46 protein-coding genes, 6 tRNA genes, 3 rRNA genes and 3 pseudogenes (1 of these 58 only partly in view) are annotated in these 57671 nt (G+C 47.0%); 40 read left to right on the top strand and 18 right to left on the bottom strand.

Annotated elements, in window-relative coordinates; translation table 11 throughout:
- Positions 1-767: 767 nt before the first annotated feature.
- Both AC3CIC_RS12780 and AC3CIC_RS12775 read right to left on the bottom strand, forming a co-directional pair.
- A complete protein-coding gene (locus AC3CIC_RS12780; RefSeq protein ID WP_394213159.1) occupies positions 768-1076 on the bottom strand; it encodes a DUF3301 domain-containing protein in 309 nt (102 codons plus the stop codon).
- Positions 1073-2116 carry a DUF3549 family protein gene (locus AC3CIC_RS12775; RefSeq protein WP_488514794.1) on the bottom strand — a complete coding sequence of 348 codons (1044 nt, stop codon included), beginning with the start codon at positions 2114-2116 and terminating at the stop codon, positions 1073-1075. The genes AC3CIC_RS12780 and AC3CIC_RS12775 overlap by 4 nt, the downstream gene beginning before the upstream one ends.
- A 176-nt stretch (positions 2117-2292) precedes the next feature.
- Between AC3CIC_RS12775 and AC3CIC_RS12770 the strand changes: the two genes are divergently transcribed.
- Both AC3CIC_RS12770 and truC read left to right on the top strand, forming a co-directional pair.
- Positions 2293-2619, top strand: a complete 327-nt coding sequence (locus tag AC3CIC_RS12770; RefSeq protein ID WP_026023997.1) for a YqcC family protein — start codon at positions 2293-2295, stop codon at positions 2617-2619.
- 6 nt (positions 2620-2625) lie between these two features.
- Positions 2626-3357 (top strand): tRNA pseudouridine(65) synthase TruC, encoded by a 732-nt coding sequence (gene truC / locus AC3CIC_RS12765; protein WP_488514793.1) that lies wholly within the window; start codon positions 2626-2628, stop codon positions 3355-3357.
- Positions 3358-3444: 87 nt separating this feature from the next.
- On the opposite strand, the gene AC3CIC_RS12760 is transcribed toward truC, so the two are convergent.
- From AC3CIC_RS12760 to map, 3 genes are all read right to left on the bottom strand, one after another.
- Positions 3445-3822 carry a DUF3461 family protein gene (locus AC3CIC_RS12760; RefSeq protein WP_016958012.1) on the bottom strand — a complete coding sequence of 126 codons (378 nt, stop codon included), beginning with the start codon at positions 3820-3822 and terminating at the stop codon, positions 3445-3447.
- 167 nt (positions 3823-3989) lie between these two features.
- Positions 3990-6611, bottom strand: a complete 2622-nt coding sequence (glnD, locus tag AC3CIC_RS12755; RefSeq protein ID WP_488514792.1) for a bifunctional uridylyltransferase/uridylyl-removing protein GlnD — start codon at positions 6609-6611, stop codon at positions 3990-3992.
- Between the two features lie 60 nt (positions 6612-6671).
- Entirely contained in the window at positions 6672-7469 is a 798-nt protein-coding gene (gene map, locus AC3CIC_RS12750; RefSeq protein ID WP_016958014.1) for a type I methionyl aminopeptidase, read from the bottom strand.
- Between the two features lie 319 nt (positions 7470-7788).
- Here map and rpsB point away from each other — a divergent pair, with 319 nt between their 5' ends.
- The 21 genes and pseudogenes from rpsB (at position 7789) to AC3CIC_RS12645 (ending at position 30326) form a co-directional block, all read left to right on the top strand.
- The gene (gene rpsB / locus AC3CIC_RS12745) at positions 7789-8517 is read left to right on the top strand and encodes a 30S ribosomal protein S2 (RefSeq protein WP_016958016.1); all 729 of its coding nucleotides are present in this window, start codon (positions 7789-7791) and stop codon (positions 8515-8517) included.
- Between the two features lie 130 nt (positions 8518-8647).
- Positions 8648-9493 (top strand): translation elongation factor Ts, encoded by an 846-nt coding sequence (gene tsf, locus AC3CIC_RS12740; RefSeq protein ID WP_016958017.1) that lies wholly within the window; start codon positions 8648-8650, stop codon positions 9491-9493.
- Between the two features lie 86 nt (positions 9494-9579).
- Positions 9580-10308 (top strand): UMP kinase, encoded by a 729-nt coding sequence (gene pyrH, locus AC3CIC_RS12735; RefSeq protein WP_016958018.1) that lies wholly within the window; start codon positions 9580-9582, stop codon positions 10306-10308.
- Positions 10309-10364: 56 nt separating this feature from the next.
- Positions 10365-10922, top strand: coding sequence for a ribosome recycling factor (gene frr / locus AC3CIC_RS12730; RefSeq protein ID WP_016958019.1), 558 nt, complete (start codon positions 10365-10367; stop codon positions 10920-10922).
- Positions 10923-10997: 75 nt separating this feature from the next.
- On the top strand, positions 10998-11768 hold the full coding sequence (gene uppS / locus AC3CIC_RS12725) for an undecaprenyl pyrophosphate synthase (RefSeq protein WP_016958020.1): 771 nt from the start codon (positions 10998-11000) through the stop codon (positions 11766-11768).
- 10 nt (positions 11769-11778) lie between these two features.
- On the top strand, positions 11779-12627 hold the full coding sequence (locus AC3CIC_RS12720; protein ID WP_488514791.1) for a phosphatidate cytidylyltransferase: 849 nt from the start codon (positions 11779-11781) through the stop codon (positions 12625-12627).
- 66 nt (positions 12628-12693) lie between these two features.
- Positions 12694-13890, top strand: coding sequence for a 1-deoxy-D-xylulose-5-phosphate reductoisomerase (gene ispC / locus AC3CIC_RS12715; protein ID WP_488514790.1), 1197 nt, complete (start codon positions 12694-12696; stop codon positions 13888-13890).
- Entirely contained in the window at positions 13887-15242 is a 1356-nt protein-coding gene (gene rseP / locus AC3CIC_RS12710; protein ID WP_394213147.1) for a sigma E protease regulator RseP, read from the top strand. The genes ispC and rseP overlap by 4 nt, the downstream gene beginning before the upstream one ends.
- A 35-nt stretch (positions 15243-15277) precedes the next feature.
- Positions 15278-17677 carry an outer membrane protein assembly factor BamA gene (bamA, locus tag AC3CIC_RS12705; protein ID WP_016958024.1) on the top strand — a complete coding sequence of 800 codons (2400 nt, stop codon included), beginning with the start codon at positions 15278-15280 and terminating at the stop codon, positions 17675-17677.
- Between the two features lie 22 nt (positions 17678-17699).
- Entirely contained in the window at positions 17700-18209 is a 510-nt protein-coding gene (locus AC3CIC_RS12700) for an OmpH/Skp family outer membrane protein (RefSeq protein ID WP_016958025.1), read from the top strand.
- Between the two features lie 12 nt (positions 18210-18221).
- Positions 18222-19247 (top strand): UDP-3-O-(3-hydroxymyristoyl)glucosamine N-acyltransferase, encoded by a 1026-nt coding sequence (gene lpxD / locus AC3CIC_RS12695; RefSeq protein ID WP_488514789.1) that lies wholly within the window; start codon positions 18222-18224, stop codon positions 19245-19247.
- A 133-nt stretch (positions 19248-19380) separates the two neighbouring features.
- Entirely contained in the window at positions 19381-19833 is a 453-nt protein-coding gene (gene fabZ, locus AC3CIC_RS12690) for a 3-hydroxyacyl-ACP dehydratase FabZ (protein ID WP_488514788.1), read from the top strand.
- Between the two features lie 2 nt (positions 19834-19835).
- Positions 19836-20623 (top strand): annotated as a pseudogene (gene lpxA, locus AC3CIC_RS12685) (acyl-ACP--UDP-N-acetylglucosamine O-acyltransferase).
- Entirely contained in the window at positions 20623-21771 is a 1149-nt protein-coding gene (gene lpxB / locus AC3CIC_RS12680; RefSeq protein ID WP_488514787.1) for a lipid-A-disaccharide synthase, read from the top strand. The pseudogene lpxA and the gene lpxB overlap by 1 nt, the downstream one beginning before the upstream one ends.
- 3 nt (positions 21772-21774) lie before the next feature.
- Positions 21775-22377, top strand: coding sequence for a ribonuclease HII (gene rnhB, locus AC3CIC_RS12675; protein ID WP_488514786.1), 603 nt, complete (start codon positions 21775-21777; stop codon positions 22375-22377).
- A gap of 68 nt (positions 22378-22445) precedes the next feature.
- Positions 22446-25925, top strand: a complete 3480-nt coding sequence (gene dnaE, locus AC3CIC_RS12670; protein WP_488514785.1) for a DNA polymerase III subunit alpha — start codon at positions 22446-22448, stop codon at positions 25923-25925.
- A 60-nt stretch (positions 25926-25985) separates the two neighbouring features.
- Entirely contained in the window at positions 25986-26948 is a 963-nt protein-coding gene (gene accA / locus AC3CIC_RS12665) for an acetyl-CoA carboxylase carboxyl transferase subunit alpha (RefSeq protein ID WP_488514784.1), read from the top strand.
- Positions 26949-27059: 111 nt separating this feature from the next.
- Positions 27060-27604: pseudogene (gene tilS, locus AC3CIC_RS12660) on the top strand (tRNA lysidine(34) synthetase TilS); the annotation flags it as partial.
- 189 nt (positions 27605-27793) lie between these two features.
- Positions 27794-28387, top strand: a complete 594-nt coding sequence (tilS, locus tag AC3CIC_RS12655; protein WP_488515912.1) for a tRNA lysidine(34) synthetase TilS — start codon at positions 27794-27796, stop codon at positions 28385-28387.
- Between the two features lie 56 nt (positions 28388-28443).
- On the top strand, positions 28444-28755 hold the full coding sequence (locus AC3CIC_RS12650; protein ID WP_016958034.1) for a c-type cytochrome: 312 nt from the start codon (positions 28444-28446) through the stop codon (positions 28753-28755).
- Between the two features lie 221 nt (positions 28756-28976).
- On the top strand, positions 28977-30326 hold the full coding sequence (locus tag AC3CIC_RS12645) for a sodium-dependent transporter (RefSeq protein WP_488514783.1): 1350 nt from the start codon (positions 28977-28979) through the stop codon (positions 30324-30326).
- Positions 30327-30397: 71 nt separating this feature from the next.
- Here the strand turns inward: AC3CIC_RS12645 and AC3CIC_RS12640 are convergent, their stop codons facing one another.
- The 4 genes from AC3CIC_RS12640 to AC3CIC_RS12625 all read right to left on the bottom strand — a co-directional run bounded on the left by AC3CIC_RS12640 (position 30398) and on the right by AC3CIC_RS12625 (position 32997).
- Positions 30398-30586, bottom strand: a complete 189-nt coding sequence (locus tag AC3CIC_RS12640; protein ID WP_017006034.1) for a DUF4250 domain-containing protein — start codon at positions 30584-30586, stop codon at positions 30398-30400.
- Complete coding sequence (locus AC3CIC_RS12635; protein WP_016958037.1) at positions 30586-30792, bottom strand: YaeP family protein; 207 nt, start codon at positions 30790-30792, stop codon at positions 30586-30588. The genes AC3CIC_RS12640 and AC3CIC_RS12635 overlap by 1 nt, the downstream gene beginning before the upstream one ends.
- 86 nt (positions 30793-30878) lie before the next feature.
- Positions 30879-31736, bottom strand: coding sequence for a GGDEF domain-containing protein (locus AC3CIC_RS12630; RefSeq protein WP_017004459.1), 858 nt, complete (start codon positions 31734-31736; stop codon positions 30879-30881).
- A gap of 109 nt (positions 31737-31845) precedes the next feature.
- Positions 31846-32997 carry a patatin-like phospholipase family protein gene (locus tag AC3CIC_RS12625; RefSeq protein ID WP_017004458.1) on the bottom strand — a complete coding sequence of 384 codons (1152 nt, stop codon included), beginning with the start codon at positions 32995-32997 and terminating at the stop codon, positions 31846-31848.
- Positions 32998-33219: 222 nt separating this feature from the next.
- On the opposite strand from AC3CIC_RS12625, the gene AC3CIC_RS12620 reads away from it, so the two are divergent.
- Entirely contained in the window at positions 33220-34152 is a 933-nt protein-coding gene (locus AC3CIC_RS12620; protein ID WP_488514782.1) for a GGDEF domain-containing response regulator, read from the top strand.
- Between the two features lie 93 nt (positions 34153-34245).
- On the opposite strand, the gene AC3CIC_RS12615 is transcribed toward AC3CIC_RS12620, so the two are convergent.
- A complete protein-coding gene (locus tag AC3CIC_RS12615) occupies positions 34246-35961 on the bottom strand; it encodes a proline--tRNA ligase (protein ID WP_488514781.1) in 1716 nt (571 codons plus the stop codon).
- 66 nt (positions 35962-36027) lie between these two features.
- Positions 36028-36732: a tRNA (N6-threonylcarbamoyladenosine(37)-N6)-methyltransferase TrmO gene (gene tsaA / locus AC3CIC_RS12610; RefSeq protein ID WP_488514780.1), complete on the bottom strand. Its 705-nt coding sequence runs from the start codon at positions 36730-36732 to the stop codon at positions 36028-36030.
- A gap of 124 nt (positions 36733-36856) precedes the next feature.
- On the opposite strand from tsaA, the gene gmhB reads away from it, so the two are divergent.
- The 10 genes from gmhB (at position 36857) to AC3CIC_RS12560 (ending at position 43909) form a co-directional block, all read left to right on the top strand.
- The gene (gmhB, locus tag AC3CIC_RS12605; protein ID WP_488514779.1) at positions 36857-37411 is read left to right on the top strand and encodes a D-glycero-beta-D-manno-heptose 1,7-bisphosphate 7-phosphatase; all 555 of its coding nucleotides are present in this window, start codon (positions 36857-36859) and stop codon (positions 37409-37411) included.
- Positions 37412-37902: 491 nt separating this feature from the next.
- A 16S ribosomal RNA gene (locus tag AC3CIC_RS12600) occupies positions 37903-39447 on the top strand.
- 111 nt (positions 39448-39558) lie between these two features.
- Positions 39559-39634 (top strand) — tRNA-Glu (locus AC3CIC_RS12595).
- Between the two features lies 1 nt (position 39635).
- Positions 39636-39711 (top strand) — tRNA-Lys (locus AC3CIC_RS12590).
- Positions 39712-39741: 30 nt separating this feature from the next.
- Positions 39742-39817, top strand: a tRNA-Val gene (locus tag AC3CIC_RS12585).
- Between the two features lie 103 nt (positions 39818-39920).
- Positions 39921-39996: transfer RNA gene (locus AC3CIC_RS12580), tRNA-Ala, on the top strand.
- 358 nt (positions 39997-40354) lie between these two features.
- Positions 40355-43248 (top strand): 23S ribosomal RNA (locus AC3CIC_RS12575).
- Between the two features lie 250 nt (positions 43249-43498).
- A 5S ribosomal RNA gene (gene rrf, locus AC3CIC_RS12570) occupies positions 43499-43614 on the top strand.
- The 16S, 23S and 5S rRNA genes sit together here with 6 tRNA genes alongside, the layout of an rRNA operon.
- Before the next feature lie 105 nt (positions 43615-43719).
- Positions 43720-43796 (top strand) — tRNA-Asp (locus AC3CIC_RS12565).
- 36 nt (positions 43797-43832) lie between these two features.
- Positions 43833-43909 (top strand) — tRNA-Trp (locus tag AC3CIC_RS12560).
- A gap of 290 nt (positions 43910-44199) precedes the next feature.
- On the opposite strand, the gene AC3CIC_RS12555 is transcribed toward AC3CIC_RS12560, so the two are convergent.
- The gene (locus AC3CIC_RS12555; protein ID WP_488514778.1) at positions 44200-44616 is read right to left on the bottom strand and encodes a universal stress protein; all 417 of its coding nucleotides are present in this window, start codon (positions 44614-44616) and stop codon (positions 44200-44202) included.
- 3 nt (positions 44617-44619) lie between these two features.
- Complete coding sequence (locus tag AC3CIC_RS12550) at positions 44620-45147, bottom strand: HPP family protein (RefSeq protein WP_017004454.1); 528 nt, start codon at positions 45145-45147, stop codon at positions 44620-44622.
- Between the two features lie 195 nt (positions 45148-45342).
- Here AC3CIC_RS12550 and AC3CIC_RS12545 point away from each other — a divergent pair, with 195 nt between their 5' ends.
- Positions 45343-46182: an endonuclease/exonuclease/phosphatase family protein gene (locus AC3CIC_RS12545; RefSeq protein WP_488514777.1), complete on the top strand. Its 840-nt coding sequence runs from the start codon at positions 45343-45345 to the stop codon at positions 46180-46182.
- A 34-nt stretch (positions 46183-46216) separates the two neighbouring features.
- Here AC3CIC_RS12545 and focA read toward each other — a convergent pair whose 3' ends face one another.
- The gene (gene focA / locus AC3CIC_RS12540) at positions 46217-47686 is read right to left on the bottom strand and encodes a formate transporter FocA (RefSeq protein WP_488514776.1); all 1470 of its coding nucleotides are present in this window, start codon (positions 47684-47686) and stop codon (positions 46217-46219) included.
- Between the two features lie 202 nt (positions 47687-47888).
- Between focA and AC3CIC_RS12535 the strand changes: the two genes are divergently transcribed.
- A complete protein-coding gene (locus AC3CIC_RS12535) occupies positions 47889-48794 on the top strand; it encodes a LysR substrate-binding domain-containing protein (RefSeq protein ID WP_488514775.1) in 906 nt (301 codons plus the stop codon).
- 58 nt (positions 48795-48852) lie between these two features.
- Here the strand turns inward: AC3CIC_RS12535 and AC3CIC_RS12530 are convergent, their stop codons facing one another.
- The gene (locus AC3CIC_RS12530; protein ID WP_488514774.1) at positions 48853-50415 is read right to left on the bottom strand and encodes a lytic transglycosylase; all 1563 of its coding nucleotides are present in this window, start codon (positions 50413-50415) and stop codon (positions 48853-48855) included.
- A gap of 72 nt (positions 50416-50487) precedes the next feature.
- Entirely contained in the window at positions 50488-51246 is a 759-nt protein-coding gene (gloB, locus tag AC3CIC_RS12525) for a hydroxyacylglutathione hydrolase (RefSeq protein WP_488514773.1), read from the bottom strand.
- Between the two features lie 31 nt (positions 51247-51277).
- On the opposite strand from gloB, the gene AC3CIC_RS12520 reads away from it, so the two are divergent.
- Positions 51278-52006: a methyltransferase domain-containing protein gene (locus AC3CIC_RS12520; protein WP_026023991.1), complete on the top strand. Its 729-nt coding sequence runs from the start codon at positions 51278-51280 to the stop codon at positions 52004-52006.
- 4 nt (positions 52007-52010) lie between these two features.
- Here the strand turns inward: AC3CIC_RS12520 and rnhA are convergent.
- A pseudogene (rnhA, locus tag AC3CIC_RS12515) lies at positions 52011-52477 on the bottom strand (ribonuclease HI).
- 51 nt (positions 52478-52528) lie between these two features.
- On the opposite strand from rnhA, the gene dnaQ reads away from it, so the two are divergent.
- Complete coding sequence (gene dnaQ, locus AC3CIC_RS12510) at positions 52529-53257, top strand: DNA polymerase III subunit epsilon (protein ID WP_016960042.1); 729 nt, start codon at positions 52529-52531, stop codon at positions 53255-53257.
- 11 nt (positions 53258-53268) lie between these two features.
- The gene (locus AC3CIC_RS12505) at positions 53269-54552 is read left to right on the top strand and encodes a TIGR03503 family protein (RefSeq protein ID WP_016960043.1); all 1284 of its coding nucleotides are present in this window, start codon (positions 53269-53271) and stop codon (positions 54550-54552) included.
- Positions 54553-54680: 128 nt separating this feature from the next.
- Here the strand turns inward: AC3CIC_RS12505 and fadE are convergent, their stop codons facing one another.
- On the bottom strand, positions 54681-57131 hold the full coding sequence (fadE, locus tag AC3CIC_RS12500; protein WP_016960044.1) for an acyl-CoA dehydrogenase FadE: 2451 nt from the start codon (positions 57129-57131) through the stop codon (positions 54681-54683).
- 287 nt (positions 57132-57418) lie between these two features.
- Here fadE and lpcA point away from each other — a divergent pair, with 287 nt between their 5' ends.
- Positions 57419-57671: the 5' end (the start) of a D-sedoheptulose 7-phosphate isomerase gene (lpcA, locus tag AC3CIC_RS12495; protein WP_488514772.1), read on the top strand. 326 nt of this gene lie beyond the right edge of the window; only the first 253 of its 579 coding nucleotides appear in the window; the start codon lies at positions 57419-57421; the stop codon falls past the right edge of the window.

Genomic DNA, 57671 nt, shown 5'->3' with positions numbered 1-57671 from the left:
GCTCTACTACACCTGAAAACTCAGCATGTTGATCCTGTGGAGAACGCTCACAACCTTGTGAGATATCTCTTACAAATGCGTGGGATTCTACTGTTTTTAGTGTTGATATAGGAAGTGAGTGAAATTTAAATGTGTTAAAAAACATGAATTTAACCGTTTTACCGTTTTGCCTGTTGTAAAGTGTGAGTTCAATCACCTTGGGGTTGGTTGTTTTGAAATGAAGTTCGCGTAATCTTTGCGGTGTCGGAAGGATGCTGACATACGGAACAGGAACTAACACCACGGACTTGGTAAGCTCGGGATGAGCAGGTAGCGCAAGGATTGTGTTGCTAGCAAGGAATGCGGCATTAGGGATGCGGATGGAACCGTAGCAGTAGATAGGATATTTACTGGTCAGGAAGACACTTAGGACAACCCAGGATGGGGGCTTAAGGAATCACTTCAGGATGAAGTTAAGGACACCCTCAGGATGAGGACGAGAATCGAGACAGGATGACTCGACGGGTCAAGGTAAGACCGAAGGACACCTCCAGGACGGAGAGATAAGGACTGAGCTGAAGGATTCGGCCACTGATCATGGAATGATGCAGGGAGCACATTCGTAGCAGGATAGCTGCAAGTAAGACCTCAGGGCACGACGAAAGTCGTGCCCGTTCTTGTTTTAGAAGAGTAAAAAGTAAAGCAGTTGCGATATATGAGAAGGAAAAAGCGAGAGCTTGATTTTTCACGTGTAGTGGCAAAGCTCTCTCGAAATTCAAACTATCAATTTACTCTTCAACCATTGGATAGGCAGGCATGTACACTTCCTGCAAGCGCATTCCTCGCATTACTGCATAGCCTTGATAGCAATCCAATCCATTAACCGAAAATTCGAAATAGTATCGAGTTTGTACATTTAGTGGGCCTTTAGGCCAGCCGAACGTATGGTTGCCGCGCGCGATGGACAGCAGTTGCACGTTAATTTGCTGGCATCGACGTTGGATATATTGCTTTGCTAGTTCGCTTTGACGGCGTTGCTGCCAGAAGAGACTAGCAACAACCGCGATAAGGATGATCCAAAATAAATCTGCAATCATGATGATGCCTTGACGTGTTCTTGCAAGTGTTGAACCGCATTCATTAGCTCAGTTGACGCACTGCCGTGCAATAAAGCCAGTACTTGAGGACGAAGTGATGGGATCATGACGAGATCAGCAACCATTTGTTGGAAAAAAGCCTGATCGCTTTGTTCTGCTACGGCAATAAGGAAGGTGTCTAACAAAGTATCGTTGGCCAGAGACTGCCAGCATCGCCCAGCAATAGCGATTAACATCTCGCGGTGTCGCAGTGCGGGGATGGCAAGCATGCGCTCAATGACCGATTGACATTTTTCTGGAGAGGCCCCCGCTAACGCTCGAACATGCGCCGCAAGCAGAAACAGATCGACGTTGCCAGCAGCCAAAATCGTATCCATGCATTCTTCAATCCTTTCAGCCAATGCGTCAGGAATATCACAATGTTCTAAACAGCCAAGCAGGGCGTATTTAGGTGTGTCTGGCATATTGCTCATGGCTTTGCGAATGCGCGTCGCGTTGTTATGGCGTTCCATTCTCACGCTAAGATCAGCAAGCCCTTGCAAGCCAACGCCTTGCCATTTATCCCATCCTAACTCGCCTGACATATAGTGCTGGGCATGATCATAATATTGGCTAGCAGGCTGTTGTAACTTGTCGGTTAAGAAAGCATGGAACATCGCTTTCTTGTCATCTTGTGGCTTGAACGTGTAGGGATTGGCCGCCAGTTTTTCTTGCTCTTCTTCTGTCAGCGTTTTATCGAAACTCGCGCCCATTGCTTGCGCAACATACTGGATAAAATTGCCCAGTGCGGCTTGTTGCAGGAGTCCTCGTTCATCTAGTGGCATTTTCAAAAACCAAATCCAAGGTGTTTGATTGGGTTGCCAGAATGCGATACCCATGTGCGCATGCTGCTGAGCAGGAAACGGGTACGCAACGCGATTTTCTTCAATGGCAGTGAAGTCTTTGTTACTGATTTCAGTAACGCGTCGGCTAAGGTCAAAAGCCAAAAATTCACAGTTTGCCTGACTGAAAATGGCGTTGAGAGAAAGCGTATTTTCCATGATAACTTCTAAATAACCTGGCCGTCGTTGGCGGAGAGCGAAAGGCGTTCATTATCCATCCCTGCCTGAATGTTGGTGGGAATGGTTATCGGCCTTTTCACTGCATGTGATGAATGATGATATGCTTGCGCGATATTGAAATTTCAACCCATGTTGCCAAAGAAGAGGGCAATTTTATGAGTAAACACCAAGACGTTGAGGTGCTACTCGCACAGTTGCAGCGAGAACTTGAGCGCAATGGCCACTGGCAAGTTGCTTCTCCCTCTGTCGAAGCGTTGGCGAGCACTGAGCCGTTTGCGATTGATACCCTGACATGTACCGAGTGGTTACAATGGATTTTCATTCCTAAAATGCAGTTTTTTATTGAGCATATGCATCCACTTCCCGTTTCGTTTTCTATCTCTCCTTATGTAGAAGAGGCACTTCAAGGTGCGCAAGGTCACGAGGAAATTACGCGCGTGTCCATCGATATTGATGCCCTTTTTTCTCTTTCTTCGCAGTGATCATTTATGCAAATTGAACTTGAAATTATCTACCGTGATGAATGGCTGATTGCCGTGAATAAACCTTCAGGGATGCTTGTGCATCGCTCTTGGTTGGACAAAGGCGAAACCCGGTTTGTGATGCAAACCCTTCGCGATCAAATTGGGCAACATGTTTATCCACTCCATCGATTAGATCGACCGACATCGGGGGTGCTTTTGTTTGCTTTGTCTTCTGAGATGGCGTCGCAAATGATGCCAAAATTTGCCGGTCGTGATATTCACAAAACGTACCATGCGATTGTGCGTGGTTGGATACAAGAAGGGGCAACTCTGGATTATCCACTCAAAGAAGAGTTGGATAAAATCGCCGATAAAAAAGCAACAAAAGAACCAGAAGCGAAAGAAGCGATTACTGAATATCAGCCCATTGCACACGCGGAGTTACTGATTGCGATGGGACGTTACCAAAGTTGTCGCTATACCTTGGTGGAAATGAAGCCACATACAGGACGCAAACATCAACTTCGTCGTCATATGCATCACTTGAGCCACCATATCGTTGGTGACGTGAATCATGGTGATGGCAGGCACAACAGATTGTTCCGTGACGAATTTGAGTGCCATCAACTCCTGCTTCATGCATCACGCACGCAGTTTGAACATCCAGTGACGGGTGACGACGTTGTCATTGAAGCGTCGATCGATCCGGTTTGGCGCAGAGTGCTAGAAGGTTTGGGGTTAGGCAATAGACTTTAAAAAGAAACTAACGCATGGTTGTTAAACCTAAAAAAACCGCCTGAAATGGCGGTTTTTTCTAGGTACCTTGCGCGAAACTCGAAACGTCTACAGCTTCTCTAGATCTGATTCGATCTCTGCGATCTTGCTTGCAACGACTTTCTCTAAGTGGCGAAGGTCTCGCAGGATTTTCTTCTTCACATCTTGTTCGCCTTGTTCTTTTCTGACGATTTTATCTAGCTCATCAACCACCAGAGATAAGCTGCGGTTGATCTCGGTGACTTCACGGAAGCGACCGCTGCCGCTGTCTACGACCACATTCTTACGCTGGCGTGGGTATTTAAATTTGACGCTTTTGGCAAAAAGTTCGCCTTTCGTTTTATGAAAGTAGATCTTCAGTGTGTCTGAGTTCGCCTCCTGACGGAGGGTATAGCGCTCGATGTTTTCTGGATGTTCGATACCGATATTCTTTAGATTCTGATACATAACTGCCTCTTTACGTACACACTGAACATGAATTTTTTCGCTCGATTCATACCACTTTAGCAGCAGCGTTTAGGTACACCCAATAGCAGGAATGATCAATGTCTGAGACTTGTGGTCGAGATCGCCTAAAATGCTGAATATGAGAATAAATCCAGTTTCATGTGCGCTTAACTCACATCACTCAGCGCATCAAATAAGGCTTCTCTTAATGCCTGCTGTGTTTCTTCGGTCAATGCTTGTCTTTCACCATCAGTGACGATGAAGAAATCCTCTGCACGTTCGCCAATCGTAGTGATTTTGGCCGCTTGCAATGACACCTTTTGGCGAGCAAATACCGCACCGACACGAGCGAGTAATCCAGGCATATCTAAAGCAACCAATTCAAGTAAGGTGCGTCTACCTGTGCGAGTCGGCAAGAAGGTCACTTGGGTTTTTACATTGAATGCCATCAGTTTGCGCGGTGCGCGACGCACCGGAATAGTAATCGCACCGTCTTGCATTAATGCAAGCGTGACGCCTTCGCGAATTTTTTCGTGACGATCTGCAGAGATCGCGTCGTTGTTAGCGTCGAGCACCATAAAAGTATCGAGCGCGAAGCCATCTTTACTGGTCATGATTTGTGCGTCATGGACACTAAGGTTTTTCTTATCTAGCGATGCCACTACTCGTGCAAAAAGGCTGGGTCTATCTTCGCTATACACAAAAATCTCGGTGCCGCCGCGGGTGGCGTTTTTGCTTACCAGTACCAATGGTTCATTGCTATGGTGATGCAAAATATGTTCACTGTGCCAAGCGATTTGCTTGTGAGTATGGCGTAGAAAATAATCGGCTTTGAAACGCTGCCACAACAGCTCAATCTCTCGTGGCGTGTGACCGTGTTTACGTAGCAGTGCAGACGCGAGATGTTGATTGTGACGGATGCGTTCACGCACATCTGGCGGGTTTTCTAATCCGCGGCGCAGCGCTTTTTGCGTTGAATAGTAAAGTTCGGCCAGCAGGGTACGCTTCCAACTATTCCAAAGCTCTGGATTGGTGGCGTTAATGTCCGCCACGGTAAGGCAGATTAGGTAATCGAGTCGCTCTTCATCCCGTACTTTTTGCGCAAATTCTGTGATGACTTCTGGGTCATAGATATCACGGCGTTGAGCCGTCACTGACATGAGAAGGTGATTCCCCACTAACCAGCTCACTAAATTGGCTTCTGGGCGTGAAAAACCGTGTTCAATACAGAAGCCATACGCTTCTTCTGCACCTATAACAGAATGGTCGCCGCCGCGGCCTTTGCCTATGTCATGAAAAATGGCGGCAAGTAACAAAAGCTCCGGTTTTGCCAAGCGAGTATATACATCACAACAAATAGGGTGCTTGTCGCGGTTCTCGTCTTGGCTGTATCCGTTGATGTGCTTTAACAAGCGAACCGTGTGCTCGTCCACGGTATAGGCGTGGAACAGGTCGAATTGCATCTGACCGACAATTTGACTCCATTGCGGTAGGTAAGCAGACAACACCCCATGTTTATGCATGAGTGGGAAAGCTTTGTGCAGGGCATTGGTATGACGGGTCAGCTCAATAAATTTTTCTTTGGCTTCTGGGATGTCACACAAAAAGCGATTGAGACGACGACGTGCGGTACGAAGTTGGCGAAGCGTCGGTGCGGAAATCGACTCGATGGATTTGTCATTAGCAATGTGCAGGAACATATCCATGATGCTCTCTGGTCGAGCTTGAAACAGGGCGGGTTTCCGCGCTTCAATTTGGCGGCCTCGGCGCTGAAAGTCATCACTTAATATTTCTATTTTTTTGCTGTTAGGTTCGTCTTCTATCGCTATTTCGAATAAGCGGATTAGCATTTTATTGAGTTCAGACACTCTTCCCAGCGTGCGGTAGAAGTCCTTCATCATGAGTTCAATACCTCGGTTGCCGTCACCTTGATAACCCAGTGTTTCGGCCACTGAGGGTTGGTGAGAAAACGTGAGGCGGTTATCGTAACGTCGTAGCTCAAGGTGAAGGGCAAAGCGAATGCGCCAGAGCATGGTTTGACACTCGTCAAGCTCACGAAATTCAGCATCAGTCAGAAAGCCATATTTGCTCATTTCACGTAGACTGGTGGCGCCGAAATGACGGCGAGCAATCCAACTTAGTGTGTGGATGTCACGAAGCCCACCCGGACTGGATTTGATATCAGGTTCGAGGTTATAAGCCGTATCATGATAACGAGCATGACGCTGTTTTTGCTCCATCACTTTCGCATTGAAGAATTTCGCACTTGGCCAAAAGTGTTCGGAATGGATCTGGGTTTTCAGTTCGTGATAAATACGTTCGCTGCCACAAAGTAGACGCGCTTCTTGAAGGTTGGTGGCAACCGTCAGATCATCCAAACCGACGTCGATACATTCTTTGAGTGTTCGCACGGCATGGCCGACTTCGAGCTTGAGATCCCAAAGCAAGGTGATAAATTCGCTGATGCGACCTTGATAATCTTTATCAAGCCCCCCTTCACTTAAGACCAACAAATCAATGTCCGATAGGGGGTGAAGCTCTCGGCGCCCATACCCGCCAACGGCGATAAGGGAAAGGTTTGGATGATGGTCAAAGTTGTAGTGTTGCCAAAGGCGTGACAGCAAGGCGTCAAAATAATCCGAGCGCTGATAAACCAAATCGTTCACCGACCCGCGATTCAAAAACGTGTTTTTTTGGTCTTCACCGAAAAGCACCAATTGGTTTTTAAGTTCAGCGAGGTTGAGTTGCTCCGCTGTCAGGTCTGATGGTTCGCACAACACGTCGTTCATTATCTTCCTTGAATCTTGCCAAAATAAAAAAGTCGGCGCTTAGGCCGACATTTTTGAAGCTTATGCGTTATTCAAAATGCGTGGCAGTTTTTCGTCACTGCGCAGAGTGAGAATTTCACATCCGGTATCCGTGACCAAAATGGTGTGTTCCCATTGTGCCGATTTTTTCTTATCGGCGGTATAGACAGTCCAGCCATCATTATCGTCCAATTCAGTGTTGAATTTTCCGGCGTTAATCATTGGCTCGATAGTGAAGCACATCCCAGCCTTAATCACTGTGCGATCGCTGTTCTTGTAGTGAACGACCTGCGGCTCTTCGTGAAATTCGGCGCCAATACCATGGCCACAGTAATCTTTAACGATAGAGTAACGCTTAGGACGGTTTTTGATGAATTTCTGAATTTCAGTGCCAAGGTCACCAATTCGTGCGCCCGGCTTAACTTTCTTCAGCGCTTGGTAGAGGCTTTCTTGAGCAACGTGACAAAGAGCTTTGTCTTCAGCGGTGACGTCACCGACCAAAAACATCTTTGATGTGTCGCCATGATAACCATCTTTGATAACCGTGATATCAATGTTGATGATGTCGCCATCTTTCAACACATCTGATGGTGTCGGGATACCATGACATACCACATGGTTTATGGACGTACATATTGATTTAGGAAAGCCGTGATAGTTGAGCGGCGCTGGGATCGCGTTTTGCGTTTCCGTGATGTATTTGTGGCAAATGTCGTCCAACTCTTCAGTGGTAACGCCTGCTTTCACATGCGGTTCGATCATCTCTAGCACGTCAGCAGCAAGGCGGCCGGCCTCACGCATTTTTTCGATTTCTTCAGCTGATTTTATAGTGACGCTCATTGCTTTCTCTCAGTTAGCTCCCTTCGATAAAACAAAGGAGGAATGGAATGCTATCGCTACATATTATCAATCGCATCGCCTTGTGGAAACCTTACTCGTTAGACGAGATGTTTTTTTATACTGGATTTGAGGGGCGTTTTTATGGTATAAAGCGCGCCGAAATGCGCCATCTTGGTTAATCTGAATTTCAGGTTCTATGTTGGTGGTTTCAACAATACAATTAACTTAACTCACACACATATCGACACATGCGCCGGGGTGCCCTTTGCGGGTCGGCTGTATGGGATATGTGGAGGCCTAACCCCGAGAGGATTTTTAAATGGCTACTGTTTCAATGCGCGACATGCTTAAAGCTGGTGTTCACTTTGGTCACCAAACCCGTTACTGGAACCCTAAGATGAAGCCTTTCATCTTTGGTGCACGTAACAAGGTTCATATCATTAACCTAGAAAAAACTGTACCAATGTTCAACAAAGTACTTGGCGAACTGACTAAAGTTGGTGAGCGTAAAGGTAAAGTACTTTTCGTTGGTACTAAGCGTGCCGCTAGCGAATCTGTTAAAACAGCAGCAGAAAGCTGTGACCAGTACTTCGTGAACAACCGCTGGTTAGGCGGTATGTTGACTAACTGGAAAACTGTTCGTCTGTCAATCAAGCGCCTTAAAGAGCTAGAAGTTCAAGCAACTGACGGTACTTTTGAGAAGCTGACTAAGAAAGAAGCCCTGATGCGTACCCGCGAAATGGAGAAACTTGAAAAATCTCTGGGTGGTATCAAAAACATGGGTGGTCTTCCAGACGCACTGTTCGTTATCGATGCTGATCACGAGCACATTGCTATTAAAGAAGCAAACAACCTGGGTATCCCAGTGTACGCGGTAGTTGATACCAACTCTGACCCGGATGGCGTTGATTTGGTTATCCCAGGTAACGACGATGCAATCCGTGCAGTTCAACTGTACCTGAACGCTGCAGCTCAGTCTTACTCTGAAGGCCGTAGCCAGGACATCGTAGCTCAAGCTGAAGACGAGCTAGTTGAAGTCGCTGAGTAATACAATTGCTCCTTGTGAGCGTTCTTAGCCATCAGGCTGTCATGAACGGCACTGTAAGCTAAGTAGGTTAGCAGGGGCCAATATATGGCCCCTGATTTTTACCCAAAAGTTTCGAATCGAGGATTGAACAATGGCAACTGTTACCGCTGCCCTGGTTAAAGAACTGCGTGAGCGTACTGCCGCAGGTATGATGGAATGTAAGAAGGCGCTTGTTGAAAGCAACGGCGACATCGAACTAGCAATCGAAAACATGCGCAAAAGTGGCGCTGCGAAAGCTGCTAAGAAAGCAGGTAACATCGCAGCCGAAGGCACTATCATCATCAAAGATGCTGACGGTGTTGCAGCTCTTGTTGAAGTTAACTGCCAAACTGACTTCGTTGCTAAAGACAGCAGCTTCACTGCATTTGCAAACGAAGTTGCAGACGCGGCTCTAGCTTCTAAAGCGACTGTAGAAGAACTGCAAGCGCAATTTGAAGATGCACGTATCGCTCTAGTAACTAAGATCGGTGAAAACATCTCTATCCGTCGTGTTAACTACGTAGAAGGCGTATCAATCGCTTCTTACCGTCACGGCGAGCGTATTGGTGTTGTTGTTGCTGGTGAAGGCGACGCAGAAGTTCTTAAGCACGTTGCTATGCACGTTGCTGCTTCTAAACCAGAATACGTTAACCCATCTGACGTACCCGCTGACGTAGTAGCGAAAGAACAACAAATCCAAGTTGAAATCGCGATGAATGAAGGCAAGCCTCAAGAAATCGCTGAGAAAATGGTTGTTGGCCGCATGAAGAAATTCACCGGTGAAGTTTCTCTAACGGGTCAACCATTCATCATGGAACCTAAGAAATCTGTTGGCGAATTCTTGAAAGAGAAAGGCGCATCAGTTTCTAACTTCGTTCGCCTAGAAGTAGGTGAAGGTATCGAGAAAGCTCCAGAAATGAGCTTCGCAGATGAAGTAGCTGCAGTTCAAAAAGGTTAATCCTTTTTCAGAACCCAAAAGACCGCAGAATCCTGCGGTCTTTTTACAATCCCATCCGTAGACGCAAGTGCCTAAAGGTAGTGATAATGACTACAAACCCAAAACCAGCTTATCAACGAATTTTGCTTAAATTGAGCGGCGAAGCGCTGCAAGGAAAGGAAGGGTTCGGTATCGATCCCGCTGTGCTTGACCGTATGGCTCAAGAAATCAAAGAACTGGTTGAACTAGGTGTCCAAGTTGGCTTGGTTATCGGCGGTGGCAATCTATTCCGTGGAGCAGGTCTTGCCGAAGCAGGTATGAACCGGGTTGTGGGTGACCACATGGGTATGCTGGCCACTGTGATGAACGGTCTGGCGATGCGTGATGCGTTACACCGTGCCTATGTGAATGCAAGAGTAATGTCAGCAATCCCTCTGCAGGGTGTGTGTGACAGCTACAACTGGGCTGAAGCTATTAGCCAGCTTCGCAATGGTCGTGTGGTAATTTTCTCTGCAGGTACCGGTAATCCATTCTTCACTACTGACTCAGCGGCGTGTTTGCGCGGTATTGAAATCGAGTCAGACATCGTGATCAAAGCCACCAAGGTTGATGGTGTATTTACCGATGATCCAGCGAAAAACCCAGATGCGGAGCTTTACAGCCACCTCACTTACCAAGACGTGCTAGAAAAAGAATTGAAAGTGATGGACTTAGCTGCCTTCACTTTGGCACGTGATCACAAGATGCCGATGCGTGTATTTAACATGAATAAGCCAGGTGCTTTGCGCCGAGTTGTGATGGGTGAGCAAGAAGGCACACTAATTAATAACGGTTAATCAAAATTAGTGGCATAATCCGCTAATTAGAAAAAAGAATCTTCAAGGATAATCTCGTGATCAATGAAATTAACGCAGATGCAAAAGAACGCATGCAAAAAAGCGTTGAAGCGCTGAAGAGTACTCTGTCTAAAATCCGTACTGGTCGTGCGCATCCTGCACTACTTGATGGTCTGTCAGTTGACTATTACGGCGCATCAACTCCGTTGAAGCAATTGGCTTCTATTGTTGCTGAAGATGCACGTACATTGGCGATTACTGTTTTTGATAGATCAGTAATTCAAGCTGTTGAAAAAGCAATCATGACATCTAGCCTGGGTTTAAACCCAATGTCAGCTGGTGCGGTTATCCGCGTTCCATTGCCTCCGTTGACAGAAGAGCGTCGTCGTGATCTGGTTAAGATCGTTCGCGCTGAAGCTGAACAAGGCCGTGTGGCTGTACGTAATATTCGTCGTGACGCCAACAGTGACCTTAAAGGCCTGTTGAAAGACAAAGACATCTCAGAAGATGACGAGCGTCGCGGTCAAGACGATATTCAGAAGCTGACAGATGCTGCTGTTAAAGATATTGACGTGATTCTTGAAGCGAAAGAAAAAGAGTTGATGGAAGTCTAATTCCGGCTACACTCTGATTCCATTGCCAAAGCGCTGTGCTAGCAGTACAGCGCTTTTTAATTGCGAAGGATAATGATGAGCTCCCAATCTTCCTATCTAGAGATAGATCCTAGTCTGCTTCCAAAACATATTGCCGTCATTATGGACGGGAATGGCCGTTGGGCAAAAGCACGAGGCAAAGCCCGAATGTTTGGGCACAAAGCCGGTGTTGATGCTGTTCGAAAGACGGTTTCTACTGCCAATCGCCTCGGCATTCAAGTGTTAACCCTGTTTGCATTCAGCAGTGAAAACTGGCGACGTCCAGAAGAAGAAGTCAGCCTACTGATGGAGCTATTTGTCACGGTTCTGGGACGTGAAGTGAAACGCCTTCATAAAAATGGCGTAAGGCTCAAGGTAATCGGCGATACATCGCGATTCAGCAAGTCATTGCAGGATAAGATTGCTGCAGCTGAAGCGCTGACGGAAAGCAATTCAGGGCTAACATTGAACATTGCTGCCAATTACGGCGGGCAATGGGATATTTTTCAATCGGTACAAAAGCTGGCTGGTCAGGTTGAGCGAGGAGAAATTCTAGCCGATCAACTGACAGAAGCTGACATCCAAGCACATTTGACAACATCGAGCTTGCCAGATGTGGACTTGATGATTCGAACCAGTGGAGAATGTCGCATCAGTAATTTTATGTTGTGGCAGGCAGCTTATGCAGAGCTGTATTTTACTGAACAATTTTGGCCCGACTTCGATGAGACCAGTCTTACTGAAGCCATTGCTTGGTTTATCAACCGCGAGCGCCGTTTTGGCTGCACCGGTGAGCAAGTTAAGGCCATGTTACAAGTAGAAAAATAGAGGGTTTCGTTTGCTGAAACAACGTGTCTTAACGGCTTCTGTGTTAGCGCCATTAGTTATCGCAGGTATCTTTTTTTTGCCGTTTCAACTTTTCATTATTGCCGTGGCCAGCGTTACCCTGCTTGGTCACTGGGAATGGACTAAATTTGTCGCATCGTCTTCTCGTGTAGGAGCGTTTGCTTTACCTGCTATTGTCCTTCTTGGTTCTGCGTTCTTGTTGCCAGTGACAGGAAACGGGTTGGATATATCTTCGTTTAATGGTGGCGCTATTGCGTTAGTGGGTGCACTTTGGTGGCTTCTCGCAACGGGCATGGTATTGAAATATCCCAAAGGAGCGAGTTGGTGGGCTAACAATGCTGCACTGCAACAAGGCTTTGGCGTATTAACCTTGCTACCATTTTTATGGAGCGTACTGTTGCTGCGAGCATACCACTATGAGCTTGAGCCTTATCTTGGTGCCAAACTGGTATTAATCGTGTGTTTGCTCGTGTGGTCTGCAGATACGGGGGCTTACTTTGCAGGAAAGCGCTTCGGTAAGCGCAAGATGGCACCGTCTGTGAGTCCTAACAAAACGATTGAAGGTCTCATTGGTGGTTTGATTGCTTCTGTTGCTGTCACTATTGGTGCAGCGCAATATTTTTCAATTCCGTTCTCTTCACTTCCCATGCTTGGCATCGTTGCGCTGGTGACTTCGTTTGCCTCCGTACTTGGCGATTTAGCTGAAAGCATGTTCAAGCGTGTTGCTGGCGTGAAAGACAGCGGGAGTATTCTTCCTGGTCATGGTGGGATACTCGATAGAATTGACAGTCTGACAGCCGCATTTCCAGTTTTCACTGTATTGTATTTCTGGTTGGCTTAAAGGAATCACCGGCCTTGCGCCGGTGATTCGCATTCTGGCTGGGCGAAACAATGATTAGAGTTTTCTATGCATAATTTAACGATTCTTGGTGCAACGGGTTCTATCGGAACCAGCACGTTAGCTGTAGTTGAAAAGAATCCTTCGGCATATTCAGTATTTGCGCTCGCTGCAAACGCGAATGTCAACGAAATGATTGTGCTGTGTCTTAAGTGGAAACCGACGTTTGCCGCTATGGCAGATGAAGTTGCGGCCAAATCATTACGTTTGGCGCTAAAAAATCAAGGCTGCAAAACGGAAGTATTAAGTGGCATTGATGGCTTGTGCGCGATAGCTTCACATGACGATGTTGATACCGTCATGGCGGCTGTTGTTGGTGCAGCGGGTCTAATACCAACGATGGCAGCCGTAAAAGCTGGAAAACGTATATTACTCGCAAACAAAGAAGCGTTGGTGATGTCAGGGCAGTTTTTTATTGACGCTGTTCATCAATATGGTGCTCAGTTGCTGCCTGTTGATAGTGAACACAATGCCATTTTTCAATGCTTGCCTACCTCAATTCAAGCTAATCCAGGGATCTGCGATCTTGCCTCTGAAGGTGTAAGTAAAATTTTGCTTACAGGCTCTGGCGGCCCTTTTCGCTATACCAATATCAATGCATTACGCGATGTAACACCTGCTCAGGCTATTGCACATCCTAATTGGTCGATGGGGCCAAAAATTTCTGTTGATTCTGCCACTATGATGAACAAGGGATTGGAATACATCGAGGCACGTTGGTTATTCAATGCCAAGCGTGATCAACTCGATGTGATTATTCATCCTCAGTCAGTGATCCATTCTATGGTTCAATACCGTGATGGTTCAGTCATGGCACAGATGGGACTCCCTGATATGTGTACGCCGATTGCCTATGCTATGGCGTATCCTGGACGAATTGATGCTGGTGTGAAGCCTCTCGATTTTAGCGAGATTGGTGAGTTTACCTTTTTAAAACCAGATCTTGACCGCTATCCGTGTCTGAAGCTCGCGATTGATGCTTGCTACGTTGGGCAGGCTGCAACGACAACGCTTAACGCTGCGAATGAAGTGGCTGTGGACGCATTCCTCAATGGTCGCGTAGGTTTTATGCAGATTGCTGAAATCAACGATGCTGTGTTACAACGGGCTGAGCTTCAGGAACCATCAAACATGGAAAGTCTACTCGACATAGATACTAAGGCGCGTTTAATGGCACAAGATTGTATTACGAGGTCGGGACGATGAGCGGCATCCTCTGGAATTTATTCTTCTTTATTATTGCTCTTGGCATTCTGGTTGCCGTGCATGAGTATGGCCATTTCTGGGTAGCGAGACGATGTGGCGTTAAAGTTGAGCGTTTCTCAATTGGCTTTGGTAAAGCACTTTGGCAGCGTGTTGGCAAAGATGGTACTGAATACACCATCGCCATGATCCCGTTAGGTGGCTATGTCAAAATGCTGGATGAGCGCGTTGACGACGTGCCTGCCGATCAAAAAGAAATGGCATTTAACAACCGTCCTCTTTGGCAGCGTAGCGCCATCGTGGCTGCGGGGCCTGCGGCTAATTTTCTGTTTGCTATCGTCGCATATTGGTTAGTGATGATCATAGGCATACCGGCAGTTAAGCCAGTAATTGGTGAGGTAGCTCCCCAATCTATTGCTGCACAAGCCGGAATCGAAAGCGGCATGGAACTTACTGCGGTATCTGGTATCAAAACGCCAGATTGGGAGTCGGTTAACTTGCAACTTATCTCGCACATTGGCGATGACGAGATGACGATGTCAGTGCTGCCAAGTGAAAGCGCTGGTTACACTGTCGATAAATCATTGGATTTGTCTTCTTGGTCCTTTGACCCTGAATCCGAATCGGCGCTTCGCACCTTGGGCGTTACCCCGTTTACGCCCGACATCACCAATGTGATCGCACAAGTGGTGGAAGGTAGCGCAGCGGAGCGTGTGGGTTTACGTGAAGGTGACAAATTACTCACGGTCGACGGTCAACCTATTGAGAGCTGGGATGTTGTGGTGAGTGTGATTCGTGCCCACCCAGAGATGTCGCTGCCAATGACTGTTCTGCGAGATGGACGTGAGTTAGAATTAGCGCTGACGCCAGATGCTCGAGAGCACGGTGACACACGCGTAGGTTATGCTGGCTTTGCCCCACAAGTAGGTGAATGGCCAGAGACTTACCGGTTTACGTTGCAGTATGGTCCATTGGATGCCATTCCAGCTGCCATAGATAAAACATGGCAAGTTGTGGTACTGACTGCACAAATGATTAAAAAGTTGTTCACGGGCGATGTGGCTGTGAAAAACTTGAGTGGGCCTATCTCAATTGCAAAAGGTGCAGGGATGACCGCAGACTTCGGTCTGGTATACTTTCTCGGTTTTCTCGCGCTGATTAGCGTGAATTTAGGCATTATTAACCTGTTACCGTTACCGGTTCTTGACGGCGGGCACCTGTTGTTTTTTGGCATAGAAGCCGTAACACGCCGCCCTGTTTCTGAACGTGTACAGGATATGGGATATCGGGTTGGTTCAGCCATTATCGTGGTACTGATGGGCGTGGCATTATTTAACGATTTTGCCCGTCTATAAAAATCAGCGTATAGCAAGGAACACTCAGAGCAGCAATGGCGATGAAAAAACTTTTACTGGCCTCTCTTCTATTTTCTAGTTCCGTTACGGCCGATGAGTTCGTAGTGGAAGACATTCGATTTGAGGGGCTTCAACGAGTCAGTCTCGGTGCGGCTTTGCTCGCGATGCCGGTGCGAGTTGGCGATAATATTGATGAAGGCGAAGTATCAGGGATTATCAAATCCCTATTCTCGTCTGGGAACTTTGAGAACGTACGCGTATTTCGTGACGGTGATGACCTGTTGGTTAAGGTCATTGAGCGCCCCACGGTCGCGAGCATTTCGTTCTCGGGTAATAAAGCCATCGAGGAAGAGCAGCTTTCAGAGAATCTTTCTGCATCGGGTTTGCGTGTCGGTGAAGCGCTAGATCGCACCACCTTGTCAAATATCGAAAAAGGCCTCGAAGATTTCTACTACAGCGTGGGTAAATATAACGCGCTAGTCAAAACGGTTATCACTCCGCTGCCGCGTAATCGTGCTGATGTGAAATTCGTGTTTACCGAAGGGGTTTCGGCCACCATCCAGCAAATTAACTTCATCGGCAACGACGTGTTCGGTGATGAAGAACTTAAAAATAATTTTAAGTTACGAGCGGACGTTCCTTGGTGGAATTTCCTTGCCAATGAACAATACCAAAAGCAAGCGCTCGCAGGGGACTTGGAAAGTCTGCGTTCGTTCTATCTTAACCGTGGTTACCTAAAGTTCCGTGTCGAATCGACCAACGTTTCTATCTCCCCAGATAAGAAAGGCGTCTACATCACCTTGAACATTGATGAGGGTGAACCGTATATCGTGTCCGGCGTGAATGTGCGTGGTGGTAAAGACAGCGCTTCATTTGAATCGCTTGTCCCTTTCAAGGATGGTGAAGTCTACAGCGGTGAGAAAGTCACTCGCCTGGAAGACGAGATAAAGCGCAAGCTTGGAGAGCAAGGTTATGCCTACCCGCAGGTGGCGACGATTCCAGAATTTAATGATGATGAAAACAGCGTCGCATTAAATGTTAACGTTGAACCGGGTAAACGTGTCTATGTCCGTAATATCAAGTTTTCGGGCAACCAAATTACGCGTGACGAAGTATTACGTCGTGAAATGCGTCAAATGGAAGGCTCTTGGTTAAACGCCAAATCGGTTGAAACCAGTAAAGAGCGACTCAATAGACTGGGTTTTTTCGAAACTGTTGATGTGCGTACAACGCGAGTGCCAGGTACTGATGATCAGGTCGATGTAGAGTATTTCGTTAAAGAAACCAACTCAGGCAGCGTTAACTTTGGTATTGGTTACGGCACGGAATCAGGTATTAGCTTCCAGGCTGGTCTGCAACAAGACAACTTTGCAGGTACGGGTAATCGCTTTGGTATTAATGCCATGGTGAATGATTATCAGAAAAACCTGACGTTGGATTATCGCGACCCATATTGGACGCTTGATGGTATCAGTCTTGGCGGAAAGATATTCTTTAACGAGTTTGAAGCGTCTGATGCAAACATCGTGGATTATACCGATAAAAGCTATGGCACCAGTCTCACCTGGGGTTTCCCTTTTAATGAGCTGAATTATTTCGACTTCTCTCTTGGCTATACACATCGTCAGATTGAAAACTTGGGTGGTTATTACCAAATCCAGAAGTTCCTCGATTCGATGGAAGACAATGTGACCGATAACGGTGGATTGGAAGTCGATGACTTTGATTGGTCGGTAAGCTGGAGTCGCAATAACCTTAACCGAGGCTTCTTCCCAACGGCTGGTAATTATCAACGTGCATCGTTTCGCATGACAGTACCGGGCTCTGACACCCAGTACTTCAAAACGCAATACGATGTGAGGCAATATATTCCGCTTACTGAATCCCATAGCTTTACGTTGCTTATGCGTGGTCGACTCGGTTACGGCAATGGTTACGGTAAGAACGATGAAAATGATTACTTACTGCCGTTTTATGAAAACTTCTATGCGGGTGGTTACTCGACACTACGTGGATTCCGCTCTAACACGGCTGGCCCGAAAGCTGTATACGATCAAGGTGCAGGGAATAACCCAGCTCTTGTAGGCAGCAACGATTCTGTGGGTGGTAATGCCATTGCGTTGGCGAGTATGGAGTTGATCGTACCTACACCGTTTGTGTCCCCAGAAGTGCGAAACTCGATTCGCACCAGCGTTTTTGTTGATGCCGCATCGGTATGGGATACCGAGTACGATCTCGATAACGCGAGAGTGATCAGCGGACAAGAATACATTTACGACTATAGCGATCCGGGCAACTATCGTGCGTCTTACGGTGCGGCACTCCAATGGCGATCACCAATGGGACCATTAGTGTTCTCGTTGTCAAAACCCATTAAGAGTTATGAAGGTGATGACGAGGAGTTCTTCACCTTTACGATTGGCCAAACGTTCTGATTTTCAAGACTAGGAGAAAAGTTTGAAACCTATTATCAAAGCGGCAGGCCTGAGCCTTGCCATCTTCAGTGCTTCTATGTTTGCTACAGCGGCAGAGGCTGCGCAAAAAATTGGTTACGTAGCGACGGGTCCAGTGCTTGCTCAAATGGCCAAACAAAGCAATGTGAGCGAAAAGCTGCGTAAAGAATTTAAAGACCGCATTGCTACCGTTGAGCGTTTGGAAGACCAACTGAAAAAAGGCATTGAAAAACTGAAGCGTAATGGCGAGCTAATGAGTGATAGCGAGCGAACTAAGCTTCAGCGTCAACTGCAATCTCTGGATTCTGACTATAAACTTAAGGTCAGCAATCTGAAAGAAGACGAGCGCAAACGCAGCTCAGAAGAACAACGTAAACTGGTAGAAAAACTGCAAAAGACCATCACGAGTCTTGCGAAAAAAGAGGGCTATGACATGGTGCTAGATCGCCAGGCAGTTCTTTATGCAAGCCCGAAAGATGACTTGTCAGAGAAAGTACTGAAAGCAGTCAAATAAGTAAGGTAGAAAATGGCTTCTATTACGCTCGCTGAATTAGCGGAAAAACTGGGTGCAGAACTTCATGGTGACGGCGATGTCATCATTCGTTCAATTTCGGGAATGGATAAAGCGAGTGAAGGACAAATCACGTTTTTATCTAGCAGTAAGTACCGTAAGCACCTCGCACAGTGTCAAGCAAGTGCAGTGATGGTCAAGGAAGCCGACCTCGCTTATTGCAATGGCAATGTGCTGGTAATTAAAGACCCGTATTTGGGCTACGCGCTGACAGCACAATTGCTCGATAGCACCCCTCGCTGTGCGACGGATATCGCGCCGAGTGCCTACGTTTCGCCCACGGCAACGTTGGGCGAGGGCGTGTCAATTGGTCACAACGCTGTGATTGAAGACGGTGTTGAGCTGGGTGATCATGTTCAGATCGGTGCAGGCTGTTTTGTGGGTAAGAACACTAAACTGGGTGCGAATACTCGCCTTTGGGCAAATGTCAGCGTTTATCACAATGTTCAGCTAGGTGAATCGTGTTTGGTACAGTCAAGCACTGTGATTGGCTCTGACGGCTTTGGTTATGCCAATGACAACGGACAATGGGTGAAAATCCCACAAGTTGGACGTGTTGTCATTGGTGATCGTGTCGAAATTGGTGCATGTACTACTATTGACCGTGGTGCACTGGATGACACCGTGATCGCTGATGGTGTGATTATCGACAATCTTTGCCAGATCGCGCATAATGTCGAGATCGGTGAAAATACCGCCATTGCAGGTGCAACCGTTATTGCGGGGAGCACTCGAATTGGCAAGCACTGCATTATTGGCGGTGCCTGCGTAATAAATGGTCACATTGAAATTACAGATGGCGTCACGATCACTGGTATGGGGATGGTGATGAGACCTATCACTGAACCTGGTATGTATTCTTCGGGTATTCCACTTCAAGCTAACCGCGATTGGCGTAAAACAACTGCGCGCGTTATGAAGATCGAAGACTTGCATAAACGACTAAAAGCCGTTGAAAAACAATTAGAAGATAGCAAGTAAACGCTGTCTTAGATGGCCTACTCTGGTGGCTTGCTGCACATTGAGAAAATGCTCAATTTCGCCGTAGTCTGCAGTGTAGGCCATTTTCCGTTCTCAACGACAAATAATAAGCTTTTCATACGGGAATATTACTTTGATTCGCGAAAACAACGTGCTGACGATTAACGAAATTAGAGAACTGCTGCCGCATCGTTACCCATTTCTTCTTATTGATCGCGTTATTGATTTTGAGGAAGGTAAATACCTTCATGCTATCAAGAATGTATCGGTTAACGAACCTCAATTCACGGGGCATTTCCCTCAACTTCCTATTTTCCCAGGTGTATTGATCCTCGAGGTCATGGCGCAAGCTACGGGTTTGTTGGCGTTCAAAACATTCGGAAATCCAAAGGAAAATGAGCTTTACTACTTTGCTAGCATTGATAATGCCAAGTTCCGTGCACCAGTGACGCCTGGCGATCAAATGGTATTGGAAGTTGAGTTCATTAAAGAGCGTCGTGGCATTGCTGCCTTCACTGGCGTTGCAAAAGTAGATGGTAAGGTTGTCTGCTCTGCAGACCTGAAGTGTGCCAGAAGAGAGTTTTAACAGTGATCCATGAATCTGCACAAATTCATCCAACCGCAGTGGTTGAAGAAGGGGTAACCCTAGGCGCTAATGTTAAAATTGGTGCGTTTTGCTTCATCGGTACTGGCGTGGAAATCGGTGAAGGCACCGAAGTAAAAACTCATGTAGTTATCAAAGGTCCGACAAAAATTGGCCAAGATAATAAAATCTTCCAATTCGCCTCTATCGGTGAAGAGTGTCAAGATCTTAAATACGCAGGTGAGCCGACCACATTGGAAATTGGCGATCGCAACACGATTCGTGAAAGCGTGACCATGCACCGAGGTACCGTTCAAGATGGCGGTCACACCCAAGTGGGTAGCGATAACTTATTCATGATTAACGCACACGTTGCTCACGATTGCGTGATTGGCGATCGCTGTATCTTTGCTAACAATGCAACCTTAGCGGTCACGTTACTGTGGGTGATTTTGCTATTGTTGGCGGTATGACTGCCATTCATCAGTTTTGCACAATTGGCAGCCACAGTATGCTTGGTGGTGGTTCTATTGTTGTCAAAGACGTCCCTCCTTACGTTATGGCGCAAGGTAACCACTGTGCACCATTTGGTATTAACGTTGAAGGCCTCAAACGTCGTGGCTTTGACAAGAACGCAATAAAAGCGATTCGTGCGGTATACAAAGAAGTTTACCGATCTGGCAAAACGCTGGAAGAAGCGAAAAAGCAAATAGCGGAAATGGCGAAAGACGAAGAAGCACTTCAACTGTTTGTTGAATTCTTTGATAACTCGAGCCGAGGTATCATTCGCTAATGGTTGTTGCAACAAAGCCGTTACGAATTGGAATTGTCGCCGGGGAAATCTCCGGCGATATTTTAGGTGCTGGCTTTATCAAAGCGGTTAAAGCGCAATATCCAGATGCAGAGTTTGTCGGTATCGGTGGGCCTCGGATGAAGGCTTTAGGATGCGAGACATTGTTTGATATGGAAGAGCTGGCGGTAATGGGCATTGTGGAAGTGCTGGGTCGTTTGCCTCGTCTATTGAAAATCAAGCATGCGTTAGTCGACTTCTTCGTTGCGGATCCGCCCGACGTGTTTGTCGGCATTGACGCACCAGACTTCAACCTTCGCCTCGAAAAATCGCTCAAAGATACTGGTATTAAAACCGTCCATTATGTCAGTCCCAGTGTTTGGGCTTGGCGTCAAAAACGTATTTTCAAAATTGCGGCAGCCACTGATTTGGTGTTGGCGCTTCTGCCGTTCGAAAAAGCGTTTTACGATAAATTTGATGTGCCGTGTGATTTCGTTGGTCATACCATGGCGGACGACATTCCCTTAGTTAGTGATAAAGCGGCTGCTAGAGCCTTGCTCGGCCTCGATAATGACAAAACGTATTTGGGCGTTTTGCCTGGAAGTCGTGGTGGTGAAATGAAAATGCTTGCCCCGACGTTTATCAAAACCTGTCAGTTGCTTAAAGCGAAATATCCCCATTTGGGATTTGCCGTTGCACTGGTAAATGAAACCCGTCGCGCACAGTTTGAACAGGCATGGAAAGAAACCGCGCCTGACCTGGATTTTACTCTGGTCGATGATACTGCTCGTCACGTCATAGCAGCATCAGATGTGGTACTTCTGGCTTCCGGTACGGTCGCACTTGAATGCATGTTGGTTAAGCGGCCCATGGTCGTCGGGTACAAAGTGAATGCCATCACCGCATGGATCGCAAGACGCTTAGTAAAAACCGAATTTGTCTCTTTGCCGAATATTCTCGCGGGACGAGAGTTGGTGCCTGAAAGGTTGTTGGAAGATTGTACGCCTGAGGCATTGGCAACAGAGGTCTCTCGTTACCTTGATAACGATAATGATGCGCTGATGGCTGAGTTCACACGTTTACATGAAGTTATTCGTTGCGATGCAGACAAAGCTTCAGCTCGTGCCGTACTTAATCTGATAGGGCGTTAATCCATGGATTTCGAACCTTTTGTTTATCCTGAAGCCAAACTCATTGCTGGTGTTGATGAAGTGGGCCGAGGGCCGTTAGTCGGTGCGGTTGTGACTGCGGCTGTTATTCTGGATCCTAACAACCCCATTGAAGGGCTGACGGACTCCAAAAAGCTAACCGAGAAGAAGCGCGAAGCGCTGTTTGAGATCATCAAAGAAAAAGCGTTAGCGTGGTCTTTGGGGCGAGCCGAGGCAGATGAAATTGACGACATCAACATTCTCGCTGCTACCATGTTAGCGATGGAGCGTGCAGTAGCGGGTCTGTCGGTTCAGCCAGACTTTGTATTGATCGATGGTAATCGCGTGCCTGCTGGATTACCTATGCCAGGTCAAGCCGTCGTCAAAGGGGATTTGCGAGTGGCTGAAATCAGCGCTGCATCGATTCTTGCAAAAGTCATGCGTGACCGTGAAATGGAAGTGCTGGATGCTCAATATCCGCAATACGGTTTCGCCAAGCACAAAGGTTATCCAACCAAGGCACATTTTGAAGCACTTGATGCGCATGGTGCCATCGCAGAGCACCGTAAGAGCTTTAAACCTGTCAAGAAAGCGTTAGGCATTGCATAATACGTAGAGGGGAGTGTCGCTCCCCTCTACTATCCTATCTAACCATCAATCAGTAACGTACGAGTACTATGTCAGACCCACGTTTTATCCACCTTCGTGTTCACAGTGACTATTCCATGGTTGACGGCCTTGGCAAAGTGCCGCCTTTGGTAAAAAAAGTTGGCGAACTTGGCATGCCCGCGATGGCATTGACTGACTTTACGAACCTATGTGGTCTGGTGAAGTTCTACAACACAGCGCAAAGCAATGGTGTTAAGCCTATTATTGGCGCTGATTTCAAAGTCCAATCTGATGCATTTGGTGATGATCTTTGTCAATTAACGGTGCTTGCAGCAGATAACATTGGCTATAAAAACCTGACCTTACTGATATCAAAAGCCTATCTGCGCGGTCATGTTCAGCATCAGCCAGTCATAGATCTTGAATGGCTGTTGGAGTTAAAAGAAGGGCTGATCTTGTTGTCCGGCGGACGGCGAGGTGATCTGGGTAAAGCATTGCTAAAAGGCAATATGGCGCTAGCTAAACAGTGTGCAGCGTTTTACCAGACTCACTTTCCAGATGCGTATTACATCGAACTTACCCGAACAGGCCGCCCTGACGAAGAAGCTTACCTGCATTTTGCTTTGGATCTGGCCTCTGAACTCGACCTGCCTGTGGTTGCTACCAACGAAGTCTGCTTCCTTTCGGCTGATCTGTTTGATGCTCATGAGGTTCGCGTTGCGATCCATGATGGCTTTACGCTCGAAGATCCACGTCGCCCAAAAAACTACAGTCCACAGCAATACCTTCGCACTGAAGACGAAATGTGTGAGTTATTCCACGATATTCCAGAAGCACTCGCCAATACCGTCGAAATCGCCAAACGCTGCAATGTGACTGTGCGTTTGAATGAATACTTCCTGCCAAACTTCCCTACCGAAGGCTTGGAGATAGGGGAGTTTCTGGTGAAAAAATCGCAAGAAGGCCTTGAAGAGCGTCTTGAACTTTTGTTCCCTGACCCGCAAGAACGAGCGAACCTCCGTCCTGAATATGACGAGCGGTTAGATATCGAGCTGCAGGTAATCAACCAAATGGGGTTTCCAGGCTACTTCCTTATTGTGATGGAATTCATCCAGTGGTCGAAAGACAATGATATTCCGGTAGGACCTGGGCGAGGGTCGGGTGCAGGTTCACTGGTGGCGTATGCACTAAAAATCACTGATCTCGATCCACTGGAATTTGATTTGCTGTTCGAGCGTTTCCTTAACCCTGAACGAGTATCCATGCCCGATTTCGATATCGACTTTTGCATGGACAAACGAGACAAGGTGATTGACCACGTAGCGGAAATCTATGGTCGAGATGCCGTATCACAGATCATTACTTTCGGTACCATGGCAGCAAAAGCGGTTATCCGTGATGTGGGGCGAGTACTTGGTCATCCTTACGGTTTCGTTGATCGTATTTCAAAAATGGTGCCACCGGATCCAGGTATGACGCTGGCGAAGGCGTTTGATGTCGAGCCCCAACTGGGCGATCTTTATGAAGCTGATGAAGAAGTTCGTGAGCTGATTGATACGTGTCGAATCCTTGAAGGTAGTATCCGAAATGCAGGTAAGCACGCTGGTGGTGTTGTTATATCACCCACCACGATTACCGATTTTGCGCCGCTATACTGTGATAGTGAAGGTCACTTTCCCGTTACCCAGTTTGATAAAAATGATGTAGAAACCGCTGGCTTAGTCAAATTTGACTTCTTGGGTTTACGTACACTGACCATCATCGATTGGGCGCTTAAAATGGTCAACCCTCGCCTTCAAGCCGAAGGTGAAGAGCCAATACGCATTGAAGCGATCCCAATGGATGACATGGCGTCATTCCGACTTTTACAAAACTCTGAAACCACCGCGGTATTCCAGTTGGAATCTCGCGGCATGAAAGATCTCATTAAACGTCTTCAACCAGATTGCTTTGAAGATATGATCGCACTGGTGGCACTTTTCCGTCCGGGACCATTGCAATCAGGCATGGTAGATAACTTTATCGATCGAAAGCGCGGTCGAGAAGTCGTGTCATATCCAGATGAAAAGTGGCAACACGATTCGCTAAAGGAAATTCTTGAGCCAACCTACGGCATTATTTTGTACCAAGAGCAGGTCATGCAAATCGCTCAGGTGCTTTCTGGCTATACCCTTGGCGGGGCGGACATGCTTCGTCGTGCCATGGGTAAGAAAAAGCCAGAAGAAATGGCCAAGCAGCGGGCAACGTTTGAAGACGGAGCGATAAAGAACGGCGTCGACGGCGAGTTGGCGATGAAGATCTTCGACTTGGTCGAAAAGTTCGCAGGTTACGGCTTTAACAAATCGCACTCAGCGGCATATGCACTTGTTTCATACCAGACACTCTGGCTCAAAACTCACTATCCTGCGGAGTTCATGGCTGCGGTAATGACTGCGGATATGGATAACACCGACAAGATTGTCGGCTTGGTGGAAGAATGTCGCCGCATGAAGTTGACCATGCTGCCACCAGATGTGAATGCTGGATTGTATCGCTTCAATGTAAACGATAAAGGTGAAATTGTTTACGGCATTGGCGCGATTAAAGGTGCAGGTGAAGCGCCTATTGAAAACATCATTGAAGCGCGTGAAAAAGGCGGCTACTTCCGTGACTTATTCGATTTCTGTGCGCGTATAGATACCAAAAAAGTAAACAAACGCGTGATAGAGAAATTGATTCAATCGGGTGCAATGGACCGATTAGGTCCGCATCGCGCAGCGATGATGGCATCACTGAATGACGCGATTAAGTCAGCAAGCCAGCATCACCAGGCAGAATCGTTTGGTCAGGCTGATATGTTTGGTGTGTTGACAGATGAACCCGAGGAAGTCGAACACAAGTATGCGAACGTACCACACTGGCCAGAAAAAGTATGGCTTGAAGGTGAGCGTGAAACGCTAGGGTTGTATTTAACGGGTCACCCAATCAACAGCTATGTGAAAGAGCTAAAACACTATATTACTTGGCGTTTGGAAGATGCTCATGCAACAAAGCGTGATGTTGTTTCTACCGTTGCTGGATTAGTGATAGCCGCCCGAGTGATGACCACAAAGCGTGGATCGCGCATCGGGATCCTAACTTTGGATGATAGGTCGGGACGCATGGAAGTGATGCTGTTCTCAGATGTATTAGAAAAGTACTTAGATTTCATTGAAAAAGACCGAATTTTGGTCATATCCGGACAGGTCAGCTTTGATGACTTCAACGGTGGCCTTAAAATGTCGGCACGAGAAGTGCTTGATCTCTCTCAAGCGCGCGAAAAGTACCTGCGCAGTCTTGCTATCTCTGTGACTGACAGGCAAATTGATAACAAATTTTTTGAACGATTTAGCGAAATCCTAGAACCTTATCGCGCTGGCACCGTGCCTGTGAACCTTTATTATCAGCGTGACGATGCACGTGCGAAGTTAGTCTTAGGTACAGAATGGCGGATTACGCCTGATGACAAGTTGATCGATGATTTAAAAACGCTGCTCGGCGATAAACAGGTCGAGCTGGAATTTGACTGATACGTTTGTCCTGTCGTGTACGACGGGGCAACTTAATTACCTGAACAGGATTCTTTCTCTATGAGTCTTAATTTCCTTGAATTTGAACAGCCAATTGCTGAATTGGAAGCAAAAATTGAAGCCCTGCGTGTAGTGTCCAAACGCGGTGACGATCCTGAGGCTGTCAATCTTGATAAAGAAATCGAGCAATTGGAGACAAAAAGCGCTGAATTGACGAAAAAAATCTTCAGTGACTTAGGTGCTTGGCAAGTCGCGCAATTGGCGCGTCATCCACGTCGTCCATACACCTTGGATTACGCCGATCTGATCTTCACCGAGTTTGAAGAATTGGCGGGCGATCGTGCTTATGCCGATGATAAAGCCATTGTTGGTGGCATGGCGCGTATTGATGGTCGTCCAGTGATGATTATTGGTCACCAAAAAGGCCGTGAAACACGTGAGAAAGTCATCCGTAATTTTGGCATGCCAAAGCCTGAAGGCTACCGCAAGGCTTTACGTTTGATGAAGATGGCTGAGCGTTTCAACATGCCAATCATTACCTTTATTGATACCGCAGGTGCATACCCTGGTGTTGGCGCTGAAGAGCGAGGCCAGTCAGAAGCCATTGCCCGCAACCTGAAAGAAATGTCAGGCCTTAGTGTGCCAGTTATCTGTAATGTGGTAGGTGAAGGCGGCTCTGGTGGTGCATTGGCTATCGGCGTGGGCGATTTCGTCAACATGCTGCAATACTCAACCTATTCGGTTATTTCCCCAGAAGGTTGTGCATCGATCTTATGGCGCGATTCAAACAAAGCACCACAAGCAGCAGAAGCGATGGGTATGACAGCACCGCGTCTGAAAGAGCTTGGCTTGATTGATAACATCATTGAAGAGCCAATGGGCGGTGCGCATCGAAATTCAGCGTTTACCGCTGACAACATCAAAGCACTTTTGGTCAGGCAATTAGAAGAGCTTGAACAACTAGACACGGATGCCTTGCGTGAGCGACGTTACCAGCGCTTACTAAGCTACGGTTACTGCTGATTGGCAATCGCGAAAGCGAGCGAAAATACGAGAATATCAAAAAAGGGCCTAATGGCCCTTTTTTTCATTCGGATGCTATTATGACGACAATTCAATGTCTTTGAGGCACTTATGCTGTTCTCCCAGTTTGAAAATGTCCTAGATGCTTATGCACTCACGCCTCGCCAAATCGTATTGGCATTCAGTGGTGGGGTAGATTCGCGTGTCATGCTGGACCTACTCTCTACCTACCGTGATATTCATCCTCAACATCGTTACCTTGTGATTCACGTGCACCACGGACTCAGTGAAAATGCCGATGCTTGGCTGGCACAATGCGAAGGTTGGTCTGTTGAGGTCGGTTTAGATTTCAAGGGCTTGCATGTTGATTTCGATAAGCGTGGTGAAAGCCTAGAAAAAGCAGCCCGAGAGGCTCGATATTCGGCCATTGCATCAGTTGTCGAACCCGAAGCCTTGGTGTTGACAGGGCAGCATGCAGACGATCAAGCTGAAACGTTTTTATTGGCATTGAAACGTGGCAGTGACCCGCAGGGCTGGCAGCGATGCCAGAGATTCGGCCGCTCGGTCATGCCCATTTGTTACGACCACTATTGACCGTAATGCGTCAAGATATCGAAAAGTACGCAAATAAACAGGGATTAGCGTGGATTGAGGATGAAAGTAATCTGGATTGCCGTTTTGATCGTAATTTTATCAGACAAGCATGGCTTCCTCAGGCGAGAGAAAGGTGGCCAGGGTTTGTTCGTGCGATCAACCGAACTTCCAAATTGTGCGCAGCGCAAGAAGCATTGTTGGATGAGTTGTTAGCTGAACATGATGTGCGTATTCAGCAACCAGATGGCGGGATGTCACTGGCATTGTTAAGCGCTTACTCTTCTCGAATGCAATCGTCGCTGTTGAGGAGATGGCTGAAACAGACGGCAGGTCTCAACTTGTCCCAAGTTCAACTCAGCGAAGTGTTCAATTCCGTTATCAATGCAGGTGAGGATGCAAATCCTTTAGTGCAGCTCGGTAATTGGCAGGTAAGGCGTTTTCAGCAAAGTTTATATTGTGTGATAAACGCTGAAGATGTTTCTGCTTGGCAGCACACGTTAGCACTAAATTGTGCTGCAGCTTTGCCTGACAGTATCGGTGAATTGTCATTGATTGAGCGTGAAGATTTAAATGGCTTAATGCTTCGACTGCCCAGTGAGAGTGAAGCTGTTACGGTCAGTTTTAATCCGGAAGGCTTATTTGCTCATCCATTGGGAAGGCAAGGTAAGCGAAAGCTTAAAAAGCTTTTTCAGGAATATGGTGTGCCCACTTGGCAGCGTAGAAGAACCCCGTTGATATTTTACGGTGAGCAGCTTGCTGCTGTTGCTGATTTGTTTGTCTGTGAAGGGTTCGATGGACAGGAATGTGAGCTTGTCTGGCACAAACACCATCCATACAGTGCGTGAATGGATTCCACGTGCAAGAATTTATGCAAACTGGAAAACAATAAAGCGAGGAAGCGATGAAAAAACTACTACCTTTAGGTCTGGTTACTTTAATGCTAGCGACACCATCATTTGCAGCAGGTGATGCAGCAGCGGGCAAAGCGAAGGCTGCAGTGTGTGCTGCGTGTCATGGTGCAAATGGTATTGCTATGATTCCAGGCTACCCGAATCTAGCTGGTCAGAATGCGCAGTATATTGTCTCAGCCTTGAAAGCTTATAAGAGTGGCGAGCGTAAAGGCGGGCAATCTATGGTGATGGCACCACAGGCCACAATGCTGAGTGACGCGGACATGGAAAACCTTGCAGCGTATTTCTCACAGATGAAATAGGCACACCGGATCCTTATGAAAAGCCACAGCGTTATGTTGTGGCTTTTTTATTTGTCGATATCAGAGCATCTTGCACGTTGGTGATGCTCTGGTATCGAGCTTTCTCGCAATTTTTTGTGTGGTCAGTGCGTTTTTTGTTCGATCGAATTTGCTGCTATTGCTATAAAAACTAGAATTTACTATTGTACTAGCTCACTGATACATTGTGCGAGGTTAAAGCAATGGCTGCAGGACGTGAGCATTTCAGCTCAAGAATAGGTTTTGTGCTCGCCGCAGCAGGTGCTGCTGTCGGGTTAGGTAACATTTGGGGCTTTCCTACTCAAGCAGCAAGTAATGGCGGTGGAGCGTTCTTGCTGGTTTATCTTTTTATGATCCTTGTTGTGGCATACCCAATGTTGGTTGTTGAAATGGCAATTGGACGCCATGGTCAAGCAAACCCCATTGACAGCATGCGTAAGCTAGGCCGTTCGCCGCTTTCCAAAACACTCGGTGGCAGTGTTGGCTTGATTGGCCTGATGGTTCCATGTCTCGTGCTTGCATTTTATAGCATTGTTGGAGGGTGGTTAGTGTCGTTCATGCTGGCTGCAGGCGCAGATATCGTCGGTATGCATGAGGCTTCTCTCTGGCTAAAAGGTTTTTCTGTTGAACGAAACTTGTTTGGCGCGGCAATTTTTTATCTCCTCACCATTTTAATTGTTCAAGCAGGCGTGAAAGAGGGCATAGAGAAGTGGTCCACTCGGTTGATGCCTGCGTTGTTTGTCTTGTTTGGCATATTGTTTGTTTATGTCATGACATTGCCGGGAGCAACTCAAGGTCTTGCGCACTATCTGATCCCTGATTTCTCCAAGGTGATGGATCGTGATTTGATACTTGCAGCCATGGGACAAGGTTTCTTCTCACTGACGATTGGCGGTTGCTCAATGCTGATTTATGGCTCTTATTTGAGCCGTAAAGAAAACCTCCCCAAAATGGCACTTAATGTCACGCTAGTGGATACCGCTGTTGCTGTTATTGCTGGCTTAGTTATTCTTCCTGCTATGTTTGCGGCAATGCAGCAAGGCGTCGAAATATATGATGCGAAGGGCGAATTGCTGAATTCATCCACATTAGTGTTTGATGTATTGCCTATGTTGTTTGAAGGGTTAGGTGCAGGAGGCGCGTTCATCGCATTGATATTTTTTGTGTTGATGACAATAGCAGCGCTCACATCATCGATCTCTATGTTGGAATGCCCTGTATCTCTAATGAATGAACGCTTGGGAACGAAGCGTTCAGTGGCGAGTTGGTTCCTTGGGGGATTGATTGCGCTGTTTAGTGTGGTGATTGTGTTTAACTTCGGCAGCATGTTCGGTTTGGTTGCAAACATTGCCACTCAATATTTTCAGCCTTTTGCCGCGTTACTGTTTTGCCTTTACGGTGGCTGGGTTTGGAAGCGTAGTGAAAAACTTCAAGAATTACGTCAAGGTTATGACAACATTGAAGATGGGATTTTTTGGAAAATCTGGCCAACCTATGTGAAATTTGTCTGCCCCGCGCTGGTGATAGCGGTGATTTGGATGTCTTTTGCGTAATTATTAAAAAGATCGAAAACGGAAGCCTAGGCTTCCGTTTTTTTATTGGCTTGTTAATCGTTTAGCGTAAATTAACGAAACTGATTTTGCTCAGGAATGTATTCAAAACCGGCACCGGCGAGTTTTGTTTGCAATGCAACAGTATCGATATCAAAGTACTTTGCCAATTCACTTAGTGATGGAAATTCATCGCGTAGTTTCATATTCACAATGCTCATGAGCATTACTGTGTCCATGGTTTCAAATCCTGTCAGATCCACTACGCATCCTTATGGTCACTGATCAGAAGATTTGCAGCGGCGAATGCGGCTTGCTCGCGAGCTTCTTCTGGAACCGATTCGTCAGATGCGATTGCATTTAATGTTTTCACGGCACAAGCGATAGCGTTAGGAATATAACCTTGATCACCACTACCAATTTCCGCGTAACGTTGGCGGATTAAATCACAACAATCGTAGACTTTCATTGCTACTCCTTGGAAAGACTTTGAGTGAAATATACCGTAAAAGGAAGCTAGGATGGAGTCTTAATCATTGAGGGGGCGAAATGATGTTATCGGCGGCGACTTGCTTTATTGCGGTACATACTGCGGTCAGCTCGTTCAAACATAGAGGTGACGTTATCGCCTTGACGATACGCTGAGCAGCCCACAGAGCTGGAGATAGAATGCGCGGTGAGAAGAGTGTCATGGGAAAGTAGCGTTTTAAGGCGGTCGTTAACCAGTTGTGCCGACTCGCGAGTTGCGGGTGTTAGCAAAACTGCAAACTCATCTCCACCTAAGCGATAGCATCGATCAGAGGCTCGTATGGCTTCTTTCAATAACAGTGAAAATCGGCGTAATACTTTGTCACCATCAAGGTGCCCATAGGTGTCATTAACTTGCTTAAAGTTATCCATATCGAAAATCATCAAGATCAAACCGTGATTTTTTCTTTCCGTCAGTGCGACAGATTGGCGGAGATCTTGCTCAAAGCTGGTTCGATTGTTTAGGCCAGTGAGACTATCCAGCATCGCGAGATTTCGAACGCGACTATATTCGATTGCATTGCTAAGAGGGCCAGCGAGAAGACGATGATAGGTATGAATCAAACTAATTTCATCGTTGTCTAGTTGATAAGGTGTACTGTATTGAAGCATTCCCAACGGCGATTGAGCAAATTTGATAGAAAAAGTTTGTCGAAAATCAGAAGAGCCGCCACGTCGAACAATATGAGAGATGTCATCGTGTTCCCATATTAAACGATTGATGTCGATTTGCTTTTCCAGTTCCCTGGTAAACACTTCAAACAATTTATCGATTTCAAGCCGACCCTGAAGCTTCTGCAGCACCATTAGACGCTGATCCGCACCAAGAGGTACTCGGCGAGACTGTATTGCTGCTTTTTTGAGTTGTTCCAGTTGCGTACTCATCGAAACTGCCTCAGAAACCAATAACCATGACCGTTCATGCTTTAATCAATAGAAGCAAAAAGCGTTCCAGGTTATTGGTGCGCAACTGCTCGTCCGTTATTTTATCTGGCTATTCACTTGATAGAAAGCTCACTAAATCGGATCGACGATTTTGAGCATCTTGGTAGCCCATGTCAATTAAGTGGTTGATATATTTCGGTTCAAATAACAGATAACTAGTAATTGCTGCATCTTCAGAAGGACTTATGCCCAAAATTCTCATTAGGCTGCGTACTGCTAGAGGCATATGACAATAGTACCGTTCAACTAATGGTTCAAAGGGTGATGAGGGGGAGAGGTGAAGGGCATCAACTTGCCGTAGTGCCAAATTATCGGCTTTACTTTTATCCACGGCCAAGGCGAGGTTGTTCATACGATCCAGGTGCTCAAGGTCTGCCGAAAGGGTGTCGGCGAATATTGCATCCATCAGATGCCCGCCGAGCATAGCCAAACCGGGAGCAGGAGCAATACTGCTGTGAGTGGTGGGTGCTTGAGGGGCAAGATCAATAATAAGCACCTTCTCAGCGCCCATTTTAAGCGCGGGACGGAGCGGAGCAATTTGGTGAACGGAACCGTCGCCATAAAAACTGTGACCAATCTTGGATGCGGGAAAAACGATCGGAATCGCGGATGATGCCAGAAGATGCTCGGTATTGATTTGACTTTTTATTCCGATAGCACGAGATCGACGCCAAACCGGTATGTCAGCGTGTCCTTGGTAAAACGTGACGGATTTACTGGTGTGGTAGTTTGATGCGGTGACTGCTAATCCGTGGAGGTTTCCCGCCAGTATCTGGTGTTCTATCTTGCTAAAATTAATGACATTATTAAGCAGGTTACGTAATGGGCGATTATCAAGTAAGCCAAATGGCGGCGCATCATGATAACGTGCTTGCGTGCGGGCAAAAGCCTGTCGACCTAAGTGAAGTAGCATGCCTTGGAAAGAGCTTTGAAATACGTGCTTTGTGTGAAGATTTGACCAAAGCCATGACAGTTTTTTGACGCCGAGTCGAAAACATGACGTATGACAAGCAAGAGAGGTTGCATTGAGCGCCCCAGCTGACGTTCCACAGTATATGGTGAAAGGACTGGCGTGAACGCGCGGGTACCATTCTGAAATTGCTTTCATCACACCCACCTGATAAGCCGCGCGAGCCCCACCTCCGCTCAATAAGAGCGCGATTTTTTTCTGCGGTGCTTTTGAATCAGTCTTTGATGCCATTGTGTTAACACTCTACTTGGACTGTCGTATGGGTCAATTTTCAGTATGACTTAGAAAAGTTGTATTTGAGCCATACTCGATTTTACCTACGCCTATTCAACTAACTTTTTGAATTGATTGTGATCAAGCGCCAAAAGAGACGGCATGGCGTATCAATGCCATCGAAGAAAGAGAACAGTAAATGGTATATTTCTGTTCACTTTTTATTTCTTTGGCGAATTCATGACTCCTCCTTTAACAGCATTAATTGCTGATGATGACAAAGCAACGGCCAAGTTGGTTGAAATGCTGCTGATAAAATGGGGAATCAAAACGGTGGTTGCCTACGACGGTTTGGAAGCGTTGGAGGTGATGATGCAAGCAGATCCGCCTTCACTACTTCTTCTTGATTGGGAGATGCCCAGTTACAGTGGCATTGAGCTTTGCGAGAAAATTCGTCAAATTGATACGGCTAACCCTCCTTATATTATTCTTTGTACGGCTCGAGATAGTGCAGAGCACATTGTGCAAGGTTTGAACAAAGGGGCCAATGATTACATTTCTAAACCCTTCAATACCCAAGTGCTGAAAGCCCGAGTAGAAGTCGGTAAGCGTACACTTGAGCTTCAATCGCGTTTAGTCGATGCCATGACTAGGCTCGATCATCTCGCGAGTTTTGATGAGTTGACGGGGCTCCTTAATCGACGCGTTCTGTTTGAGCGGATACGTGAAGATTTTTCACGAGCTCATCGCGCTAAAGAAAATCTCTGTTTTGCGGTGTGTGATATTGATTGGTTTAAACGTATTAATGACAAATATGGTCACCCAGCGGGAGATGCGATCTTGCGTCAACTCGGCGACTTGCTGACTCAGGAACTACGTCCTTATGATCGGCTTGGGCGAATAGGAGGAGAAGAGTTTCTTCTTTTGTTCTCGGTGAAAGATGATTGTAATGCGGTGAAAGTGCTTGAGCGAATTAGGTCTGCCATTGAGCACCATGACTTTGTTTATGAAGAGAAGCTGATTGCAGTGACCATGAGTTTTGGCGCTACATTCATAGAAGCGGGTGCAGAAGTGGCAAGGGTTGAAGCCTATTTCAAGAGAGCAGATGAAGCATTGTATCGTTCGAAAGAAACAGGCAGAAACCACGTGACATTCTCAGAAAACATCGTTTAAAAAAGTGACTTAAACAAAGCTCAAATAAGGATTTAAGATCCTTGTTAAAAAAAACGCCTCCCATAAGGAGGCGCTCTTCGATACGGGGAGAACTTAAGCCAGTTTCGCTTTGATGTACTCAACCATATTTTCAATTTCGACAGGCATTTTTTCGCCATCACGACGGTGTTTGTATTCAAACACACCGTTTTCCATGCTGCGTTCGCCGATAATAATGGTGTGAGGCATGCCCATCAATTCCATATCAGAAAACATCACGCCTGGGCGTTCTTTGCGATCGTCGAACAATACTTCAATACCGGCAGCCGTTAGGTCAGCATATAATTTCTCTGCCGCTTCTTTAACCCGCTCAGATTTGTGCATATTCATTGGAACGATAGCAACGGTAAATGGCGCAATTGCGTCTGGCCAGATGATGCCATTGTCATCGTGGTTTTGCTCGACGGCTGCCGCAACAACACGAGATACACCGATGCCGTAGCAACCCATCTCAAGAATCACATTCTTGCCATCAGTGCCCAATACGCCGCAGTTCATTTTCTCAGAGTAGTTGGTGCCTAATTGGAAAATATGACCGACTTCAATGCCGCGTTTCAGCAAAATGGTACCTTGGCCACAAGGACTTGGGTCGCCTTCAACGACATTGCGAATATCAGCCACTTCACCAAGTTCTACATCACGACCCCAGTTAATGCCGAAGTAGTGTTTATCATCGATGTTTGCACCTGCGCCAAAATCACTCATCGCTGCCACGCTGCGGTCAACAATGAATGGAACAGTCAGGTTCACTGGACCTAGCGAGCCAGGGCCGGCATTGACGACAGCACGAATTTCTTCTTCAGTGGCAAATTCAAGCGGGGCTGCAATTTGAGCCAATTTTTCGGCTTTGAGTTCGTTCAGTTCATGATCACCACGAACGAGCAAGGCTACGATATCTGCGTCAACAGCATCAGAGGCTTTAACAAACAGTGTTTTAACTGTTTTCTCAACCTGCAGATCAAATTGCTCAACCAACTGTGCGATGGTTTTTGCATCAGGGGTGTCAACCAACGTCATTTCCTGAGTTGGCGCAGCACGCTCACCAGCAGGAGCGATGGCTTCGGCCATTTCAACGTTGGCTGCATAATCAGATTTCGTTGAGAATGCGATAGTGTCTTCGCCACTGTTTGCCAGTACATGGAACTCGTGTGACGCAGAACCACCAATTGCACCGGTGTCGGCCAGCACTGGGCGGTAATCCAAGCCCATGCGATCAAATGCAGCGCAGTAAGCGACATGCATAGCTTCGTAAGATTTTTCTAGACCTTCTTTATCGATGTCGAAGCTGTATGCATCCATCATTGAGAATTCACGTGCACGCATCACACCAAAACGTGGACGAACTTCGTCACGGAATTTGGTCTGAATTTGATACAGGTTCAATGGCAGCTGCTTGTAAGAGTTCACTTCGTTACGAACAAGGCTCGTGACCACTTCTTCCGCCGTCGGACTCAGAACAAACGGACGCTCGTGGCGATCACTGAATCGAAGAAGCTCTGGCCCCATCTTTTCAGAACGACCTGTCTCTTCCCAAAGTTCAAAGGGTTGAACAACAGGCATCAGTATTTCAATCGCACCGGCGTTATTGATTTCTTGACGAACGATGTTTTCAACCTTTTGAAGAACGCGCAAGCCGGTTGGTAGCCAGGTATATAGACCTGAAGCCAGTTTGCGGATCATTCCTGCGCGTAGCATCAGCTGGTGGCTGATTACTTCGGCGTCGTTTGGTGTTTCCTTCAACGTAGAGAGAAGGTATTTACTGGTACGCATCTAAGCTATCCGTTTATCTATTTACAGTATGGAAGGTATAAGGGAGCCATATTACCAGTGAGAGCCTTAATCGCCAAAGGCTTCTATGGTACTCACAGTGATTAGCGGTTCATCAACGGTAAACTTGACGTTTAAGTCGAAGAGATGGACGGCGTACTCCTTGTCGTCCGATTTCCCCTTTTTATATGCGGGGCGAGGATCCTGAGCGAGTACTTCTTGAATCACTTGAATTTTGTGTGCACCGTCGTTTTGTTTTAAAAGTAGATTTCTAGCGTCGTCACTGAAGGTAACTTCTAGCGTGTCAGGTATTTCCGCCGCATATCCGCCTTTTGCCTCAGTGATCGAATCGGAATAGGGAATATAAGGCTTGATGTCGACGACAGGTGTGCCATCCACTAGGTCACAACTACCAATATCGATAATGACCTGACGTCCTATCTTTCTAATGCCAGTGATGGGGACAACGGACATACCAACACCGTTAGGGCGAAAGGTCGCACGGCTGGCGAAAACGCCAACTCGTTCATTGCCACCAAGACGCGGTGGGCGAACTGTCGGTGTCCAGCCTTTCGCTAAATTTTGGTCGAATAAGAAAAGTAACCATATATGTGAAAATTGCTCGAGCCCACGAACGGCATCATCTTGATTCGCTTCTCCACAAAGTGCGATAGATGCGGTTGCACTAGGTGCAAGACCGGGTTGGCGAGGTACGGCGAACTTTTCTTTGAAAGGGGACTGAATGTGACCCACAGGCGTAAGTGAGTAATTCATAGTATTTATCTCTGATTCTTTTAACACAGACTTTACCATAGTTAGCTTGGGCAGCGGCGAGACAATAGATGATGAGCGAATTGCATGTCATAATCGCGCACTCAGCATAATAGAGGGCAGAGCATTGGCCAAACCAGCGGTATTTATTGATAGAGACGGCGTAATTAATGTCGATCATGGTTACATTAGCAAGGTCGATGACTTTGAATATATTGAAGGCGTTTTCGATGCATGCCGAGTGTTCAAAGAAATGGGCTATTTGCTCGTATTGGTAACAAACCAATCTGGCATTGCTCGCGGTTACTATAGTGAAGATGATTTTATCTCTCTGACCGAATGGATGGATTGGAATTTTGAAGATCAAGGTGTCGAATTTGACGGCATCTACTACTGTCCACATCATCCTGAGCATGGTGATGATAAGTACAAAAAAGACTGTGATTGCAGAAAACCAAAGCCTGGTATGTTTTTATCCGCGCAAGAGCACCTTGGTATCGATATGACTCATTCAGTAATGATTGGTGATAAAGCGGATGATATGAAAGCTGCAAGTGCTGCGGGGGTGGAAACTAAAATTCTTGTACGCACTGGGAAGTCGCTCACTGAAGATGGTGAAGCATTGGCAACGGTAGTATTAGATAGTATTGCTGATGTGCCAGGGTATTTAAAAACGCTATAGCGGTAGCGATAAAAAACTTAAGCGAATACATACGACCCAAATACAGCCCGTCTGGGCTGTTTTTTTATCACTTTGATGATCTTTTGAACGGTTGAGCGATTTTTTAGAGAAAAAGCGTTTTTTTAACTGGAAAGGTATTGCCAACACGAATTCTCTCCCTATAATGCGCTCCCTGTTGGCACGGCAAAGTTCGCAGCTAACGTGAGGAAAGCAAAAGTGCTTGACTCAAAAATGGAGTTGAGTTTAAATCTCTCTCCGCTCAGCAAGCCTGAGCAAGCTCTTTAACAATTTGACCTATACAATCTGTGTGGGCACTCGTACTTGATAGACATAAGATTTATCAATGCACTGAGTGACCTAAGATGGTTGAGCTTTTCGAAGTGACACTGTCAACACAGTCAATGCAGATTTGCCTTAGGGCAAAAAAGTAATTCAGTATTCATTGAGCGTTAGACCTTCTTCTTCGGAAGGGGGTATAACAAGAAAAATTCTAATTGAAGAGTTTGATCATGGCTCAGATTGAACGCTGGCGGCAGGCCTAACACATGCAAGTCGAGCGGTAACATTTCAAGAGCTTGCTTTTGAAGATGACGAGCGGCGGACGGGTGAGTAATGGCTGGGAACCTGCCCTGACGTGGGGGATAACAGTTGGAAACGACTGCTAATACCGCATGATGTCTACGGACCAAAGAGGGGGATCTTCGGACCTCTCGCGTCGGGATGGGCCCAGTTGGGATTAGCTAGTTGGTGAGGTAATGGCTCACCAAGGCGACGATCCCTAGCTGGTTTGAGAGGATGATCAGCCACACTGGAACTGAGACACGGTCCAGACTCCTACGGGAGGCAGCAGTGGGGAATATTGCACAATGGGCGCAAGCCTGATGCAGCCATGCCGCGTGTGTGAAGAAGGCCTTCGGGTTGTAAAGCACTTTCAGCAGTGAGGAAGGTTGGTACGTTAATAGCGTATTAATTTGACGTTAGCTGCAGAAGAAGCACCGGCTAACTCCGTGCCAGCAGCCGCGGTAATACGGAGGGTGCGAGCGTTAATCGGAATTACTGGGCGTAAAGCGCATGCAGGCGGTTTGTTAAGCAAGATGTGAAAGCCCCGGGCTCAACCTGGGAACCGCATTTTGAACTGGCAGGCTAGAGTCTTGTAGAGGGGGGTAGAATTTCAGGTGTAGCGGTGAAATGCGTAGAGATCTGAAGGAATACCGGTGGCGAAGGCGGCCCCCTGGACAAAGACTGACGCTCAGATGCGAAAGCGTGGGGAGCAAACAGGATTAGATACCCTGGTAGTCCACGCTGTAAACGATGTCTACTTGGAGGTTGTGGCCTAGAGCCGTGGCTTCCGGAGCTAACGCGTTAAGTAGACCGCCTGGGGAGTACGGTCGCAAGATTAAAACTCAAATGAATTGACGGGGGCCCGCACAAGCGGTGGAGCATGTGGTTTAATTCGATGCAACGCGAAGAACCTTACCTACTCTTGACATCCACAGAATTCGCTAGAGATAGCTTAGTGCCTTCGGGAACTGTGAGACAGGTGCTGCATGGCTGTCGTCAGCTCGTGTTGTGAAATGTTGGGTTAAGTCCCGCAACGAGCGCAACCCTTATCCTTGTTTGCCAGCGAGTAATGTCGGGAACTCCAGGGAGACTGCCGGTGATAAACCGGAGGAAGGTGGGGACGACGTCAAGTCATCATGGCCCTTACGAGTAGGGCTACACACGTGCTACAATGGCGTATACAGAGGGCAGCAAGACCGCGAGGTGGAGCGAATCCCAGAAAGTACGTCGTAGTCCGGATCGGAGTCTGCAACTCGACTCCGTGAAGTCGGAATCGCTAGTAATCGTGGATCAGAATGCCACGGTGAATACGTTCCCGGGCCTTGTACACACCGCCCGTCACACCATGGGAGTGGGCTGCACCAGAAGTAGATAGCTTAACCTTCGGGAGGGCGTTTACCACGGTGTGGTTCATGACTGGGGTGAAGTCGTAACAAGGTAGCCCTAGGGGAACCTGGGGCTGGATCACCTCCTTAACGATACTATTAATGCCAGTGTCCACACAAATTGTATAGGTTGAAAAAGTAAAGAGTGGTTGAGGTCCCAAGCCTCAACGCATCAGCGACGCGAGTTGTTGAAAGATAAGTGTCCCATTCGTCTAGAGGCCTAGGACACCGCCCTTTCACGGCGGTAACAGGGGTTCGACTCCCCTATGGGACGCCACGGGTCGTTAGCTCAGTTGGTAGAGCAGTTGACTTTTAATCAATTGGTCGTAGGTTCGAATCCTACACGACCCACCATTCTCTCCATGAGGGAATTAAAACTATCGTGGGCGATTAGCTCAGTTGGGAGAGCACCTCCCTTACAAGGAGGGGGTCACTGGTTCGAGCCCGGTATCGCCCACCACTTTTCCTTTATATTAAATTGAAGTTTTATTCGTTTGGTATGCTAAACGTCGAAATACTTCATCTTGTCTAAAGAAAAAGCACACTAGTGACACCATTTCGATGGGGCTATAGCTCAGCTGGGAGAGCGCTTGCATGGCATGCAAGAGGTCGACGGTTCGATCCCGTCTAGCTCCACCACTCTTTAAATGCATTCTCACGAGTGTCTTTAGAAAGTGGACATCTCTGTATCAGAGACACATCACTTTGCTCTTTAAAAATCTGGAAAGCTGACTAGTAGATTTATGACTTCTCTTTATAGAGAGGAAATAAATTGAAATCTGTTTCTTATCTCTCTACCCGAGAGGTAATGAAACAAAAGTTCTCAAAACGTTAATCCTGATGGGATTAACACCAAACACATTCAAGTGTTCTTGGTTTCATCGAAAGGTGAACATATTTGAGTCCGGCGAAAAACCGTTCAGCGAAAGCTGAACCGACTCTTTAACGAGAGTCACCTTGGTTGTTTGCCATACATAAAGACCTCTTGGGGTTGTATGGTTAAGTGACTAAGCGTACACGGTGGATGCCTTGGCAGTCAGAGGCGATGAAGGACGTATTAACTTGCGATAAGCGTAGATAAGGCAGTAAAAGCCACTTGAGTCTACGATTTCCGAATGGGGAAACCCACGTGCATAAGCACGTATCATGCAGTGAATACATAGCTGTATGAGGCGAACTCGGGGAACTGAAACATCTAAGTACCCGAAGGAAAAGAAATCAATTGAGATTCCGGCAGTAGCGGCGAGCGACCCCGGATTAGCCCTTAAGCAGTTTAAGTGTTAGTGGAAGCCTCTGGAAAGTGGCGCGATACAGGGTGATAGCCCCGTACACGACAATGCTTTTATTGTGAAAACGAGTAGGACGGGACACGTGGTATCCTGTCTGAACATGGGGGGACCATCCTCCAAGGCTAAATACTCCTGACTGACCGATAGTGAACCAGTACCGTGAGGGAAAGGCGAAAAGAACCCCTGTGAGGGGAGTGAAATAGAACCTGAAACCGTGTACGTACAAGCAGTGGGAGCCTCTTTTATGGGGTGACTGCGTACCTTTTGTATAATGGGTCAGCGACTTACTTTTAGTAGCAAGGTTAACCGAATAGGGGAGCCGTAGGGAAACCGAGTCTTAACTGGGCGAATAAGTTGCTAGGAGTAGACCCGAAACCGAGTGATCTAGCCATGGGCAGGTTGAAGATTGAGTAACATCAATTGGAGGACCGAACCGACTAATGTTGAAAAATTAGCGGATGACTTGTGGCTAGGGGTGAAAGGCCAATCAAACTCGGAGATAGCTGGTTCTCCCCGAAAGCTATTTAGGTAGCGCCTCGGACGAATACTACTGGGGGTAGAGCACTGTTAAGGCTAGGGGGTCATCCCGACTTACCAACCCTTTGCAAACTCCGAATACCAGTAAGTACTATCCGGGAGACACACGGCGGGTGCTAACGTCCGTCGTGGAGAGGGAAACAACCCAGACCGCCAGCTAAGGTCCCAAAGTTATCGCTAAGTGGGAAACGATGTGGGAAGGCTCAGACAGCCAGGATGTTGGCTTAGAAGCAGCCATCATTTAAAGAAAGCGTAATAGCTCACTGGTCGAGTCGGCCTGCGCGGAAGATGTAACGGGGCTAAGCGATACACCGAAGCTGCGGCATCAACTCTTCGGAGTTGTTGGGTAGGGGAGCGTTCTGTAAGCCGTTGAAGGTGAACTGTAAGGTTTGCTGGAGGTATCAGAAGTGCGAATGCTGACATGAGTAACGATAAAGGGGGTGAAAAACCTCCTCGCCGGAAGACCAAGGGTTCCTGTCCAACGTTAATCGGGGCAGGGTAAGTCGACCCCTAAGGCGAGGCCGAAAGGCGTAGTCGATGGGAAACGGGTTAATATTCCCGTACTGCTTATAACTGCGATGGGGGGACGGAGAAGGCTAGGTGGGCTTGGCGACGGTTGTCCAAGTTCAAGTGCGTAGGTGGGTGTCTTAGGTAAATCCGGGACGCTATTAACACTGAGACACGATGTCGAGTCACTACGGTGATGAAGTCATTGATGCCATGCTTCCGGGAAAAGCCTCTAAGCTTCAGGTTATAAGGAATCGTACCCCAAACCGACACAGGTGGTCGGGTAGAGAATACCAAGGCGCTTGAGAGAACTCGGGTGAAGGAACTAGGCAAAATGGTACCGTAACTTCGGGAGAAGGTACGCTGCCTCCGGTGAAGTCCCTTGCGGATGGAGCTAGAGGCAGTCGCAGATACCAGGTGGCTGCAACTGTTTATTAAAAACATAGCACTGTGCAAAATCGAAAGATGACGTATACGGTGTGACGCCTGCCCGGTGCCGGAAGGTTAATTGATGGGGTTATCTTCGGAGAAGCTCTTGATCGAAGCCCCGGTAAACGGCGGCCGTAACTATAACGGTCCTAAGGTAGCGAAATTCCTTGTCGGGTAAGTTCCGACCTGCACGAATGGCGTAATGATGGCCACGCTGTCTCCACCCGAGACTCAGTGAAATTGAAATCGCAGTGAAGATGCTGTGTACCCGCGGCTAGACGGAAAGACCCCGTGAACCTTTACTACAGCTTGGCACTGAACATTGACCCTACATGTGTAGGATAGGTGGGAGCCTTTGAAGCATCGTCGCTAGATGGTGTGGAGGCAATCTTGAAATACCACCCTTGTATGCTTGATGTTCTAACGTTGGTCCCTTATCGGGATTGCGGACAGTGCCTGGTGGGTAGTTTGACTGGGGCGGTCTCCTCCCAAAGAGTAACGGAGGAGCACGAAGGTGGGCTAATCACGGTCGGACATCGTGAGGTTAGTGCAATGGCATAAGCCCGCTTGACTGCGAGAATGACAATTCGAGCAGGTACGAAAGTAGGTCATAGTGATCCGGTGGTTCTGAATGGAAGGGTCATCGCTCAACGGATAAAAGGTACTCCGGGGATAACAGGCTGATACCGCCCAAGAGTTCATATCGACGGCGGTGTTTGGCACCTCGATGTCGGCTCATCACATCCTGGGGCTGAAGTCGGTCCCAAGGGTATGGCTGTTCGCCATTTAAAGTGGTACGCGAGCTGGGTTTAGAACGTCGTGAGACAGTTCGGTCCCTATCTGCCGTGGGCGTTGGATGATTGAGAGGGGCTGCTCCTAGTACGAGAGGACCGGAGTGGACGAACCTCTGGTGTTCGGGTTGTCACGCCAGTGGCATTGCCCGGTAGCTAAGTTCGGAATTGATAAGCGCTGAAAGCATCTAAGCGCGAAGCGAGCCTCGAGATGAGTCATCCCTGACACTATAAGTGTCCTAAAGGGTTGTTGGAGACTACGACGTAGATAGGCAGGGTGTGTAAGTGCTGCGAGGCATTGAGCTAACCTGTACTAATTGCCCGTGAGGCTTAACCATACAACACCCAAGGGGTTTTAGCGGACTCAGATAAGAACGTTGAATGTGTATTGAGAACCCATAGCTAGTCAGAATTTTCCCAGATTTAGTATCTTGCCGTTATCCATAGAGATAGCGTAGGCAGGGTTTATTCTGGCAAAGCCGCCCACGAGCTGAGCGAGGAAGTGTACGACTGTACATGACCGAGTGAAGGAGGCAGGCAATGCAGCCAGAGTGAAGCCTCACAAGCGGGATACAACAACAGAATTTGCTTGGCGACCATAGCATTATGGACCCACCTGATCCCATGCCGAACTCAGTAGTGAAACGTAATAGCGCCGATGGTAGTGTGGGGTCTCCCCATGTGAGAGTAGGACATCGCCAGGCTTCAAATTCGTTTTCATCTTTTTAAGAAAAAGATGAAGGCAAAAGTTTAGATACACGCATTGAACGGTGTGTATCGGATAGACACCAAGGTGTTTATCTTCGTGTGGAGCGGTAGTTCAGTTGGTTAGAATACCGGCCTGTCACGCCGGGGGTCGCGGGTTCGAGTCCCGTCCGCTCCGCCATTTATTCAGACAAAGTTAAGTCTTTAAAACAACTACAGGGGTGTAGCTCCAATTGGCAGAGCAGCGGATTCCAAATCCGCGTGTTGGGAGTTCGAATCTCTCCACCCCTGCCACCTTCGAAAGCCTCGACAGAAATGTCGGGGCTTTTTTGTATTTGTCGCTTTTTCAAAGCGATGTTGGGAGCTGGAACGCCAGCTCGGTCGAATCTCTCCATCCCTGCCACTTTCGAAAGCCTCGACAGAAATGTCGGGGCTTTTTCGTATTTGTCGCTTTTTCAAAGCGATGTTGTGAGCTGGAACGCCAGCCCGGTCGAATCTCTCCACCCCTGCCAGTTCTATTTGCTCATGCCAAAACTAAAGCCTTACACTGGGCGTCCCTGAAACAATGCTGAGGTTTCATTCGTCTAGTTGAAGCTCAACAAGTCATAGTGGGATGTATAGCGTATTAAAGTGTCAGGCTTTATCAACAAGCTGAAGTGGTGATGAGATTTTGCAATAAGGACAAGCTCTACACTCAGTGTTTGGGCTAAATGATCGATTGCTTTTCCAACTGGGCCATCGACGACATACACATGCTCTTTTGATAGTTCTGTTCCCAGTAGCAATGCTTCCAGCTTATTTTCGAGCTCTTTTTTCTTGCTATCAACGACCTTGTCGCCATCTGCCTTGCCGAAATAAATCTCGTCATCTGTGTAGTCTTCACCCATGTAGGTAGCATATCCGACGTAAAGTTCCGCGTTGAGTTGCACCGCAATAGCGAGCGCTTTTTGTAAATGGGGTTTAGAGTCAAGATCAAGTGCGTAAAGTATTCTGCTGTACATAGCCTATGCCTTCTTCGGTTTGTTGACCCATGCATACTCTAATCGCGATACAAAACCGTGATAAATCAGAGCAACAATCACGATGACACACGCACCTGCTAGCACAGGGTAAAGCGCAAACGTGAAACTTGTGTGTCCACCCAACATGATAAGCAACGGATTACCGCCGGCAGGAGGATGAGTGACATTAAACAGAATCATAAAGAAAATCCCTGTACCTACAGCTAACCCGAGTGACCAAAATTCAGGAGGAAAGAGATTGGCAAAAATGACGCCGACGATGGCTGTTGTTAGATGGCCTAAGATGACATTGGGAGGTTGTGCTAGGGGGCTTTGGGGTAATCCAAAAACCAGAACCATGGTTGCTCCGAAAGGCGCCATTAAGACATAATCACCTTTCGCACTTTCATCAATTAATGCCAGCAAGGCGATACAAATGGCAGAGCCAATCGCTGCAACGAAGGCAATCATCCAAGGTTTTTGAGCTGGGTGTAAAATACGGTAATAGATGCCTTTAGATTCATTAACCATTTTTTGCTCCTGAATGTGCGAGTCGAGAGAGTATAGGGGCAATTGAATGTTGCACATGTGAATTAGAGCGCTGTGTCCCGCTATTGAAACGACTGTTATGAGTTCATCGACAATATTTATCAGGGGAGAGCGAAATACCCTTGCTCTTAGATAGATCGATCGAATGTTAAACTAATAAATAAGGTGCCGCTTTTTATGAGACAACTTAGATCCCGATGGGCAATCCTTGGCGCATTATTATTAATCAGCGGCATTCTAACGGTCTATATGGTTGTTGATGTACCGACGGAGGCGAGCTTGGCATCAGGAGAGGCAAGCGTTCGCTGTCGTGACTATTCAGAGACCGAAACGATTGATGTGACCAAACCACTTAATATCGCGGTATGGAATATCTACAAACAACAATTAGATGGTTGGGAGACTGAGCTTTCGGATTTATCGAAAAAAAACTCACTGATATTACTTCAAGAAGCTCAATCTAAACCTCAGCTTCTCAGCTACATAGAGCGAGAAGGGTGGCATAGTAATCAGGCATACGCATTCGCGATCAATGGTGAAATTGCTGGCGTGATGACTTTGTCTGAAGTGAAGCCAGCAAAAGTCTGCGCCTATACCAAAGTTGAGCCATACCTGCGCTTACCGAAAAGTGCTCTTTACAGTGCATTCTCCTTGTCGGATGGAAATACTCTGTCTGTTATTAACCTACACAGTATTAACTTTACTTTTGGAGTGGAAGAATACAGAGAGCAGCTTCAGTCGCTGGTTGATGCGGTGAGCGATATCAGTGGTTCACTCATCATTGCTGGAGACTTTAATACTTGGAGCGATGAGCGTCTGAATGTGGTTAAAAAAGAACTTGATGAGCTTGGACTGAAAGAGGCTCAATATAGCAGCGACGATCGACTGACAGTTTTTGGTCATCCACTTGATCATTTGTTCTACCGAGATCTTGAGCTTAATGTATCTTTGTCAAAAAAGACAACGGCGTCTGACCACGCATTCATCGAAGCGTCTCTGACATTTCTTTCTCAATAACAAAAGGGCAGTATTGCTACTGCCCTTCATTTCTTTAAATGGCTTTTGCTACTTCAACTAACGGCTCGTTTTCATAAAGTGGTCTTAATGCCTGCAGCACATCAGATCTTGAAATCACACCGACTAAGCGGCCATTAGTGATAACCGGCAAAATATGCGGTTTACTTACTTTAGCCTCTTTAACTCGCTCTTTTAGCGACAAATTGGAGAAGCTTGTTGCGATACCCATCGGAGATACGGGGAAAACCTTTTCTTTGTCCATGACTAAGAATTCAGCGACGTCAACTAAGCTTTCTTCTGCATTTAACGCCGTCACATCATCACACATCAACTCGCCAACGACTTGTTTCGCATCAGGTAGATAGTCCTCACACCAAAGATTAACCATCGCATCATGTACTGAGAAAAAACCTACAACCTGCATTTGACTGTCGCAAACTGGCGCACCAGTTATGCCATTAGAAAGCAAGGTGTCAATGGCTTGAGCCGTGCGGTCACTTGCTTTCAAGACGATAGGGTTTGTATTCATTAGATCTTTTACTTTCACGGAGTTAATCATGGCAGAGTCCTTACTGGCTTTAGCGATAGTCACTGGCGTGTTAATGCTCAGCATGTCGGGTTGTTGCATTTGTTTTCGGTAGATCCCCCAGTTAGCTAGACCGACAAGCACGGCGCCGCCAACAATGTTGCCTAAGGTAACGGGGATCAGGTTGTTGATGATGAAGTTGTTGAAGGTGAGGTCAGCATAGGTTGCTGCATTAGCGCCAAGTCCAAGCCAAAAGGTATCTGGAGAAAAATTGGCGATGACGATGCCTAATGGCACCATGAACATATTGGCAATACTGTGTTCAAAACCGCTAGATACAAACATTGCGACAGGCAACATTGTCATTACAGCTTTGACAATGGGGTTGGCAGAACAAAAAGTGAGCCAAATAGCAGTACAAACTAAAATGTTACACAAAACGCCTAAAGTGAAGGCTTCGAGCCAAGTGTGGTGAAGTTTATGCTGGGCAATATTAAGCGCATTTAAGCCCCATTGACCGCCATCAAGCTGATATAAGCCTGCCGCGGTTACCATGATGACAAGGAGTGTTGCCCCTAAGAAATTACCAAGGTAGACCTTTCCCCAAGTTGAAAGCAGCTTGCTGATGCTTACCTGATTATTAGCCCATGAAATACTCGACAGCACTGTGCTGGTAAATAGCTCGCCTTCAAAAATAACAATCAAGATCAGTCCCATGCTAAAAGCGAAACCGCCGATCAGTCGATTAACGCCCCAGTTTGTGCTGTCATTGCCTGTAGTTACTGTGATGTAAAACAGAAAGGCGAGACCGATAAAGGCACCAGCCAGAATGGCTAAACTGAGTGTGGCACCGCTGCGTTTGCTAATTTTCTTTAGCGCATAACGTTCCGCTTCATTCATCATTTCTGATGCAGAAAAACCTTTGACTGAAACGAATTCGTGATCAGAGTATACCGTCGTCATCGCAATGCCTCCCATATGTATTCATGTCATTCTCCTTGTGATTTAGCTTGGCGATTGCCTTGCTTCTTAATCAGCGTAATGGGGAATGCTTGATCAAGTACAATTGATAATTCTTTGAATCATATTCAGATTTATTGATGACTTTTCCGTGGTAGGTACAATGGAGACATGATGTCTTTAGGGTTATTTCAGTGACTCTTTTTAGGGAAGAAAAGCGATGCGATATTCACTCAAACAGCTAGCAGTATTTGACACTGTGGCAGATACTGGCAGTGTTAGTCAGGCCGCTGAAGTGCTGTCTCTGACACAGTCGGCAACCAGTATGTCACTGGCACAATTAGAAAAAATGCTTGGCAGGCCTTTGTTTGAACGTAAGGGGAAAAGGTTACTCCTTACGCACTGGGGAAGTTGGTTGAGACCTAAAGCTAAACGTCTTTTAAGAGACGCTCAACACATTGAAATGGGGTTTTATGACCAGCATTTACTGAGTGGTGAAATACGTTTAGGCGCGAGCCAAACCCCCGCCGAGCACTTAGTTCCCGACCTTATCAGTATTATTGATAATGACTTCCCAGAAATTCGAATTGCACTTAGCGTTCACAGCACCAGTTCTGTAATTTCTGGCGTACTCGACTACCGCTATGACTTGGGTATTATTGAAGGACGATGTGATGATAATCGCCTTCATCAAGAATCTTTCTGTACAGATCACCTCAAAATCGTCGCTTCTGCTCATCACCCTTTTTCACGTTATGAGCGCGTTAGTATTGCGCAATTAGAACAAGCGAAATGGGTATTGCGAGAGCATGGTTCAGGTACGCGAACTGCGTTTGAAAGTGCAATCTCCAATCACATCGCAGATTTGGATGTTTGGCGGGAATACGAACATGTCCCCGTCATTCGAAGCCTTGTCGCGAATGGCTCTTATTTAACCTGTCTGCCGTATCTAGATGTGGATCGTTACATTGAAAACGGTAAGTTGGTTGCACTGAATGTGCCTGAACTCGATATTTCACGCTCATTGTCGTTTGTTTGGCGAGCAGACATGGCTGAAAACCCGTTAGTTGATTGTTTCAAGCGGGAAGGAATAAGAATGATGAAGCGTCACCCAATGGCGATGTGATATAAAAAAACGCGTTGTATTGCGACAACGCGTTTTTGTTATGTAGATACCAAACGTGTTATGCGCTGACTTTAGTCACATCGATATGCAGCTTCAGTTTTTGTCCTGGCTTGATATAAGCGCTCTTTTTCAGAGCGTTCCACTTAACAAGATCCGTCACTGACACGCCATAGCGTGAAGCAATACTGCTCAATGAATCACCTTCGCGGATTTTGTAAAAAATAGTGCGGATACGTGCTCCATCTTCCCCTTTCTTCCAAACCACCAGGTCTTGGCCGATACGTAATGGATCTTTCGGGCTCATGCCATTCCAACGTGCGAGTTCTCCGTGAGAGACATCATGCTTACGCGATATGGTCCAAAAGCTGTCACCTCTGGCAACGGTGTGTGTGAGTTTGTAATCTCCGCGTTTTTTACTGGTCATTTTGGCTAGACGTTGCGGTGCGCTTAGGGAGTATTGGCTTTCGTCTTGAAGTGCGACAGGGATTATAAGGTGTTGTCCAACACGAATACTGGTTCCTTTAATGCTGTTGGCACGTTGTATCAATTTTACTGTTGTATTGTGACGCAGTGCGACCAGACCTAAAGAATCACCACTTTTAACTTTGTAACGGGTAACTTTGATACCTTGGTTATTATTCTCTGCTAGCTGAGCATTAAAGCGAGCTATGTTTTCTTTTGGCAACAGAATATGAGTCACACCATCAGGCGCTGTAGCCCAATGGTTGTATGCAGGGTTTAAGCTCTGAAGTTCAGAAAGAGACAGTCCCGCATAATTCGCAGCAAGGGCTAAATCCATTTGAACGTTAGGCTCTGCCAATTCAACCACTGGTTTGTTGGCAACCTCAGGTATAGACAGGCCGTATTTGTCTTTGTTTTTAATCACGTCAGCGACAGCAATCAGCTTAGGAACATATCCTCGGGTTTCTTTCGGTAGCGACAGTGACCAAAAATCAGTCGGCAGGCCTTTGGCTTTATTGTTTCTAATTGCGCGAAATACTCGCCCTTCGCCGGTGTTGTATGCCGCTAGTGCGTGTAGCCAATCACCATCAAATTTTTTGTGAAGATATTCCAATAAATCTAACGCAGCGTCAGTCGATGCGACCACATCTCGACGACCGTCATACCACCAGTTTTGCTCTAGTCCAAATCGACGACCTGTATCCGGCACAAATTGCCACAAACCTGCCGCACGACCATGTGAGTATGCAAACTGATCGAATGAGCTTTCCACGACTGGAAGCAAAGCAATCTCGAGCGGGATTCCGCGCTCTTCGACTTTTTCTGTGATGAGGTGGAGGAAAGGTTCTGCGCGTTTAGCGACTGTTTGTAGATGCAGAGGGTTTTTCAAATACCAGTTGCGGTAATATTGCACCCGCTTGTTTTCTGGTACGGGCATTTCCAACTGCATGGTAATCCGATCCCAGACATCCTCCTGACTTTGCGGGGTGATGACAGGTGTTACGACCACCGCTTCAACCTGAGTGTTTTCAGCTTTCTCGTTGGTCAGCAACGCTTCCTGCTGTTCTGGCGTATTAGTCGTTGTCGCGACGTCATCTTGCCCAGTCAATTGGCATCCTGCGAGGAACATCGATCCCACTAATACATAACGGAACTTCATTAATAACCTAACCTTTCAAAAATTGGCCGATGATAGTAATCGGCCTTCAATACTGCTTACAAGCGACTTGCGTCAAAATTCATCTTTCCAGCGTCTGAGCGCCGCAAACGTTTCTGTTTCTGATCTATCCGTTGCACGATGTTGAACTGCCGATTTTATTGAGGCTTGGTCAACGCGCAAAAATGGATTGATATTTTTTTCTTTTCCAATCGTTGATGGCAACGTGATCTTGTTGTTAGATCTCAACACATCAACGCTCAAAGAATAATCCTTAAGCGCAGTATTGCTGGGTTCAACGGCTTGAGCAAATTTTAGGTTTGATTGTGTGTATTCGTGCGCGCAGAACACCAATGTATCGTCAGGCAGAGACGACAGGAGTGATAACGACTTGTGCATCTGAGCCGGGCTGCCCTCGAACAATCGGCCACAACCGCCTGAAAAGAGAGTGTCACCGCAAAACAGCATATCCTCAGAATAATAGACAATATGATCAAGGGTATGCCCTGGCACTTCGCGCACAACGAACTCACTACCGAAAAGGGTAAATGTTGATTTGTCCTTCAGGGGGTGAGTAACTTGAGGGAAGCGAGCGGTCGCTGGGCCATAAACCGTGGTGTTCGGGTAATGCGATGTGAGCTCAGGCACACCACCAACATGATCGTCATGGTGGTGGGTAATCAATATTGCGTCTAAGATAAGGCCGTGGTTCTCTAAGAACGCAAAAACGGGCGTGGCATCTCCTGGGTCGACAACAACACAATGATTGTCATCATTTTTTATCAGCCAGATGTAATTGTCATTTAATGCGGGTATGCTTGATACAGATAGCATTTAAACTCTCCAGCTATAACTCAAATACACTATGAAACCAGCACGCAGTCAACGTCCACTGGAATACCCTTATACATGGGATCAATTCGCTCATGGCGAGTGGGCGTGCTCACACATACAGACACGGCTGGATGAATGGCTCCCTCGCTTCTTCGGCTATCACATGCTCAAACTGGGTGGCTTAAGCATCGAATTAACCAGTGGGCATTGTAACATTCATCATCAGGTCTGCATTGATAAGTTAAATCCTCTGCGAAATGTTGAATCTGAAAGTTACGAATTGCCTTTTGTTGATAAAGCTTTCGATGTTTGCATTCTCGCCAATCAACTCGATTATTCGGATGATCCTCACCGGCTTCTACGCGAAATCGATAGGGTAATGATAGATGATGGCTATTTAGTCATATCGGGAGTGAATCCTAGCAGTTTGATGGGGATCGGCCGCATAATACCGTGGCGGAAGAATCAACTGCCGTGGAATGGGCGAATGTTTTCTCCGCTTCGAGTGCGAGATTGGTTAGGGCTGCTGAATTATGAGCTGGTCGAAATGTCCTGTTTCGGGCTTATTCCGGTTACAAAGCATCGTACCTGCGGGGTTTGGTTTGAAAATGCATGCTCTGGGTTGTTGCCAGCGATGGGGTCGCTGTATTTCATCGTGGCGCGAAAACGCACTTACCCTTTAAAACTGATAAAAGCAAAGTTGAAACTAAAGAAGCAACTATCGCCAGTGGGTATCAATTACCGAACTGGCGGCGCGTAAGACGCTATTCGCTAGGTTGATAGCCTGTGTCCGGGCCTGTTGGGTTCTCTGCCCCCGTTCTTGCTAGTTCATCACAACGTTCATTTTCTGGGTGCCCAGTATGGCCTTTCACCCATTGCCAATCAATCGTATGACGTTGTGCTTCCAAGTCCAATTTCTGCCAAAGGTCAGCATTTTTCACTGGTTTTTTATCGGCTGTTTTCCATCCGCGCTTTTTCCAGTTATGTATCCATTGTGTAATGCCCTGACGAACGTATTGGCTGTCGGTGGTGAGTACCACCGTGCAGTGCTCTTTCAGACTGGCTAGCCCCACGATGGCAGCGAGCAACTCCATGCGGTTATTGGTGGTGAGGTCAAAGCCTTCACTTAGTTCTTTTTCGTGCTGTTTGTAGCGTAAAACGACCCCATAACCACCCGGTCCGGATTACCGAGACAAGAACCATCCGTGAAAATTTCTACCTGCTTGACCATATTTGTTAGTATCTACTTAAATTAATCAATAAGTCTGACACAAGTGACGTCATGAAAGCCAGTTACGACAGAATAATCGTTCTCGATACAGAAACCACGGGTATGAACCGTGAAGGTGGCCCTGTTTATGAAGGGCACAAAATCATTGAAATTGGCGCCGTGGAAATCGTTAACCGTAAGTTAACGGGGAGACATTTCCACGTCTACATCAAACCCGATCGTCAAATAGATCCTGAGGCAATTTCTGTCCACGGTATTACTGATGAATTTCTGGTTGATAAGCCTGACTATGCAAAAATCCATCAAGACTTTCTTGAGTTCATTAAAGGCGCCGAATTGGTAGCACACAATGCGCCCTTTGATGTCAGCTTTATGGACAACGAATTCCAGACATTAAACCCCAAAATTGGCAAAACCACGGACTACTGTAAGGTTACGGATACCCTTGCCATGGCAAGGAAAATCTTCCCTGGGAAACGCAATAACCTTGATGTGCTTTGTGATCGTTATGGCATAGACAACTCACACCGAACGCTGCACGGCGCATTGTTGGATGCTGAGATCCTTGCTGACGTTTATTTGCTGATGACAGGCGGCCAGACAACCTTGGCATTCAGTGGAAGAGACTCAAATGATCAAGATGCCAATGGCGAATCCATTCGACGTGTCGAAGCCGGTACGAAAAAGCTAAAGATCATCCATGCATCTGCCGATGAACTAAAAGAACATGAAGCGCAGCTAGACGTTATTGCGAAAAACGGTAGTTGTCTCTGGCGGTGACAGGAGAAGGTATGAAAACTGGGTGGATTGGCGTGCTGCTTGCGCTGTTGACGGTATTTAACGTCGCAGCGGAACAGACATCTGATCGTGATATTCGTTTGCTCAACAACCGTTTTCGGATCGACTCCACCATCACTCAGGTCGCCTTTGTTATCTATCGGCAGAATCCAAGTCAACCTGTTGTGCTGGTTCAGCCTGATGGCACTAAGTTATATGCGTGGAGACATCCAGACAGTGTCTCTTGGCATCAAGAATCAGATATGGATATTGTGTCTGTTCTTAACCCGATGCCCGGCCCTTGGCAGGCCATTGGAAAAGTCACGCCCGAGAACAAGATCCGCATACTTTCCGAACTCAGCATGAAAGTAGACACTTTCCCTAGTCGGCTCTATCAGGGAGAAACCCTCAAATTTACTGCCCGTCTGATGCAAGCAAATGAACCCCTAAATCTGCGGGATTTCCTTGATCGTGTTGAGTTGACGGTCACCTTTACTGAATACATAGAAAGCGTTGATGACATTCCGGTTGACCAACGTCCTCAGGAAATGTCTCTTGGACTATTTGTGGATGACGGATCAGGACTTGATGAAACCGCGGGTGATGGCATTTTCACGGTTGAATTGCCCGTTAACGCGCCTCCAGGGAAATACCGTGCTCGGGTGACATCGGGCAATGGCGTGTTCTTCCGTACCCTTGAACAAGAAGTGCTTGTTTATCCAACACCGCTGATGGCTACTTTTACGCAAAGTCGTAAAAAAGCCCTGCCACATCATTTGCTGGTGGAATCTGACAGCGCCAGCATTGAAACGGGCACCATCGCAGCGCACGCTGAATTTACGGATACCAACGGTAAACTTTCGGTTTATCAAGGCGTATCAAATAAGGATTACACCGCGCTGAATGTTGAGATAGATAACTTTGGCGAACCTGGAAGACACAAATGGTTTGCTTGGCTTTACGGAACGGACAAATTATCAGGGCGTCCTCTTGTCTTCCATTTACCAGAGCAGACTTTTGCGGTAGCGGATTATGAAGCGATAGAGCAGGCGAAGCTTGAGCGCGAAGAGCGTGAGGCTGAGCGTGCGCGTATCGAAGAAGAAAAACGCCAAGCCATACAGCGTGAAGAAGACCGCAAGATGGCGATGATCACCATCATTGGCGGCAATATTTTGCTGTTGATACTGGCGATATTGACGTGGTTCATCATTCGTAAGATTAAAGCCAAGAAGCTAGCCGCCGAAACGGAAGAAGAGTTAGAAGCGCCGCCACCTGAAGAGCCTGACAAAGCAGCGTAGTAAGGTGAGTGTTCTGCGTTAGTCACACAGCTAGCGACAACGGTTAACTGCAGATACGACACGTTGAGGGGGGACAAAAAAAAGGAGAAGCGAGGCTTCTCCTTTTTGGCTTTTGCTTGTGTGGCAGGTTATGCCGCGTGAGTCACTTTATCTAATGCTTTGCTTGCAGCTGCAAGTTCATCAGACTCAAAATCATCGACGTTGATGGTTTCCAATCGACCTTCTTCTGCGATGCGCAGAATATCAGCTTCTTTTTCAGTGATAACACCTTCACTCAAACCCACATCCGCCACTTTATCCAAGAACATGAACGGTAGTTTTTTACCGGTTGCGTCACAGACCTTTTTGTAAACAGGTTCGGCCGCCAAGATATCGAGGAGCGCTTTCTCAATCTTACCGACGGGATTGTGCTCTGAGGCTTCAAGGAACTGACCACGACCGATACGGCTTCGTGTGTCGCATGGTGTTTGCAGGATTTGAGCAACTTTACCATCGAGCTTGTCACTTGGTTTGGTGCGACGTGTACCAAATGGGAACAACAAGACACGCAGTGGTGCAGCTATCCAACGGCTTGGGAAGTTTGCTAGAAACTCGATGAGCGCTTCTTCGGTTTGGTACAGAGCGTCTTGCATACCCCAATGAACCAAAGGAAGGTCGGCTTTTTGGTAGCCTTCATCGGCATAACGCTTCATGGTAGACGATGCCATGTAGAGCTGGCTCAATACATCTCCTAGGCGTGCAGAAAGGCGCTCTTTGCGCTTGAGGTTTCCGCCCAGTACTGCCATCGAAATATCGGCTAGAAGCGCGAGGTTTGACGCATAGCGGTTCATTTGCTGATAGTAACGAGCCGTTTCGTCTTTACGTGGTGCTTTCGAGGTACGACCGTCAGTCAGGCCTAACCATACTGAACGAACTAGATTGCTGATCACAAAGCCCACGTGCCCAAACAAAGCTTGGTCAAATGCAGTGAGTGCTTCACGTTCGTTTTCATTGTATGCCGCTTCCATTTCCGTCAAGACGAAAGGATGGCAGCGGATTGCGCCTTGACCGAAGATGATCATTGAGCGCGTTAGAATATTGGCACCTTCAACGGTAATCGCAATCGGCGAGCCTTGGTAGCCGCGAGCCAAGAAGTTCTTTGGCCCTAAACAGATACCTTTTCCGCCCACAATATCCATGGCATCAATCACGGCACGTTGGCCGCGGTGAGTACAATGGTATTTCACAATGGCCGAAATGACGGAGGGCTTCTCACCCAAATCAATACCCGTCACGGTTAGCGCACTGGCTGCATCCATGACGTAAGCATTACCGCCGATACGTGCTAAAGGCTCTTCAATCCCTTCCATTTTACCGATAGGTAATTTGAATTGACGACGGATACGTGCATACGCGCCTGTTGCCAATGCAACGGATTTAAGGCCACCTGTCGAGTTTGAAGGCAGCGTAATGCCACGACCCACTGACAGACATTCAACCAGCATGCGCCAGCCTTGTCCTGCCATATCAGGACCACCAATGATGAAGCTCAATGGGACAAAAATGTTGTTACCGCGCGTTGGACCATTTTGGAACGGCAGGTTCAGTGGGAAATGGCGGCGACCAATTTCCACACCGTCAATATCGGTCGGGATGAGCGCACAGGTAATACCTAGATCTTCTTTGTCGCCGAGTAAGCTATCAGGGTCTTTCAGTTTAAATGCCAGACCAAGAACGGTGGCAACAGGTGCAAGGGTGATATAGCGCTTGTTCCAAGTAATTGACATACCCAGAACTTCTTCGCCTTGCCACATGCCTTTAGTGATGAAACCTTCATCAGGAATCGAGCCTGCGTCAGACCCTGCTTCTGGGCTAGTCAGTGCAAAGCACGGGATTTCCAGGCCTTTTGCTAAGCGTGGAAGGTAGTAGTCTTTTTGATCGCCAGTACCGTAGTGTTGCAGCAACTCACCAGGACCGAGGCTGTTTGGTACGCCAACCGTTGAAGACAGTACGCTAGAAACGCCAGTCAGCTTTTGCAGCACTAAAGACTGCGCATAGGCGGAGAATTCCAGGCCGCCATATTCTTTTTTAATGATCATGGCGAAGAACTTGTGATCTTTCAGGAATTGCCAAACATCTTCAGGAAGATCAGCAAGCTCGTGTGTCACTTGGTAGTCATTCACCATTCGGCACACTTCGTTCACGGGGCCATCAAGAAAGGCTCGTTCTTCCGCACTCAGACGCGGTGCTGGGATATCGTGTAACTTATTCCAATCAGGGGCGCCTCGGAAAAGATCGGCTTCCCACCATACCGTGCCTGCATCAATCGCTTCTTTTTCGGTTTGTGACATTTCAGGCATCACGCCTTTAAACATCTTAAGTGCAGGTTTGCTTAGCCAACTTTCGCGGAAAGAACGCACGTTTAGGGGGATTGCCACGGCAAAGAAAACTAGCCAACTAAGCTGGCCAATATTGCCCATTAGAGATCCAACGATTAACAAACTCGCGGCTGCAGCGGTGAACATCTTCAGTCCTGCGCGGTGATACGCCAAAAGCGCCAGTACTGCTAGGAACGTTGTAAGGTACAGGGTTGTTGCCATGTCAGGTTCTCCTTCTCCATCAACCCAATCTTTAAATGGTAAGAGGTCATACCACTTAATTGTAAGCAGGTTTTTAATGGAATGTAAAATGATGACCGGCAAAAATGTGCACAATGCTTCACACTGAGAGACAATTAAACGCCGTGCAATTATTAGGCATCTGTTTTTATGAAGTAATCAGAAGGTGAGCCTGATTATCGACAGCTTCTGGCTTTTACAGGTACACTGCTTCGATAGGCCGGCGGCTTGCTCCGCAAACAGTCAACAATCAATAAAGAGAATTGCCCATGTACCAAGATCTGATTCGCTCCGAGCTCAATGAAGCAGCTCACGTGCTAAATGCGTTTCTTAGTGACGACAAAAATATTGGTGATATTGAAGCGGCGGCAACTTTGCTGGCAGATTCATTCAAAGCCGGCGGAAAAGTGTTGTCATGTGGTAACGGTGGCTCGCACTGTGACGCGATGCACTTTGCTGAAGAGTTGACCGGTCGTTACCGTGAAAATCGCCCAGGCTATCCTGCGATTGCGATTTCTGACC

The sequence above is a fragment of the Enterovibrio sp. QJM3NY_24 genome (assembly GCF_057786035.1).
Note: the sequence above shows the minus strand (reverse complement) of the source record. Positions and strands in the feature narration are given on the sequence as shown.

What these genes read in the sequence shown, in the direction of transcription:
- AC3CIC_RS12780 (WP_394213159.1), bottom strand. Translation starts at nt 1,076, where the DNA reads ATGATTGCAGATTTATTTTGGATCATCCTTATCGCGGTTGTTGCTAGT.
- AC3CIC_RS12775 (WP_488514794.1), bottom strand. Translation starts at nt 2,116, where the DNA reads ATGGAAAATACGCTTTCTCTCAACGCCATTTTCAGTCAGGCAAACTGT.
- AC3CIC_RS12770 (WP_026023997.1), top strand. Translation starts at nt 2,293, where the DNA reads ATGAGTAAACACCAAGACGTTGAGGTGCTACTCGCACAGTTGCAGCGA.
- truC (WP_488514793.1), top strand. Translation starts at nt 2,626, where the DNA reads ATGCAAATTGAACTTGAAATTATCTACCGTGATGAATGGCTGATTGCC.
- AC3CIC_RS12760 (WP_016958012.1), bottom strand. Translation starts at nt 3,822, where the DNA reads ATGTATCAGAATCTAAAGAATATCGGTATCGAACATCCAGAAAACATC.
- glnD (WP_488514792.1), bottom strand. Translation starts at nt 6,611, where the DNA reads ATGAACGACGTGTTGTGCGAACCATCAGACCTGACAGCGGAGCAACTC.
- map (WP_016958014.1), bottom strand. Translation starts at nt 7,469, where the DNA reads ATGAGCGTCACTATAAAATCAGCTGAAGAAATCGAAAAAATGCGTGAG.
- rpsB (WP_016958016.1), top strand. Translation starts at nt 7,789, where the DNA reads ATGGCTACTGTTTCAATGCGCGACATGCTTAAAGCTGGTGTTCACTTT.
- tsf (WP_016958017.1), top strand. Translation starts at nt 8,648, where the DNA reads ATGGCAACTGTTACCGCTGCCCTGGTTAAAGAACTGCGTGAGCGTACT.
- pyrH (WP_016958018.1), top strand. Translation starts at nt 9,580, where the DNA reads ATGACTACAAACCCAAAACCAGCTTATCAACGAATTTTGCTTAAATTG.
- uppS (WP_016958020.1), top strand. Translation starts at nt 10,998, where the DNA reads ATGAGCTCCCAATCTTCCTATCTAGAGATAGATCCTAGTCTGCTTCCA.
- ispC (WP_488514790.1), top strand. Translation starts at nt 12,694, where the DNA reads ATGCATAATTTAACGATTCTTGGTGCAACGGGTTCTATCGGAACCAGC.
- rseP (WP_394213147.1), top strand. Translation starts at nt 13,887, where the DNA reads ATGAGCGGCATCCTCTGGAATTTATTCTTCTTTATTATTGCTCTTGGC.
- bamA (WP_016958024.1), top strand. Translation starts at nt 15,278, where the DNA reads ATGGCGATGAAAAAACTTTTACTGGCCTCTCTTCTATTTTCTAGTTCC.
- lpxD (WP_488514789.1), top strand. Translation starts at nt 18,222, where the DNA reads ATGGCTTCTATTACGCTCGCTGAATTAGCGGAAAAACTGGGTGCAGAA.
- lpxB (WP_488514787.1), top strand. Translation starts at nt 20,623, where the DNA reads ATGGTTGTTGCAACAAAGCCGTTACGAATTGGAATTGTCGCCGGGGAA.
- rnhB (WP_488514786.1), top strand. Translation starts at nt 21,775, where the DNA reads ATGGATTTCGAACCTTTTGTTTATCCTGAAGCCAAACTCATTGCTGGT.
- dnaE (WP_488514785.1), top strand. Translation starts at nt 22,446, where the DNA reads ATGTCAGACCCACGTTTTATCCACCTTCGTGTTCACAGTGACTATTCC.
- accA (WP_488514784.1), top strand. Translation starts at nt 25,986, where the DNA reads ATGAGTCTTAATTTCCTTGAATTTGAACAGCCAATTGCTGAATTGGAA.
- tilS (WP_488515912.1), top strand. Translation starts at nt 27,794, where the DNA reads ATGTCACTGGCATTGTTAAGCGCTTACTCTTCTCGAATGCAATCGTCG.
- AC3CIC_RS12650 (WP_016958034.1), top strand. Translation starts at nt 28,444, where the DNA reads ATGAAAAAACTACTACCTTTAGGTCTGGTTACTTTAATGCTAGCGACA.
- AC3CIC_RS12645 (WP_488514783.1), top strand. Translation starts at nt 28,977, where the DNA reads ATGGCTGCAGGACGTGAGCATTTCAGCTCAAGAATAGGTTTTGTGCTC.
- AC3CIC_RS12635 (WP_016958037.1), bottom strand. Translation starts at nt 30,792, where the DNA reads ATGAAAGTCTACGATTGTTGTGATTTAATCCGCCAACGTTACGCGGAA.
- AC3CIC_RS12630 (WP_017004459.1), bottom strand. Translation starts at nt 31,736, where the DNA reads ATGAGTACGCAACTGGAACAACTCAAAAAAGCAGCAATACAGTCTCGC.
- AC3CIC_RS12625 (WP_017004458.1), bottom strand. Translation starts at nt 32,997, where the DNA reads ATGGCATCAAAGACTGATTCAAAAGCACCGCAGAAAAAAATCGCGCTC.
- AC3CIC_RS12620 (WP_488514782.1), top strand. Translation starts at nt 33,220, where the DNA reads ATGACTCCTCCTTTAACAGCATTAATTGCTGATGATGACAAAGCAACG.
- AC3CIC_RS12615 (WP_488514781.1), bottom strand. Translation starts at nt 35,961, where the DNA reads ATGCGTACCAGTAAATACCTTCTCTCTACGTTGAAGGAAACACCAAAC.
- tsaA (WP_488514780.1), bottom strand. Translation starts at nt 36,732, where the DNA reads ATGAATTACTCACTTACGCCTGTGGGTCACATTCAGTCCCCTTTCAAA.
- AC3CIC_RS12555 (WP_488514778.1), bottom strand. Translation starts at nt 44,616, where the DNA reads ATGTACAGCAGAATACTTTACGCACTTGATCTTGACTCTAAACCCCAT.
- AC3CIC_RS12550 (WP_017004454.1), bottom strand. Translation starts at nt 45,147, where the DNA reads ATGGTTAATGAATCTAAAGGCATCTATTACCGTATTTTACACCCAGCT.
- AC3CIC_RS12545 (WP_488514777.1), top strand. Translation starts at nt 45,343, where the DNA reads ATGAGACAACTTAGATCCCGATGGGCAATCCTTGGCGCATTATTATTA.
- focA (WP_488514776.1), bottom strand. Translation starts at nt 47,686, where the DNA reads ATGGGAGGCATTGCGATGACGACGGTATACTCTGATCACGAATTCGTT.
- AC3CIC_RS12535 (WP_488514775.1), top strand. Translation starts at nt 47,889, where the DNA reads ATGCGATATTCACTCAAACAGCTAGCAGTATTTGACACTGTGGCAGAT.
- AC3CIC_RS12530 (WP_488514774.1), bottom strand. Translation starts at nt 50,415, where the DNA reads ATGAAGTTCCGTTATGTATTAGTGGGATCGATGTTCCTCGCAGGATGC.
- gloB (WP_488514773.1), bottom strand. Translation starts at nt 51,246, where the DNA reads ATGCTATCTGTATCAAGCATACCCGCATTAAATGACAATTACATCTGG.
- AC3CIC_RS12520 (WP_026023991.1), top strand. Translation starts at nt 51,278, where the DNA reads ATGAAACCAGCACGCAGTCAACGTCCACTGGAATACCCTTATACATGG.
- dnaQ (WP_016960042.1), top strand. Translation starts at nt 52,529, where the DNA reads ATGAAAGCCAGTTACGACAGAATAATCGTTCTCGATACAGAAACCACG.
- AC3CIC_RS12505 (WP_016960043.1), top strand. Translation starts at nt 53,269, where the DNA reads ATGAAAACTGGGTGGATTGGCGTGCTGCTTGCGCTGTTGACGGTATTT.
- fadE (WP_016960044.1), bottom strand. Translation starts at nt 57,131, where the DNA reads ATGGCAACAACCCTGTACCTTACAACGTTCCTAGCAGTACTGGCGCTT.